General features: G+C 37.4%; 52 protein-coding genes (1 of these 52 running past the window's edge). 38 read left to right on the plus strand and 14 right to left on the minus strand.

All coding sequences use genetic code 11. The annotated features are described in order from the left end of the window. Nucleotides 1-234 precede the first annotated feature (234 nt). Entirely contained in the window at nucleotides 235-633 is a 399-nt protein-coding gene (locus DKM50_02430; GenBank protein ID PZM83152.1) for a hypothetical protein, read from the plus strand. A gap of 32 nt (nucleotides 634-665) precedes the next feature. Here the strand turns inward: DKM50_02430 and DKM50_02435 are convergent, their stop codons facing one another. From DKM50_02435 to amrS, 3 genes are read right to left on the minus strand one after another with little or no spacing between them, the layout of a single operon-like run. After that, nucleotides 666-1,277, minus strand: a complete 612-nt coding sequence (locus tag DKM50_02435; GenBank protein PZM83153.1) for a radical SAM protein — start codon at nucleotides 1,275-1,277, stop codon at nucleotides 666-668. 2 nt (nucleotides 1,278-1,279) lie between these two features. Further along, nucleotides 1,280-2,002, minus strand: coding sequence for a (d)CMP kinase (locus tag DKM50_02440; protein ID PZM83154.1), 723 nt, complete (start codon nucleotides 2,000-2,002; stop codon nucleotides 1,280-1,282). Beyond that, a complete protein-coding gene (gene amrS, locus DKM50_02445) occupies nucleotides 1,963-2,973 on the minus strand; it encodes an AmmeMemoRadiSam system radical SAM enzyme (protein PZM83155.1) in 1,011 nt (336 codons plus the stop codon). Before amrS ends, DKM50_02440 begins: the two co-directional genes overlap by 40 nt. 224 nt (nucleotides 2,974-3,197) lie before the next feature. On the opposite strand from amrS, the gene DKM50_02450 reads away from it, so the two are divergent. The 12 genes from DKM50_02450 to DKM50_02505 all read left to right on the plus strand — a co-directional run bounded on the left by DKM50_02450 (nucleotide 3,198) and on the right by DKM50_02505 (nucleotide 16,058). Then, on the plus strand, nucleotides 3,198-4,061 hold the full coding sequence (locus tag DKM50_02450) for a shikimate dehydrogenase (protein PZM83156.1): 864 nt from the start codon (nucleotides 3,198-3,200) through the stop codon (nucleotides 4,059-4,061). A gap of 554 nt (nucleotides 4,062-4,615) precedes the next feature. Next, a complete protein-coding gene (locus DKM50_02455; protein ID PZM83157.1) occupies nucleotides 4,616-5,125 on the plus strand; it encodes a DJ-1 family protein in 510 nt (169 codons plus the stop codon). Nucleotides 5,126-5,164: 39 nt separating this feature from the next. Further along, on the plus strand, nucleotides 5,165-6,556 hold the full coding sequence (locus tag DKM50_02460) for a hypothetical protein (protein ID PZM83158.1): 1,392 nt from the start codon (nucleotides 5,165-5,167) through the stop codon (nucleotides 6,554-6,556). Between the two features lie 301 nt (nucleotides 6,557-6,857). After that, on the plus strand, nucleotides 6,858-7,292 hold the full coding sequence (locus DKM50_02465; protein ID PZM83254.1) for a response regulator: 435 nt from the start codon (nucleotides 6,858-6,860) through the stop codon (nucleotides 7,290-7,292). Between the two features lie 193 nt (nucleotides 7,293-7,485). After that, nucleotides 7,486-8,871 (plus strand): hypothetical protein, encoded by a 1,386-nt coding sequence (locus DKM50_02470; protein ID PZM83159.1) that lies wholly within the window; start codon nucleotides 7,486-7,488, stop codon nucleotides 8,869-8,871. A gap of 14 nt (nucleotides 8,872-8,885) precedes the next feature. Next, entirely contained in the window at nucleotides 8,886-9,512 is a 627-nt protein-coding gene (locus DKM50_02475) for a hypothetical protein (GenBank protein PZM83160.1), read from the plus strand. 2 nt (nucleotides 9,513-9,514) lie between these two features. Then, nucleotides 9,515-10,870 carry a B12-binding domain-containing radical SAM protein gene (locus tag DKM50_02480; protein PZM83161.1) on the plus strand — a complete coding sequence of 452 codons (1,356 nt, stop codon included), beginning with the start codon at nucleotides 9,515-9,517 and terminating at the stop codon, nucleotides 10,868-10,870. Nucleotides 10,871-10,903: 33 nt separating this feature from the next. Beyond that, the gene (locus tag DKM50_02485) at nucleotides 10,904-12,967 is read left to right on the plus strand and encodes a hypothetical protein (GenBank protein PZM83162.1); all 2,064 of its coding nucleotides are present in this window, start codon (nucleotides 10,904-10,906) and stop codon (nucleotides 12,965-12,967) included. 134 nt (nucleotides 12,968-13,101) lie between these two features. After that, complete coding sequence (locus DKM50_02490; protein ID PZM83163.1) at nucleotides 13,102-14,190, plus strand: aminopeptidase; 1,089 nt, start codon at nucleotides 13,102-13,104, stop codon at nucleotides 14,188-14,190. A gap of 9 nt (nucleotides 14,191-14,199) precedes the next feature. Then, nucleotides 14,200-15,099: a thioredoxin-disulfide reductase gene (trxB, locus tag DKM50_02495; GenBank protein ID PZM83164.1), complete on the plus strand. Its 900-nt coding sequence runs from the start codon at nucleotides 14,200-14,202 to the stop codon at nucleotides 15,097-15,099. A gap of 23 nt (nucleotides 15,100-15,122) precedes the next feature. Beyond that, the gene (locus DKM50_02500) at nucleotides 15,123-15,443 is read left to right on the plus strand and encodes a hypothetical protein (GenBank protein ID PZM83165.1); all 321 of its coding nucleotides are present in this window, start codon (nucleotides 15,123-15,125) and stop codon (nucleotides 15,441-15,443) included. Between the two features lie 228 nt (nucleotides 15,444-15,671). After that, complete coding sequence (locus tag DKM50_02505) at nucleotides 15,672-16,058, plus strand: hypothetical protein (protein PZM83166.1); 387 nt, start codon at nucleotides 15,672-15,674, stop codon at nucleotides 16,056-16,058. Nucleotides 16,059-16,063: 5 nt separating this feature from the next. On the opposite strand, the gene DKM50_02510 is transcribed toward DKM50_02505, so the two are convergent. Further along, on the minus strand, nucleotides 16,064-19,234 hold the full coding sequence (locus DKM50_02510; GenBank protein ID PZM83167.1) for a hypothetical protein: 3,171 nt from the start codon (nucleotides 19,232-19,234) through the stop codon (nucleotides 16,064-16,066). A 602-nt stretch (nucleotides 19,235-19,836) separates the two neighbouring features. Here DKM50_02510 and DKM50_02515 point away from each other — a divergent pair. The 11 genes from DKM50_02515 (at nucleotide 19,837) to DKM50_02565 (ending at nucleotide 31,952) form a co-directional block, all read left to right on the plus strand. Then, complete coding sequence (locus DKM50_02515; GenBank protein PZM83168.1) at nucleotides 19,837-21,543, plus strand: type II secretion system protein GspE; 1,707 nt, start codon at nucleotides 19,837-19,839, stop codon at nucleotides 21,541-21,543. A 23-nt stretch (nucleotides 21,544-21,566) separates the two neighbouring features. After that, nucleotides 21,567-22,778 (plus strand): hypothetical protein, encoded by a 1,212-nt coding sequence (locus DKM50_02520; protein ID PZM83169.1) that lies wholly within the window; start codon nucleotides 21,567-21,569, stop codon nucleotides 22,776-22,778. Between the two features lie 156 nt (nucleotides 22,779-22,934). Next, a complete protein-coding gene (locus tag DKM50_02525) occupies nucleotides 22,935-23,342 on the plus strand; it encodes a hypothetical protein (protein PZM83255.1) in 408 nt (135 codons plus the stop codon). A gap of 136 nt (nucleotides 23,343-23,478) precedes the next feature. Then, on the plus strand, nucleotides 23,479-24,000 hold the full coding sequence (locus DKM50_02530) for a hypothetical protein (protein PZM83170.1): 522 nt from the start codon (nucleotides 23,479-23,481) through the stop codon (nucleotides 23,998-24,000). A 17-nt stretch (nucleotides 24,001-24,017) separates the two neighbouring features. Further along, entirely contained in the window at nucleotides 24,018-24,509 is a 492-nt protein-coding gene (locus DKM50_02535) for a hypothetical protein (protein ID PZM83171.1), read from the plus strand. Beyond that, complete coding sequence (locus DKM50_02540; protein ID PZM83172.1) at nucleotides 24,463-26,100, plus strand: hypothetical protein; 1,638 nt, start codon at nucleotides 24,463-24,465, stop codon at nucleotides 26,098-26,100. The genes DKM50_02535 and DKM50_02540 overlap by 47 nt, the downstream gene beginning before the upstream one ends. 36 nt (nucleotides 26,101-26,136) lie before the next feature. Further along, nucleotides 26,137-26,664, plus strand: coding sequence for a hypothetical protein (locus tag DKM50_02545; protein PZM83173.1), 528 nt, complete (start codon nucleotides 26,137-26,139; stop codon nucleotides 26,662-26,664). 10 nt (nucleotides 26,665-26,674) lie between these two features. After that, nucleotides 26,675-28,237: a hypothetical protein gene (locus DKM50_02550; GenBank protein PZM83174.1), complete on the plus strand. Its 1,563-nt coding sequence runs from the start codon at nucleotides 26,675-26,677 to the stop codon at nucleotides 28,235-28,237. Beyond that, the gene (locus DKM50_02555; GenBank protein ID PZM83175.1) at nucleotides 28,234-28,812 is read left to right on the plus strand and encodes a hypothetical protein; all 579 of its coding nucleotides are present in this window, start codon (nucleotides 28,234-28,236) and stop codon (nucleotides 28,810-28,812) included. Before DKM50_02550 ends, DKM50_02555 begins: the two co-directional genes overlap by 4 nt. Before the next feature lie 33 nt (nucleotides 28,813-28,845). Beyond that, a complete protein-coding gene (locus DKM50_02560; protein ID PZM83176.1) occupies nucleotides 28,846-29,817 on the plus strand; it encodes a hypothetical protein in 972 nt (323 codons plus the stop codon). Then, nucleotides 29,814-31,952: a hypothetical protein gene (locus tag DKM50_02565; GenBank protein PZM83177.1), complete on the plus strand. Its 2,139-nt coding sequence runs from the start codon at nucleotides 29,814-29,816 to the stop codon at nucleotides 31,950-31,952. The genes DKM50_02560 and DKM50_02565 overlap by 4 nt, the downstream gene beginning before the upstream one ends. Nucleotides 31,953-32,116: 164 nt before the next feature. On the opposite strand, the gene rpsT is transcribed toward DKM50_02565, so the two are convergent. Beyond that, the gene (rpsT, locus tag DKM50_02570; protein PZM83178.1) at nucleotides 32,117-32,377 is read right to left on the minus strand and encodes a 30S ribosomal protein S20; all 261 of its coding nucleotides are present in this window, start codon (nucleotides 32,375-32,377) and stop codon (nucleotides 32,117-32,119) included. Between the two features lie 342 nt (nucleotides 32,378-32,719). Between rpsT and DKM50_02575 the strand changes: the two genes are divergently transcribed. From DKM50_02575 to DKM50_02635, 13 genes are all read left to right on the plus strand, one after another. After that, nucleotides 32,720-33,568 (plus strand): acetyl-CoA carboxylase carboxyl transferase subunit beta, encoded by an 849-nt coding sequence (locus DKM50_02575; protein PZM83179.1) that lies wholly within the window; start codon nucleotides 32,720-32,722, stop codon nucleotides 33,566-33,568. Nucleotides 33,569-33,590: 22 nt separating this feature from the next. Beyond that, a complete protein-coding gene (locus DKM50_02580; GenBank protein PZM83180.1) occupies nucleotides 33,591-34,559 on the plus strand; it encodes an acetyl-CoA carboxylase carboxyl transferase subunit alpha in 969 nt (322 codons plus the stop codon). Nucleotides 34,560-34,585: 26 nt separating this feature from the next. Further along, nucleotides 34,586-35,338 (plus strand): hypothetical protein, encoded by a 753-nt coding sequence (locus DKM50_02585; protein ID PZM83181.1) that lies wholly within the window; start codon nucleotides 34,586-34,588, stop codon nucleotides 35,336-35,338. Nucleotides 35,339-35,342: 4 nt separating this feature from the next. After that, nucleotides 35,343-36,101, plus strand: coding sequence for a YgcG family protein (locus DKM50_02590; protein ID PZM83182.1), 759 nt, complete (start codon nucleotides 35,343-35,345; stop codon nucleotides 36,099-36,101). A 43-nt stretch (nucleotides 36,102-36,144) separates the two neighbouring features. Beyond that, nucleotides 36,145-36,720 (plus strand): LemA family protein, encoded by a 576-nt coding sequence (locus tag DKM50_02595; GenBank protein ID PZM83183.1) that lies wholly within the window; start codon nucleotides 36,145-36,147, stop codon nucleotides 36,718-36,720. A gap of 2 nt (nucleotides 36,721-36,722) precedes the next feature. Next, on the plus strand, nucleotides 36,723-38,546 hold the full coding sequence (locus DKM50_02600) for a polysaccharide biosynthesis protein (GenBank protein ID PZM83184.1): 1,824 nt from the start codon (nucleotides 36,723-36,725) through the stop codon (nucleotides 38,544-38,546). A 28-nt stretch (nucleotides 38,547-38,574) separates the two neighbouring features. Continuing rightward, nucleotides 38,575-39,906: a UDP-glucose 6-dehydrogenase gene (locus tag DKM50_02605; protein ID PZM83185.1), complete on the plus strand. Its 1,332-nt coding sequence runs from the start codon at nucleotides 38,575-38,577 to the stop codon at nucleotides 39,904-39,906. 1 nt (nucleotide 39,907) lies between these two features. Then, the gene (locus DKM50_02610) at nucleotides 39,908-40,273 is read left to right on the plus strand and encodes a 4-amino-4-deoxy-L-arabinose transferase (protein PZM83186.1); all 366 of its coding nucleotides are present in this window, start codon (nucleotides 39,908-39,910) and stop codon (nucleotides 40,271-40,273) included. A 59-nt stretch (nucleotides 40,274-40,332) separates the two neighbouring features. Next, nucleotides 40,333-40,881: a dTDP-4-dehydrorhamnose 3,5-epimerase gene (rfbC, locus tag DKM50_02615; GenBank protein PZM83187.1), complete on the plus strand. Its 549-nt coding sequence runs from the start codon at nucleotides 40,333-40,335 to the stop codon at nucleotides 40,879-40,881. A 128-nt stretch (nucleotides 40,882-41,009) separates the two neighbouring features. Next, entirely contained in the window at nucleotides 41,010-42,824 is a 1,815-nt protein-coding gene (locus DKM50_02620; protein PZM83188.1) for a hypothetical protein, read from the plus strand. Between the two features lie 8 nt (nucleotides 42,825-42,832). Beyond that, nucleotides 42,833-44,461, plus strand: coding sequence for a hypothetical protein (locus DKM50_02625; protein ID PZM83256.1), 1,629 nt, complete (start codon nucleotides 42,833-42,835; stop codon nucleotides 44,459-44,461). 79 nt (nucleotides 44,462-44,540) lie between these two features. Beyond that, a complete protein-coding gene (locus tag DKM50_02630; GenBank protein ID PZM83189.1) occupies nucleotides 44,541-45,245 on the plus strand; it encodes a glycosyltransferase family 2 protein in 705 nt (234 codons plus the stop codon). Then, on the plus strand, nucleotides 45,242-45,835 hold the full coding sequence (locus DKM50_02635; protein ID PZM83190.1) for a hypothetical protein: 594 nt from the start codon (nucleotides 45,242-45,244) through the stop codon (nucleotides 45,833-45,835). Before DKM50_02630 ends, DKM50_02635 begins: the two co-directional genes overlap by 4 nt. Nucleotides 45,836-45,842: 7 nt before the next feature. On the opposite strand, the gene DKM50_02640 is transcribed toward DKM50_02635, so the two are convergent. The 8 genes from DKM50_02640 to DKM50_02675 form a co-directional block, all read right to left on the minus strand. Further along, on the minus strand, nucleotides 45,843-46,625 hold the full coding sequence (locus tag DKM50_02640; GenBank protein ID PZM83257.1) for a hypothetical protein: 783 nt from the start codon (nucleotides 46,623-46,625) through the stop codon (nucleotides 45,843-45,845). Nucleotides 46,626-46,632: 7 nt separating this feature from the next. Beyond that, nucleotides 46,633-47,481, minus strand: coding sequence for a hypothetical protein (locus tag DKM50_02645; protein ID PZM83191.1), 849 nt, complete (start codon nucleotides 47,479-47,481; stop codon nucleotides 46,633-46,635). A 24-nt stretch (nucleotides 47,482-47,505) separates the two neighbouring features. Continuing rightward, the gene (locus DKM50_02650; protein ID PZM83192.1) at nucleotides 47,506-49,278 is read right to left on the minus strand and encodes a hypothetical protein; all 1,773 of its coding nucleotides are present in this window, start codon (nucleotides 49,276-49,278) and stop codon (nucleotides 47,506-47,508) included. Nucleotides 49,279-49,317: 39 nt separating this feature from the next. Then, complete coding sequence (locus DKM50_02655) at nucleotides 49,318-51,069, minus strand: hypothetical protein (GenBank protein ID PZM83193.1); 1,752 nt, start codon at nucleotides 51,067-51,069, stop codon at nucleotides 49,318-49,320. Beyond that, complete coding sequence (locus DKM50_02660; protein ID PZM83194.1) at nucleotides 51,069-51,974, minus strand: hypothetical protein; 906 nt, start codon at nucleotides 51,972-51,974, stop codon at nucleotides 51,069-51,071. Before DKM50_02660 ends, DKM50_02655 begins: the two co-directional genes overlap by 1 nt. A gap of 289 nt (nucleotides 51,975-52,263) precedes the next feature. Beyond that, entirely contained in the window at nucleotides 52,264-53,337 is a 1,074-nt protein-coding gene (locus DKM50_02665) for a hypothetical protein (protein PZM83195.1), read from the minus strand. After that, nucleotides 53,334-54,020 (minus strand): HAD family hydrolase, encoded by a 687-nt coding sequence (locus tag DKM50_02670; GenBank protein PZM83196.1) that lies wholly within the window; start codon nucleotides 54,018-54,020, stop codon nucleotides 53,334-53,336. Before DKM50_02670 ends, DKM50_02665 begins: the two co-directional genes overlap by 4 nt. Beyond that, nucleotides 54,021-56,165, minus strand: a complete 2,145-nt coding sequence (locus tag DKM50_02675; protein ID PZM83197.1) for a uridine kinase — start codon at nucleotides 56,163-56,165, stop codon at nucleotides 54,021-54,023. On the opposite strand from DKM50_02675, the gene DKM50_02680 reads away from it, so the two are divergent. Next, a complete protein-coding gene (locus DKM50_02680) occupies nucleotides 56,148-56,414 on the plus strand; it encodes a hypothetical protein (protein ID PZM83198.1) in 267 nt (88 codons plus the stop codon). The two genes, DKM50_02675 and DKM50_02680, sit on opposite strands and share 18 nt — an antisense overlap. 85 nt (nucleotides 56,415-56,499) lie before the next feature. Here the strand turns inward: DKM50_02680 and DKM50_02685 are convergent, their stop codons facing one another. Continuing rightward, nucleotides 56,500-57,671 carry the end of a hypothetical protein gene (locus DKM50_02685; GenBank protein ID PZM83199.1) on the minus strand. Its footprint extends 1,636 nt past the window's final position, so only the last 1,172 of its 2,808 coding nucleotides appear in the window; its start codon lies beyond the right edge, outside the window — the gene reads right to left on this strand; it ends in the stop codon at nucleotides 56,500-56,502.

Below are 57,671 nucleotides of genomic sequence, written 5' to 3' on the forward strand. Positions count from 1 at the left end.
TGGAGATGTTTTTTTATGATTACTTGATGCTAGCCTGTTTATTTTTTTAACTCACTAACTATTTCTGTTAACCTTTGCTCTTTATAATTAGAACTACTGAGGTTCGGAACATTGTAGTTGTCAATTTAATCAAAAAAGTTTATTCTTTATATATTCTCTAGCCAAATATAGTAATATAATCTTAATTTAAAACAAGGCGATGTATTGAACAATTATCTATTTTGAAGGAGATTCATGTCAATCAGGAAAACGATACTTATTGCTGAGGATAATGCAGCGATTTCACACATATATCAAAGACTGTGCGAGACATACTTTGACGTCAATGTGCTGACTGCGGAGAATGGGGTCAAGGCACTTAAGCTTGTTAATAATAGTAATATCGATTTTATTCTTTGCGACGTTATGATGCCGGAAATGGATGGACTGGAGCTGATAACGAGAATAAGAGAATCAGATAAAAACAGGGAAGTTCCTATTGTTATGTGTACGACCCTGGCAGATCAACGAACTATTCTGCAGGGAATCAAATCCGGAGCGAATGATATCTTGGTCAAACCTGTCCCACAGAGGCTCCTGTTAGAAAAAATCATTCGTTATCTTAATATAGAGCCGATTAAGAAAATATCATAACCTGATTACAACCAGAGGACAGGCTTGTAAGATTATTTAAATCCGGCATAATCCTCTTCGTAATATCGTCTTATTTTTAATGTAACTCCTATATCGTCCGCAATCTTCTGACACGCTGGAATATCGACTTTCGGGAATTCAACCACTGTTAGTTGTGTGCGGGGAAGCAGTTTTTTGCAAAGTCTCGCAAACTTAAGCACTTCTTCAAAGGTCTTAATCCCGAATTTCGGGCAGCATAACTCGCTATAGAGCTCTGCGTTATGAGCATTAAGGCTGATAGAAACCGTATCAACTAATCCTACTAGTTCAGGGACTATGTTTTTCTTATGAATTAAATTCGATGTTCCATTTGTATCTACTCGAATCATGCAGCCTTTATTTTTGAGATATTTTGCAACGGATTTAACCATAGCTAATCGTGTTAACGGCTCGCCGTAACCGCAAAAAACTATCTCGTCGAAGGTTTCCGGTTGCTTTATTGAAGTAAGTATTTCCACCTCGCTTGGCTCATGGTCAAGCCATAGTTCAAACTCATCGTTAAAGGCATGGGGCTTCTGCCGGATACAGAATGTGCAGTCATTAGAGCAGCTATTGGTAATGTTCAGGTATAGATTGTTTTTAATAATATAAGCAATAGTATTCATAATTAATCCTTTATTTGTTGCACAACATTTATGTTAAGTTTTTTTAAAATAATTCCATGAAGATGTTCTGATACTTCCTCAATTGACATGTTCGAGGTGTCGATTTCAATAGCATCTTCCGCCTTTGTTAATGGGCTGACTGTTCTGTTTGTATCTGCTGTATCCCGGTAATTAATTGATTGCTCAACCTGCGAAATTGTAATGTCCGGGTTTTGTGGCTTTAATTCCTGAAATCTCCGCACTGCTCTGATATGTACCGAAGCTGATAAGAAAAATTTGCAAGCCGCATCAGGAAAAACGACCGTCCCGATGTCTCTGCCTTCCATAACAACATTCTGGTTGATTGCTATCTTTCTCTGCATAGCGATCAAAATATGTCTGATCTCAGGGATTGCAGCTATGTTAGATACTATTGTATTGACCTCCGGTAACCTGATTTGCTTGGACACATTCTGACCGTTTACCGTAACTTCATTTTTCTCAAATGATAGTGTCAGTGTTCCAGCCAGATCTATTATAGCGTTTTTGTTCTCGATTGCGAGGGCGACTTCAATGACTTTATAAGCGATTGCTCGATACATAGCTCCGGTATCAAGATAAAGAAAATTAAGTTTTTCAGCGAGAATTTTAGCAATCGTACTTTTTCCTGAACCGGCAGGTCCATCAATCGCAATGACTACGTGGCTCATATAATTATACCTACCTCTGTATGGCAGAATTTGCATTTATTATTCTCGATATTTATCTGATTTGCTGTAAATCCGGTTCTTTCAATAAGAATATTGTTGCAGGAAGGGCAGTAGGTGTTTTCTCCTTTATCACCAGGAATATTCCCTGTGTAGACATATCTGAGTCCAAGGCTGAGCCCTATGTCTCTCGCATGACTTAATGTGCTTGGCGATGTAGCAGGCAAATGAGCGAGTTTATATTGCGGGTAAAACCGGCTGATGTGCCATGCACAATCAGGTCCAAGATTATCCATTATCCACTTGCCTGTTTCTGTTAACTCTTTATCACTGTCGTTAATAGTTGGGATGACATTAGTTGTTACTTCAACGTGCATATTCCACATGTCTTTTGCGCGTTTTGTGGCTTTAAGAACAGGTTCAATCCCTTGTACTCCGGCTATTGATCGATAAAAGCTGTCAGAACCCTTAATATCGACACTATAGGCATCAAGATAGGGTCCAATGGCGTCAAGCCCTTGCTCAGTAATATAGCCATTCGTTACAAATACAGTGTAAAGACCGTTTTCTTTTGCTATTTTTGCGCCGTCTATAGCGTATTCTATATTGATAGAGGGCTCATTATATGTCCATGCAATCCCTTTGCAATTATAGTGTGATGCCTGGTCTATTAACAATTCCGGCTCTATATAAGTAGTTTTTCTGATTGCTCCGGCTTCCTTGATTTGGGATATCTCCCAGTTTTGACAATGCTTACAGCAGAGATTACAACCGAGCGAACCGACCGACATGACTTTTGTTCCGGGATGAAAGTTAAAGAGCGGCTTTTTTTCGATCGGATCAGCCGCAATGGAGACAACTTGGCCGTACCCAGTGGCAAAAAGTGTTCCTCCGTTATTTTGTCGGATACCGCATACTCCGGATTTCCCTTCCGCTATTTTGCATTGCCAAGGACACAAAAAACAATGGATCCTGTCATCTGATTTCTGATATAATATGGCAGTATGCATAAAATTATCCTTTCTACCAAGGGAGTTAATCAGGGCTGTATATGCTGACCATTTTTATTCATGCTGGATTAACTCATCGGTATTCTTTTTGCAACGAAGTTATATACTTAGCTAAAACAATTGTTTATTATGATAGTATATAATATTCCTTACATTTGTTTGATCAGAATTATTATAACGTATTACGATAGTTTTTTAAACGGACTAATTACCATAAGGAGGAGATTCTTTTGCTATCTATTAATGGAAAAACCAAACTTACAGGACTGATTGGATACCCCATTGAACATACGAAGTCACCCCACATGCATAATAAGGCATACGAATTCTTAGGCTTGAATTATTCCTATGTTCCGCTAGGAGTTACTTCCGAAAATTTGAGGAGTGCCATCGATGGGATCAAAGCGTTAGGCTTTTCAGGTGTTAATGTTACTATTCCTTACAAAGAGACAGTTATCCCGTTTCTCGATGAATTATCAAAAGAAGCCTCCTTAATCGGTGCTGTAAACACAATAAAAAATGAAAACGGAAAGCTGATCGGGTATAACACTGACGGTCAAGGATTCGTTTCTGATGTCGAAGAGCATTTTTCTTTCGACTTTAAAGGGAAGGTTGTTTTTCTTTTAGGGGCTGGCGGAGCTGCACGTTCAATTGCTGTAAGTATGCTCATGAAAGGTATCCAGTCACTTATGATAGTTGATGCAGAGGACGCAAAAGCTTCAGCATTAGTCCGGCATTTGAAGAAACATTTTATGGCCAAAATATCATATAGCCTCGTTGAGAGTAAAGAAATGTATAATTTTCTTAAGACAATTGATCTGTTTGTGAACGCTACCCCGATAGGAATGCATCCGCATACGGATGTTGTTCCATTGAAGAAGGTTGAGGATATCGGTAAAAACGTAAAAATATATGATATTATCTATAATCCCGCAAAAACAAAACTAGTAGAAATTATGGAGAAACGAGGTAACCAGTGTGCGAATGGCCTGGGGATGTTGGCGGGGCAGGGTGCCGTTGCCTTCAAGGTTTTTACTGGGAAATCCATTCAAACCGGTAAGATGATTGAGTTTTTGAGTAATGAATGAAATAGCTCCTTTTGCTAATTATTATCGTTTCGATGCTATTAGTTGCTTTTAATTTTCACAGGTACATTCCTGCACTCATAAAAACATTGGCTGTAGGGACTCTGCTCTTTTGATCGAGGCGGGTGTCCCTCTTATTTTTTAGACAAAAATATCCCAGGAATATCAACGTATCCTTGCTTTTCTTATTTATAATCAGTGTTAAATGAAATTGACAATTATGTCATTGTTGTTAATTGCAACTGAACCAAATTTGCGTGTCTCCAACCGAAGTCTCAATTGTTTTGAAATCAATATTGTAGAGATCCATATATTCTTCAATAAGTTTCATAAACACTAAATCATTCATGGCAATCCTCACCTAAACCAACCTAGACTTTGATGTAATAATTATCGATATAATTTTGTCGGACGATAGAGTGCGTTTGCTGCTTAATGGCAATTGATGTATAATAAAAAGAAAAAATATTTTAAAAATCTTAAAAATTTCGCTTCGGTTATTTCCGGCTTATTTTGTTTTGTCTATTAACTCAGGTTAAGATGGTATTAGGTGATTTATGAAGCTAGGAATGGTGATTGCACATAATGGTTTTCGGGATGAAGAATACTTTATTCCATTGGATTTTTTGAGTTCAAAAAATATCGAAATCATTACTATTTCATCTGCAGAGTCTCCCGCTATCGGTAAATCGGGTGGCAAAGCAGACGTCGATCTGTTGCTTGCAGATGTTAAGGTTGAAGAGCTCGATGCATTACTTTTTATCGGAGGGCCTGGAGCCCGGGAATATGTAAACGATTCGTGCGCACATACATTGGCCGGAGAAATAGTTGCTCAAAAGAAAATACTCGGAGCAATTTGCATGGCCCCTCTCATTCTCGCACATGCCGGAGTGCTTGCCGGGATAAATGCCACTGTCTTTATTAATTATGCTCAAAACCTTATTGATAAAGGTGCGAACTATACAGGCAGGGCTGTCGAGACGGACGGTTTGATTATTACCGCAAATAACGTAGAGGCTTCGCTTGATTTTGCAAAAACGGTATTTGAAAAATTAGGAGCAAGCTGATTTTTAATAAGAGATAACTATAGTAGAAGGATTGAGTATATGATTGATAAAAAATTCCCATCACAAAATGTACTGGTTGTTGATGATGAAGAGTCCGTTAGGTTCACGCTTAAATTAACACTGAAAAAAATCTGTAAGGTCTTCGAGGCAGCGAATCAATCTGACTGTCTTTCTATTATAATTCACGATAAAATCGACATAGTTCTTCTTGATGTAGGTCTCCCGGATATTAATGGGATCGAGTTACTTACCGAAATAAAAAAATATGATTCGACTATAGAAGTTATTATGGTAACGGCGCTCGACGACTATGAGACTGCGATCAAGGCAATTAAGTTCGGCGCCTATGATTATATTACAAAGCCGTTTAATACTGATGAGTTTCAGAACTTGGTAATTCGTGTGCTTGAAAGAAAAATGCTGGTTGATGAGAATAAGTTTTTAAAACATGAGCTGGCAAAAAATAGCGTACATAAGAATATAATTGCTAAAGATAAAGTAATGATAGAATTATTGAAAAAAGCTGATAAGGTTGCAAAAAGTAATTCTCCCGTGCTTATTTATGGTGAGAGTGGTAGCGGGAAAGAAGTATTTGCAAGGTTTATGCATGAGCAAAGCGACAGAGCTCAAATGCCGTTCATTCCGATAAATTGTGGAGGAATCCCTGAGAACCTATTAGAATCGGAATTGTTTGGCTATGAAAAGGGTGCCTTTACGGGAGCAGTCACAACGAAACCAGGAAAGTTAGAAATTGCTGCAGGTGGAACTGTTTTTCTTGATGAGATCGGGAATATGCCCATTACTATGCAAGTTAAACTTTTGAGGGCCCTTCAAGAACTGCAGGTTGAGAGGATCGGCAGTAATCGATTGATACCAATTGATGTCAGGATTATTTCGGCAACAAATATTGTCCTTGATGAGGCAATTAAAAATAATTTATTTCGTGAGGACCTCTATTTTAGACTTAATGTTGTTTCTTTCAAGCTTCCGGCATTGAGGGAGCGTCGAGCTGATATTAAGGTCCTTTTGGATTATTATATTGATTATTATTCCGTCAAATTTAAAAAACAGAAAATAGTAATAAGCAGCACAGTCAAAGGCTATCTGGAAAAATATGAATGGCCGGGTAATGTGAGAGAACTCAAGAATTTGATTGAGAGTTTTTATGCACTCTATGGGGGTGGTGATGAGATCTCTTTTTCCTACTTGCCGGTAGAGATGCTTGTTAAGAATATCGATGAAAATAATAAAGTAAATTTGAAAAACATTAATAATCTTTCTTTGAAAGAAGCCGTATCGGAATTTGAGAAAGATTATATTAAAAAAGTATTGAATTTGTGTGAAGGTAATCAGGGTAAAACTGCAGATTTTTTAAAAATCCATAGAAATACGTTGCTTCTGAAAGTTAATCAATATAATATCCTGAAATAACCCCCTCATCTTCGTTCCGTTGGTCCGACCGGCCATTCACCACTCCATTCTATTTTAATACGAGTATTTTGCACATTATTTTGTGTATATGCACAAAATAATGTGCAAAGCAGGCATGCCTGGCCCACGTTTTTTCTGTTCAGATCCTTGGGAAATACCTCAAAGTCTCTTGCGAATTAGTGTTTGTGCAGTTGTTGTCATTATAATATTTTTTTGGCACAAAAATTGGTCATATATAGGCGGTAGTGTTTTTTTATAAAAAATATTTGTTTCTGGAGTAGTTATGGATCGTCGTAAAGAAATGCAAGAATTAAGAAAAGGGAATATTGTTTTTATGTTAGTGGAAGATGACTATGATCAGGAGGTTATTGTTTCCAGAGTAGTTAAGAATAGTAAAATTGCTAAGGATTTCGTGTTTACCAGAAATGGGAAAGAAGCTCTTGATTATATTTTTGGAGAAGGAAGCTATTCAGACAGAGATATTTCTATAATGCCCGAAATCATACTTTTAGACCTTAAACTTCCCAAAATCGGTGGATTTGAAGTGTTGAAGCGGCTTAAGTCGGATATCCAGACTAAAGATATTCCTGTTGTTGTTTATTCATCATCGTGTGAAGAAGCAGATAAAGCCCGCAGCTATCAGCTAGGGGCTTATGATTACATAGACAAACCATTGGACACTAGAAAGTTTGAGAAAATTATAAAAGGATTAGGATTTTCTTTTTCGACTGGCTAATTATCGATATTACTGTACACAACGACAATTTTAAGCCTTGTGAGGTAAATCAATTATTTAAATATATAACAGCATCTTAGCCGTGCTGTTAATTCGGGTATGGGAGGAGGTTTTAAAATGGCTGGTTATGGTGCATAAATAGACCTCCGCTGGCACTTCGGTGCCAGCGCTACTCTAGCCTTTCGGAAACATTATGAATATATTACTTATTAATGCCGGATTATCCGTAAAAACTATGTACAAGTCTTTCGCGCCACCTCTTGGAGTTCTTTATATTGCCTCAATGCTTTTAGATCGTGGACATAATGTTGAGGTTGTTGATTGCGATCAAGAGGGCAACTATCTTGAGTCGATATATAAGATACTATCAATGCTTAATCCGGAGTTTATTGGTATTTCTTGTATGACAGCGACGTTTATGAGTGCCATAGGAACTGCTCGCTTTATTAAAAGTATAGATTCGAAATATAAGATAGTCCTTGGAGGTATACATCCTCATTATTTCCCTCAAAAGATCCTGTCTGACTATAAAGAAGTCGATTGCGTAGCGATTGGCGAAGGAGAGCACACTATTGTTGAGTTGGTTGAGCAGCAGCTGCCGTTATCAATGATTAGAGGTCTGGCGTTCCGTAGTAATGGTCAGATTGTCGTTAACGAAAAGCGGACTTTAATTGATAATCTGGACTCCATACCTTTTCCGGCTCGTGAGTTGGTCGATAAATACGAATACAATTTTGCAGCAAGTCTCTCATTGAAAGATCCCCGAAGGTATTTTTTTGCAAGAAAACGTGAATTTACATCTATCATTACCAGCCGGGGCTGTCCTTTTAGTTGTACTTTTTGTGCGAATTCAGCTTTCAATGAAGGGCGAATTAGATATCGCAGTGCAGAGAATGTCCTTGCTGAAATATCTGAGTTAGTTGATAAAGGATATACCAAGTTTTTCTTTATGGATGATCACTTTACCTCAAAACCGGACAGGGCTATTCAAATATGCAAAGGTTTGCAGTCTTTACGTGCTCAGCACAATATTCGCTGGCTGTGCTTAGGGCGGGCAGATAACCCTCAGGATGAGCTGTACAGAGCGATGAAGGATGCGGGCTGTATGCAGATACTTATCGGATTGGAAAGCGGGTCACAGTCTATCCTTAATTATTTTAATAAAAAAATAAACCTTGAGAAAGTCCGCAGAACCGTGAACTGCGCTAAGAAGTATAATATTGATATACTCGCTTCTATTATTCTTGGTGCACCATGCGAAACGGATGAGACTATTAAAGAGACCTCTCGATTCCTTAACAGTCTCGATATCGATTTTCTTGAAGTCAATAAACTTGCGATAGCTCCGGGAACTGAGATTTGGCGGGACCTGGAGGATAAGCACTTGATAGATACTGCTGTAGATTGGAACAGGGTACTTTTTATTCATGATATATATTCTGATCTATCGGCAAAAAGAATTCGCAAATGGGCCCTTTATATCAAACGGCGTTTTTATTTCAGGCCCGCATATATGTATCGGCAGATATCCAGAGTTATAAAAAGGTCTCTATGTTATTTATATAGGGAATCTAAATGAATTGAGGTGTTTTCATGCTAAAAGGTAAATTCGTTAATCTGAGGAATATGCTGATAGAAGATATTCCCATGATTACCAAATGGTTTATGGAGAATGAGCTTTCTGTGTTCTATATCAGTACTAGTTTAGCTTCTACGGAGGAGGTAAAAGCTTACTTCGAAGGGATACTCAAGAACCCCGCCAAAAGAAGGGATTTTATTATTACCGGAAAGAAAGATAATATTCCTTTAGGTATGATCTCTATTGAGAATATAAATTGGGTGCATCGTAATGCTTCCCTTAGTTTTTTTCTCGGGGTACAAGGAGAGAGAAAGAGAGAATATGCCCGGGAATCGTATATTCTTTGCCTGGATTATGCCTTTAGCGTGATTAACCTTCACAGAGTTGAGATGAAAATTTTGGCTTCAAATAAACCACTTTTGAAATTATTCCAGGATTGGAGTGATTTTTATCTTAAAGATGGCTTGGAATCGATTCATGAACATGAAGCAACTCTTAAAGAAGCGGCTTTTTTTATGGGAGAATATACCGATTTTGAGATATACGCTGTTTTTAAAGAAAGATATAAAAAACTATGGGAAAAAACGCATACGATAATAAAAGAGCTATATAGTACTCAACAAAATAAGAAGGTCACATAATCGTGAAAATACTTTTAGTTAATCCTACGAAACTGGATGAGCAGGGCAAACCTGTAAAATTCAAAAAAGATATCACCCCGAGCCTGGCTCTGGCAGTCTTGAGCGGTTTGACCCCTGCTAGCCACAAAGTTACTGTAATTAATGATGTAATTGAAGAGATCGATTATTCTATTCCCTATGATCTTGTCGGGATTACCGCAATGACATCAAGGGTCGAAAGGGCGTACCAAATCGCTGACAGATTCAGGAGCATCGGGGTCAGGGTTGTTCTCGGTGGCATTCATGCTACAGCGCTTCCAGATGAGGCAAAAGTTCATGCCGATGCTGTTATTATCGGAGAAGCAGAGAATATCTGGGAGCAGGTACTTGATGATTTTGAGCATAACCGGAATAAAGAATACTATCAAGACTCGGCTCTACCGGATATGAAAAGATTGATTATTCCTCGCTTTGATACTTTTAATATGAATATCTATAACAGACCTATCGGCTACAAACTGCCGATCATGCCTATCTATTCTACCCGTGGCTGTCCTTTTGCCTGTGATTTCTGTTCCGTTTCGAAGTATTTCGGCAGAACGTATAGGGTCAAGCCGATAGCGAATATTCTTAAAGAAATAGACGCAATAGGGGCAGAGCATTTTATGTTTGTTGATGATAATATAGCAGGGAATGCCGAATACAGCAGGGAATTATTCCGGGCCCTTATACCAAAGAAAATTAAGTGGAATTCTCAAGTAAGTACAACTATAATGAATCACCCTGATCTGATCGATTTGGCTGCAGAATCAGGATGTAGACTTTTATTTTTTGGACTAGAATCGTTAAATAACGATATTTTGCAGTCTCTTAATAAGGGTTTTAATAAATTAGCTCAGTATGCAGAATTGTTTGAAAGATTAAAAAGGGCTAAAATCGTACCTCTTATTTCTATGATTTTTGGTTTTGATACGGATACTATAGAGCAATTCAATTACACTCTTTCATTTCTTTTAAAGAATAAGATTGATACATCTTTTTTCTTTATATTAACACCTTTACCAGGAACAACTTTGTATTCTAAGTTAGAAGAAGAGGGCAGAATTATTAGTCGCGATTGGTCGGCTTATGATGGACAACATATTGTATTTCAGCCGAAGAATTTTACTATAGAAGAACTATATCATAATTATTGGAGAGTCTTTCGCCAATTTTATTCAGTAAGAAATATAACTGCGAGGAGCTTCAATAGGATCAGACAATCGAACACCCCGCTCAAAACATTCTATTATTCAACAATAAATGAGCTGTTTTACCGGAACAAGGTATATCGTTATGAGCATCCTATATCCGGGGGATTTGGTAAGATCAAGACTTGACTTGTATGTTTATTTTTGAAAAGATAATAAAATATGATATCCGCTTTAGTTTTGTTTATTTCTTTTTTGCTTAACCTATTTTTAGGTCTATTTGTTTTGTTGAAAGGGCCTAAACAGATAATAAGAAATGTTTTTTTGGGCCTTGTTTTTTCCCTGGCAGCTGTAGCTTTTGGGCTTTGGGGATGCTTTACAGTAAATACGGCATTAATAAAAATAGCTCTTTTTGGAGTTATGGGTATTGCTTCCTTTGTTTTACATTTCAGCTTAGTTTTCCCGGATAGAGCAGTCCTGACTTTGAACAGAAAACATTTGTTGCTTTATATTCCGGCTATTACCTTGCCTTTTCTTGCAAATTATCAGAATATAGAAATTTCTAATTATGGTATCACCCGGGAAGCTAATTCCTGGTATTATCCGCTGGTCTTTATTGCCTATAGCTTTGGAGCTTTAGCAATAGGTATTTTTATTAAAAAGTTTATTAAGAGCAAAGGCATAGAACATAATCAATTGAAGCTTGTGCTGACTGGATTTATTGTCGCTTTTTTTGGTACCGGCACTACGAATATTCTATTGCCAGCACTTTTTCATAATGCACAATTAACCGGTATTGGTCCATTATTTCTTTCAGCTATGCCGTTATTTACAGCTATTGCAATTTTAAAGTACCAGTTTATGGATATCTCCCTGGTAATCAAAAAAGGCTTTGTATTCTCTTTATTGGTGGCAGTTATCTCCTTTATTTACATTTTTGGTATTTCATTATTTATGAAAGAGTATTCATTTCAGCATATATCAAGAATAATTATTATTTCGGCAATTATTGCTCTCGGATTGCCCTGGCTTAAAGGCGTGCTCGAAAATATAACCGATAAGATCTTTTTTCGTAAGAAGATAGATCATCATAAAGAGACAGCTCAAATATTGCAAAACGTAGCCGGCTATTTTGAAGAAAACGAGTTAATCAATTATCTGGTTGTCGCGATGGTTGAGAGATTAAAGCTGGAATCGTGTAGTATTTTCCTGGATGATTCAACTAGAATATTTTTTGCACAACAAAATGGAACTATAGAGCGAGAGTATGCTACAGACTTAACCTTTTATAACTTTTTTTTTGATAATCCTGATTCTCAATATCTTGTTTCGTATAATATTATGGATGTTATCAATGATCCGATTGTGGCTGCAAATGTTAGCTCCGAGTTTGAGCATTTTGGTTTGGATATAGCATACCCACTACGCAAAGACTCCGGGGTATATGCTATTATCGGGATCGGCAAAAAATTATCAGAGGATTTCTTTTCTTATAATGAAATCGAGAACTTTTTGCAGATGACTAACCAGCTTTTAGTGATATTTGAAAGGATCGGGCTCTATAAAGAAAAGATTGAAATCCAGAAAAAGCTTATTGTTTCACAGAAAAATGCTGCAATCGGTGAATTAACCAAAAAACTTGTCCATGAAATTAAAAACCCGCTTGTTTCTTTGTCAGCTTTTTTTCAGTTAGACAGCGATGATTTTGAGGTTGATGAAATTCAGAGATTTAAACATTTATCGCTTGATTCTATTAATCGTATACTGAAAATTATTGAAGATCTTGTCAGTTTTAATAAGTTAACTGCAAAAGAGTATAGTTCTGTCGATGTAAATATGATGATAGATGAAGAATTGCAATTTATGATGGCACAATTTAGGCATACTAATATTACCTATAGCATTGATGCTGCTGATTTGCCTCTAATTAAGCTCGATATAAATGTTATAAGACAGGCCATGTTAAATGTTTTTCAAAATGCAGTTGAAGCAATGCCCAAGGGAGGTCACATCGCTGTCAAAACGTCAAAGTTTCATAGTTATATAGAGATATCTATAAGTGATACCGGTATGGGTATTCCTTCTGATATATTGCCAACAATTTTTGAGCCTTTAGTGACAACTAAAATAAAAGGTACAGGGCTAGGATTGTCTATCACCTCGAATATTATTCAAGAACATAATGGCTCGATAAGTGTAAAAAGCGAATATGGAAACGGCACGACGTTTACCATCACCTTACCGCTGAGCAATGACGAGCGTGGTATGGAAAATATTGATTCGTAGTATATATTTTGTATAATATTTACGATGATGAAAATTCCCTATTAGAAATAATTAAGTTGTTCAATTTCTCGTGGGTGCATTATAATTAATAGTCTGGTAATTACTTTTATTGAATTAGAAAGCGAGCGGTACACATGGTTGATAGCAGGATTAAGAAATTTGCAAAAATACTTGTGCACTATTCAATCGGAGCCAAGGAGAAGGAAGAGGTTTTAGTTTCTGGAAGTTATGAAGCAAGTTCCTTGGTCCGGTTGGTATATGAAGAGTTAATTACTGTCGGTGCTTATCCCAGGGTAAAGGTCTCGATCCCTGGTATTGATTATGCTTATTACGCCAAAGCTCAGGAACATCAATTGGATTTTGTTTCCGACATGGATTATTTGGAAGCTAACAAAATGGCCGCAATGATTTCGATTGAGTCAGATTATAATACAAAAGAACTCACAAGCATTGATTCCTCCAGGATAACCAGGAGAGTGAAAGCAAGACAGAACCTTAAAGAAATAATTTTAAAGCGTGTAAGATGGAATGTAACCTTATTTCCGACCCAGGCGCTTGCGCAGGATGCTGAGATGTCACTTCAGGAATATGAGGACTTTGTTTTTGGGGCAGTATTCGCTGATAGGGAAGACCCAGTCCGATGCTGGGATGAGCTGTCAGCTAATCAGGAAAGGTTATGCCAGATATTTTCAACTGCTGAAGAATTGAGGATTCTTGGAAAAGATACTGATTTGACTATGAAAGTGAGTGGCAGGAAGTTTATCAATAGTAACGGGCACTATAACATGCCGAGCGGTGAGATATTTTCTGCACCTATTGAAGATTCAGTTCAGGGGCACATTCGTTTCGAATACCCGGTGTGCCTGTACGGAAAAGAAGTTGAAGGCGTTCAGCTTACATTCGAAAATGGCAAAGTGACAAAACTTTCTGCAAGTAAAAATCAAGATTTTCTAGAATCAATGCTTACGACGGATGCCGGGGCAAAATATCTTGGAGAGATTGGTATTGGTAACAACTTCGGAATTACAAAGTTCACAAAAAATATTCTTTTTGATGAAAAAATAGGCGGCTCGGTCCATATCGCCTTAGGTCAGTCCTATGAAGAATGCGGCGGGAAAAACGAATCTGCAATTCACTGGGATATGATTAAGGATCTTCGCACTGGTGGCGAGATGTATCTGGATGGTGTATTGGTCCAGAAGGACGGCAAATTTTTATTATAGGAGCAAGGAATGTATGATGTAGTTGTAATTGGCGGGGGACCGGCTGGAATAACTTCGGCGCTATATTTGCTGCGTGCGCGCTGTAAAGTTCTGCTTATAGAAAAACAGCATATGGGTGGACAGATAGTGTACAGTGAAATCATCGAGAATTATCCGGGAGTAGGCGAGGTATCTGGCAAGGAACTCATGGATGGTTTTAAAAAACAACTGGCGAACTATAATCCTGAGATCATTAATGCAAATGTTAAAGAAATACATAAAGAACAAGGCCATTTTGCAATTATGCTCGATGACTATAAGATCGAGTCCAAAGCAGTCATTATAGCAACGGGAGCTCAACCCAAGAACCTTAATGTCCCTGGCGAAATCCGGTATGTTGGAAGAGGGGTCTCTTATTGTGCGACCTGTGATGGTCCACTATTTACCGGAAAAGATATTGTCGTTGCGGGAGGCGGAGATACTGCGGTTAAAGAAGCATTGTTCTTATCGAAATATGCCAGAAAAATATACCTCATTCATAGACGGGATAAGCTCCGTGCTGAGAGAATATATCAGGAACGGCTATTAAAAATGAATAATATCAACGTTCTCTGGAATTGTGTCCTCGAAGAAATAGTCGGTAACAACTTCGTAACAAACGTGAAGATTAAAGATCTTAAAACGGGTTTGTATACCTGTGTTGATGTTTCGGGTGTTTTTATTTTTATAGGGATTAAGCCAAATACTGATTTTATTTTCTGTGATAAAGACGAGAATAATTTTATTAAGACAGACAGCCGGCTTGCAACCTCTATCCCGGGAATATTTGCAGCAGGTGATTGCCGTGCAACGCACCTCAGGCAGGTGGCAACAGCAGTGGGCGATGGCGCTCTGGCATCTTCAATGTCCATAGACTATATCGAGGCTTGATCGGGTACTTGTAGTGGCATAGCATGTTACACTCGTACGTCCACCAGAAAGGGGTGCAGATACTTTCGGTTGGTGAGCCGCCTCTTTCCACCCGAAGGGAGCAGCGACCTAATTCTCAAAGGGCAATGTGGCGGGTGTGTTTTCTCCAATTCTGGAGAAAACAATCGTGCTTTTGGTTTGCAGCACTTATAAAGGAATGGTATAGTAATAACCATCGTGAAAGATATAACGAAGAAGGACTAAATCAGTTGGGGACATACGTTGTGAGGTTTTCAAATGAACAGGTAATCACAGATATCGATTCTGTTATCAATTCTATCAAGCGTTTGATCTTAACCTCCTGAAAAAGTCTTTCTGTTTGTTTTCTCCAGCATTGGAGAAAACTCGCGGAGAGTAGTCCTCCATAGAATAATGCTCCTGTTTTCCGCGGAAAGAGGCGGGAATACCCACCGAAAGTATCTGCACCCCTGTTATTTATTTATTTAAAACCTGCTATAATTATTGAGGTATTGTTTTAATATTTTTACTTATTAATATAAAGATTTTATTAGAAACTTGGACAGGGATTATATATGGCAGAGAAAATATCACCAAAAACCGTATTGCTAATTGAAGATCATACAAATATTAAAGAGATCTACGGCAAATATATTTCAAGTAAATTAGGTCTTGATGTGACAACTGAGGAAGATGGCCAGAAGGCTTACGATATTGCTGTTAAGTTGAAGCCGGACCTTATCATAACTGATCTTAATCTTCCTAGTATTACCGGATATGATCTTATTCATATGTTCAGAAATCATCCTGATATGATGTGTACTCCGATCATTGTTATCTCTGCCTTGAGTCATCGGGCCCAAGTGCAAGAATGTATCAAACTGGGTGCGAATGATTTTATGGTGAAACCTGCCAGCTTTAAGCTTATGGAAGAGAAAATCAGAAAACTCCTCAATCTATAGCCCTATTAGAAGCTTAACAAATAATCGAGATCAGTTCTATTAAGGGATTTTGCAAATCCCATTTCGGAAGTTATAACATTATTGATCAAGTTTCTCTTTTTATCTTGCAACTGCAGTATCTTTTCTTCGATAGTATTTTTTGTAATCATTTTATAACTAAATATTTTTTTTGTCTGTCCGATACGATGCGTTCTGTCTGTTGCTTGGGCTTCGGCAGCAGGATTCCACCAGGGATCATAGTGAATAACGTAGTCTGCGCTTGTTAAATTGAGTCCTACACCTCCTGCCTTGAGACTGATTAGGAATATCGGGATGTCGGGGTTGTTGTTAAAACTTTCTACCGGTTTTCTTCTGTCTTTTATTGATCCGGTAAGGTATTCATAAGGTATATTCTGTTTTATGAGCCACAATTTTATGATATCCAGCATTTCTACGAATTGGCTGAAAATAAGAATTTTGTGTTTTTCTGAAATAATCTCAGTTACTATTTCTTTGAAGTAGTCGAATTTTGAGGATATTTGCTGTTTTGTTGCTATATTGTCTTTAATCAGCTTTGGATGACAGCATATTTGTCGTAGCCTCATGAGCGCAGATAAGATTGAGATATGATTTTTTTCTATACCGTCTTTTTCAATCAAGGTATAAATATTATTTCGTATCGCATCTAAATATTGATTATATATGGCTTGTTGCTCTTCATAGAGTTCACAATAAAGGAAATTTTCAACTTTCGGAGGTAATTCTAGCGCTACCTTTTCTTTTAATCTGCGGAGTACAAAAGGGTTTGTCCGCTTTTTGAGACTATTCGCGACGAGCTGAGATCCGCTGTTGAGTATAGGAGTTTCATAAGTCTTTTTGAAGATTTCATATGAAAATAGATATTTTGGCATTAGGAAATCAAAGATTGACCATAATTCTGATAAGTTGTTTTCCAGCGGGGTACCTGTTAATGCCAGTCTGTGCCGTGCATTTATTTTTTTTATTGTCTTGGCTGTTTGCGACCGAAAGTTTTTGATGTACTGCGCTTCATCAAGAATGCAATAGTTGAACTTCTCATCAGAAATTTCATCGAAATCTTTTCTTAGAATTGTGTAGCTTGTCAGAATTAAATGGTAATTGTTTAATTGATGTATGCTTTTTTTTCGCAAATTACCTGTATAAATACAAACCTTTAGCTTCGGAGCAAATTTTGCTAATTCTTTTTCCCAGTTGAAAATGGTGGAAGTCGGCGCAATAATAATCGACTTTAGCGTAGTATTGTTTTCGATGTATTCGTGCTGAAGTAATGCCAGTGTCTGGATCGTTTTTCCTAGTCCCATATCATCTGCAAGAATACCTGAGAGGTTGTTATCTTTAAGAAAGTTGAGCCAATGATAGCCGGATTTTTGATAATCCCTAAGTATCTCGTTTATCTCGTTTGGAATAGGTACCGGTGGAATATCCTGGAAGTTATTCAATTTGTTTACGAAATCAAAAAATTCACGGTTCGCATTGATGTTTTCTCTGAATTCGTGATAGATATAATATCCTTGGTACATAGGAAGCAAGAATTTTGTTTCCAGTATTTTCTCGGCATTAAGCTTTTTAAGTGTGCTGAGAAGATGATTTATCGCGTCAAGTGGGATTTCTGCATAAGTATTGTTTTTTAGCAGGAAGTATTTTTTCTTTTCATTAATATTTTTTTTCAAATTCTTGTAATTTATCTTAGCATTCCCGGCTTTAAAAGAAAAATCAAGCTCAAAATTAGCTCTGTCCGTACAGCAATTGCACTCTATGATCATCTGTATTTTATTTTTGCTTACGGTATGTTGTGACAGATTTTCATTAATTATTGTCCAGGTTTTTTCAATATCCGGGACAACTTTGTTGACGAAGTCAAGCGCCTTGTCTTTATAGGAGAAATATAGGTTTTTACCCCCATATTCGAATCCTGATTTGATAAGCATCTGCCCACATTCCTGTTCTTTATTGATATCTCTCATTACATATATGAGTCTGGAGTTCTCTGTAATATAGAAATATTTCTCTGCGAGGTTTGGGTTGCTTTCCAGCTGGTAATTACCATAATTAAAAAATAATTTAGCTTTGAGGGAATCTTCTTCACTCGCTAACTTAAGGAGGGGTGATGGATGTTCTGAAACCAATGAGATGTTTTCAAGCTCAGCTTCTTTGATGACTTGAATTCCCTTATTCTCAAATCCAGGAAGTATCTCATGAAGAATTTTAGGGATTTCATTAGAATAAAACTCCGGATTTTTGTTGAGAAGTAACTGAAATGCAATATCCTCTATGAAATCACTGATTATCGGATAAAAAATATTATTATGCATAACAAAAGATTTAATCCCTTTGATATGAAGTCCTTCATCCAGATTAAACCTGATGTGCTGATTATGCCAGAATGGTACGATCTTAAGATAATGAGAGTCTTTTAACGACACTTGAAGGCCAAGGCTAAGCGGCGACTGCGCAAACCCTATTTGCTTTCCATTATCTTTGTTATAAAATTTCAGGTTCGAAAACATTAATGGAATTGTATAGAGGTATTTCTCCAATGGAAAATAACGAGAGGGAATAAAGAATTTTATAGTTTCAAGTTGAGTGAAGTATTCAATGAAAGTCCTCTGGCATTGCAGCATATTTTTTTCGTTATCCTTTTCTGATAAATACCAATCCGGCGTATGAATTATTTCTTTTGTTTCTTTATCGTAGAAGTAGATAGAGAAACGTTTCCCTTTTTCATCGATATGGATTATCAGTGCTGCTTTTTCTTTATGTTTTTCATAGGTCTGGATGGTATTAATGATACTATTAAGGAAAAGGTTTTCCTGAGGAATAATTTCCTCAAGATCGTTTTCTTCTTCGTTTTTTTCGCTGATAATGTTGATGTGATTGACCTTGTTAAGGTAGGCCAGCCCTAATGCGACCGCATGTCTACATATCGGCTCCCAGTTATGGGGGCATGTGCAATTTGCTGTGATTTTACCATTTTCAGTGTGTAGCCGGGTATGGTATATTGCCGATTCACTTTCCTGTATTTCGCCTGTGATAGTCGGTCCTTGTAATGAGATGGATATTACCAGTGCATTTTTGAATGCAATTTTACCTTGGCTGAATGTTCTACGCGAAGTGTTATCCTTGAGGTCATACTCAATGAACAAAGGCTTATTATTCATAATTAATCCCAAACTGCATGCTAGTCGTCATTATAATACTTTTCCTCATATTAACCCTTAAGCATAGCTAGAATAAATGAATGCAAAAGTAAGATAGTATACCATAAAAAGATACAATAATTAAAGTATGAATTTGAACTATAAATCAAGATATCTATGGTTATCGCTTATCAATTATTAAGTTAAATCGGCAAGATAATATCAGGATGATTAAGTATTGTCAAAAATTAAAATAACATGATCGCTTGATGTGTATGTCCATATAAATATTTGAGTTTTTGTCCTTGTTTCGAAGGCAGTAATTAAGTTGCTTCTATTGATTCCGGATTCTAATTAGATGAGATTTTCCTGATTAATCGGCTGGGTATAATTTGTTTTTTCGCACAGTCCTTACATTTAAGTAATAAAATTAGTATAATAATAGTAAAAGATATATATAATGAGTGTATGTGTACTCCTGTTTGTATGGATGTTCTAGGATGAAACTATGCTGTAGTTTTGGGTTGTCATGAAAAGTGCGCAGGAAATGCTTTCAATAAAAAGAATGTCTTATGCGGCAAAATATGGCGTCGCTTGTAATCTGAGTTAATTAGGATAGATACATGAAAGATAAAAATTATACTATTTATAAGTCTTTTGTTGAGAAAAAATTTTTTCTGGAAGAGGCTTTGGAGAGCGCGAGTAATCTTGCGGTTAAAGAAAGGAAAAGCTTGTCTCAGGTATTGCTTGAGAAAAAACTGGTTTCAGAAGAGGACCTCAACGAGTTTGTTTCGCAACAGATAGATATACCTAAGTTTGAACTTACTAAATCTCAGGTTGATGTGAAGTTAGCTTCTTTAATCCCTGAGATCCTTGCTCGAAAACATAGCGTCGTTCCACTGTTCGTCGTTGATAATATTGTAACTATTGCAGTATACGATCCATTGAATGTCCAGGCAATCGAAGAGATCGAAATCTATACCGGGCTCACTCTTAATGTCATTCTTGTATCGAAAGATACGATAAACATGTTGATAGAGTACTGCTATTCTAAGAATATTGATAAAGAATATACCGAAATCGACCAGATGTTTGAAATGAGTTTGAGTATAGTTAAGAAAAAAAGTAACGATGAAGATATCGAAGATCTGGTAGCTGAAGCGCCTATAGCTAAGCTGGTTGATATGATACTCAAGCAGGCGATCATGGACAATTCCTCTGATATCCATATAGAACCGGAAGAAACAGAATTGCGTATCCGGTATCGGGTTGATGGTATTCTCCGGGAAGCAATGCGACCGCCGAAACCGTTAGAAACCGCGATAATATCCCGGATTAAAATTATGAGCGGACTGGACATAACTGAAAGGCGCAAGCCCCAGGATGGCAGATTAACCATTGCCGTTAATGACAGAACTGTTGATTTCCGGGTTTCAACCGTCAGGACTGCCTGGGGAGAGAAGGTAGTTCTTCGTATCCTAGACAAAAAGAGTATTCTGGTAAGTCTGGAAAAGATAGGGTTCTCCCAGCACGTTTACGATGTATTCATGAAGGCAATTGCTAAACCGAGTGGCATCCTGCTGGTTACCGGACCAACCGGAAGTGGCAAAACAACAACATTATATGCTGCCCTTAATAAGCTAAATACACCTGATAAGAATATTGTAACCGTGGAAGATCCGGTAGAATATAACCTGGCGTCAATTAATCAGATCCCTGTAAATGCGAAGATTGGAGTTACTTTTGCGACAGGATTACGTTGTATTTTAAGGCAGGATCCCGATATTATTATGATCGGAGAGATACGCGATCTTGAAACTGCGACGATTGCAATTCAGGCATCCCAAACCGGGCACTTTGTTTTTTCTACTTTGCATACTAATAATGCCCCGGGAGCGATGACTCGTCTTGTTGATATGGGCATGAAGCCATTCCTTATCGCTTCATCGGTCCTGGGAGTTCTCGCCCAGCGTCTTGTGAGGGTTATTTGTCCAAGCTGCAAGAAGCTAGTAACGTTAACATCTGCTGATCAGGTCAAGTACAAAGACATCCTTGCCGAATTAACTGCTCTCTATGGAGAGGTTAAGATCTATGAGGGCAAGGGGTGTAAGTACTGTGGGGGAAGAGGATATAAGGGAAGGTTAGGTATTTTTGAGTACTTGGAAATCGATGAGGAGCTACAGTCTCTTATTGTTAACAACGCAACCGTAGACGAATTAAGAAAACTGGCCCGAAAAAAAGGGATGAGGACTATGAAGGAAGATGGTCTGGAGAAAATACATAAAGGGATTACTACAATGGAAGAAGTGCTTCGTGTAATGAGTGAGTAACAAAGGGATACTTGGAGGGCGATATGCCGAAATATAGATATTCTGGTATTGGTGAAGGCGGCAAAGCATTTAAGGGGAATGTTGTCGCGATTAGTAAAGCGCAAGCAAAAGAATACCTGAAAAATAATTCAATTACTGTTACTTCGCTCAGTCTGGTGAAAGAGATAAACTGGCAAAAATTTATTTATGGGGATAAAGTAGGCATGCCGGAAGTGATCCTTTTTACCCGACTTTTGTCAGGAGCAATAAAAAATGGCATGCCGTTAAAGGAAGCGATAGAGGTTATGTACCGCCAAATTAGTAACCCTGCAATGAAAAATGTCATATTAAGTATCTTGTCTGACATCAAAGCCGGTATTGACATGTCTGTATCTCTGGAGAATTTCCCCAAAGTATTTCCTCCATACTATGCGCCGCTTGTTAAAGCCGGGGAGGAGATCGGAGATTTGCCGGGAGTTCTGGATCAGATCTCTTCATATGCGGAAAAACTCGATGACATAAAAAAAGAGATCAAAAGTATTTTAACCTATCCTATTGCCGTACTGTCTATTGGATGTTTATTGGTCATCGTTATTCTGGTGAAAATTATCCCTAGTTTTAAGAAAACCTTTGCAGAAATGGGAGGGAAATTGCCCTTGCCGACAATTATTCTGCAAAATATTAGTGACATAGCAATTAATTATTGGCGTATTATACTTGTTGTGGTTTGCTTGGTAGCGGCTTCTGTCTGGTCATTCTCTCGAACCAAAAAAGGGAAGTATTTTATGTCGAAAGCAGCCTTAAAGGCTCCTTTTATCGGCTCAATTATAACCTCGCTTACTATTGTTAATTTCCTTAAAACGCTATCGACACTCCTGAAAAACGGGGTTCCGATAATATTGTCCTTAACGATTGTTCAAAACAGCATTAAGAACATTGTGGTTAAAGATATTGTAAGAGATATGCGGAATAATGTACTTCGCGGGTTTTCGCTGGCAGCTCCGCTTCACCAGCATGAAGAAATATTTCCGCCATCGGTGGCCTATGCCATTGATATGGGAGAAAAGTCAGGAAACCTTGGTGAAGTCATGGAAAAATCAGCCGAATTTTATGACAAACAGGCGCTCTACGAACTGAAATTGTTATCCGGGAAAATTAATCCGGTCATGACTATGCTCATTGGTGGTTTAGTTCTATGGGTTGCGATGGCTATATATCTGCCGATGTTTGATATGATGAAGAATGCTGGACACTAGTTTTTTGTTACCCAATGTTTAGGGTAAAGTTGATAAATCATTAGAAAGTACAAGGGGGTGATGGTATTTAGTTTTAAGGATGTGTTTTGTTATAGAACTTACAAATAAAAAAGATTGATCAATGAATCAATTAAGGAGGAAATAATGAAATTGGGTATTAAAAATAAAAAAGGTTTTACCCTTATAGAAATGCTTATTGTTGTTGTAATTATCGGTATTCTAGCCGCAGTTATTCTGCCTAAAATGGGTAGTTCATCCAGAACTGCGCGTGTTAGTGCATGCAGGGCGAATGTTGGTTCAATCAATACTGGTTTGGAGCTTATAATTTTCGAGCAGAATATTGTAGAATCTTCCGTCGTTGGGTCTTTTCTTACGACCGGTAATTATACCGAAGGAACAACGTATCTGGGCGTAATCCCCGGCGTACAGATGGCTTCAAAATTCCCAACTGGAGGGTTGGCTTGTCCAGTTCGTCAGACCGGTGAAAATTCAATATATAATGTAGTAAATGGAAGGGTGGATTTTGCTACCCATGCTGGTTTAGTTGTCGGAGATCATCCTTAGTTAAAAAGGCTTGTGTTTGGGGGAGGATCGATTCCTCCCCAAGAAATGTGAAACGGACCATGAGCATTATATATTTCATTATAGTGCTGAATGTTTTAGTATAGCTCACATAATTATAAATTAAGATTGTAATACAATGGCTAACCGTATTTTTTCGGAAAAAGGATTTACATTTATAGAAATATTAATTGTCCTTTTCATTACGGGGGTTTTGGTATCCATAGGTGTCAATCGGTTTGCCCAGTCGGGCGCTATTGCAGGCTATAACGGGGAAATAACGAGAATGTTTGATACCCTGTCGTATGCCAGGAATACCGCAATTTCGCAAAGAAAAGAGATTTCTATGGTTTTTCTCCCTGCGGGGACAGCTACCTTTAACCAGTACGAAGTTCGTGCTTGGGATGGTGTATCCAGTACCTTTAATCGGATTTCCGATACGTATGATATCTTTCAAGGAGTGGTATGTTCCGCTTCTGCATCAGACACACTGCAATCTGTTGATGAAATACGTTTTAGCAGGAATGGTCGGATCTCTCTTCTTTTTAATAATAGCACTATTGCAGCCGCTGATCAGGATGCGAGCATAGGTATTTCTGTAACCTCTCATTCTACCTCGAATGTACTAACAGTTTTAGCTAATTCGGGGATAGTGAGATAATTACCTTAAAAAACAATATGAAAATAATTACGTCGTTCAAAAAAGCTATACTTGATACTTCCGGGATATCACTCTTAGAAACGATGCTTGCATTGGGCATTATGGCAATAGTGCTTGTTCCTCTATCAATGCAGCTGCCGGGATTATTGAAAGCTGTGAATAATATTTACATTAATAACAGGCTTGTGTTTATTGGGGAAGCGATCGGGGAGCATCGGTCCCGCTGGGCAAATAAAAGAGAGACAGATCTCGATGCCTTTTGGGTGGAAAATTGGGGAAGTTCGACAGAGTGGCACGATTTTAAGGCGGAAAAGATTCAAGAGCTTATTGGCACGAATGTAAGTATTCCTGCTAATTATCGAGTTAATATCGATTCATTTGATACTAGCTATGATAATAAGATGGGTTTCATAATTACTGTTTACTACGATAACGATGGTTCGACATCCTTGACTGCCGGGGATGTTAATCGGCTTACCTTTTATACCTTGGTTGCTGAAAGAGGTTGACATGAATAATAAAGGGTTTACTGCAGTCGAAATGGTCATCGTCCTCATAATAATCAGCGTGCTGGCTGCTGTATTTTATAAACAGCTGTCAATAACCTATAAAACATGGAACTCAAAGCAGCGCGAGAGCCAGATTATCCAGGAAGTGCGTAATGCTTTTTTATTTATGAAAAATAGACTTACTTTAATGGATAGCAGTAATATTATTGGTATGAGTTCTGATACTTCATCTCAGGGATATTTAATGTACAAGGATGTAAGCGGCAATATTATTGGCATTTTTTTTAATTCTTCTTCTAATCAGGCTGTTTTTGGAACGAATAGCTTGCCGGTTGATTCATTGATATATGCTTTTCATGATATAACGACCGGAGTAACAAGGAACGAACCGATTCTTGATGAAGTATCCGGATTTTCTGTGACGACCTTTGAATCAACAGGGGACCTCTATCCGACGTCTAATATCCATGATATTGGTTCTATCGGTCTTAAGTTATCGAAAAACAGGAAAAATGGCGAGCCTGTTGATATGGAAACTCTTATCTATTTGAGAATGGATAATTTTGCTGCTCCCGGTAACATAAGCATTGGAGGCTTGGGGATTAATTTTGATAAGGATCAGGACAGTAACTCTATTGCTACCGATCAGTATATAGATTTTAGTAATAGTAATGAGCTTGATAACAACTGGCTGATAAGTACTCAAAACGACGTCGTATTCTCTATCGATACCGCTGAAAAAAGACTTCATATGCAACAGCTGACATCTGGGGCAATTGGGAAAGATCAGGTTAAATACAAGGAAACGTTGACTGACGTTACCTGGTATTTGTCGTGTGACGTTTCCTTTTTATCAACTGGAGCATACCAGGGGAATCGAATGATTTTCAGGATGCAGGATTCTTCTAATTCTGATAACTATTTTGATTTTATCCTCGATGCCACTGCCATTTCCCTTTACAATGGCACTGTAAAAGTAAATGATTGGCCGTTAACTCTGAATCTTCCTTCAATGAAATATTATACGTTGGCATTTTACCGTAATAAAATAAATGGGACGATTGAGGCTTATTTTGATTTGGAAAAGAAGCCTTTGGCAGCAATAAATAACTGGATGACAAATGCGGGTATTGATGTGTCGATTATTCATGAGCGGACTAACCCGGCAAGTTTAATTGAAGCTTCGATAAAAAATTTCATTATAGCAAAAACGCCGATCTATAATGTTGAGATAAATAGTGATTCTGTAACCCTCAAAAATCCTGATCAGAATGCAACTTCCTCAGTAATAGCGACTGACAGGCTATATGGGATGTACGTTTCTCCTGTTTATAAAGTTAATCAAAATCTTCCTGCTCACTTTAACAGGTTTGGTATCGATCAGAATGTGAATTCTCCCAGGAAAACAGACATTTTTGTTAATGTGGACAATAATGGCTGGTCGGAGCTTTCTCCTTCCGCTGATGTGAGCTTTTGGTCATATGATATCAGCAATCTTATCGGGTCATCTATTCAATATAGGGTGGAGATAAGATCTCCGGATGAGAGCCCGGCTGCAGCGTCGATATCTACCATTAATATAAGTTGGTAATAATTTTGTGTCAATAACTGAGGACATGAGAATAATATGGGCAGTATGAATAAATTTGTTTTATATTTAATCAACTATCGATATAATAATAATAAGGGTTCTTTTTATCTGTTGGCATTATTAACCTTGACTATTATTTATATTTTGGTAATGGTTTTTGTTCAAAAAATTATTTTTGAAACAAGAACGATAAAGAACACAATCAATGATCTTAAAACTTTTTATATAGCGCATGCAGGGCTTGAAGACGCGATCTACGAACTCAGGAACACGGAGAATGTTCAATCTGGAAATTATTTTACTAGTTGGACAGATCTTGGTGTAGATATTTATAGTAAGCAGTTCCCTGGATCATCGGTTAGTGATCCATCATATCAGGGAACGTATAACGTAACAATTGCGAATCCAGGTGTGTTGTCTTCTAATATGCCTTCAACTTTTAACATGGTCGTTACTGGAATAATAATCAGTGACGATACTACATATACTAGATCGCTATATGTCGAAGGTGCCTGGACTATGAAAAAAACCAAGATTTATCTGACTAAAGTTCGAGAGGAATAAGAGCAACTACATGTCAAGCCAGAAACGCTTAGAATTATTTACTGCCGGGATCGGTGTTAGTGTTAAGAGGATAAGCCTCGTCTCTATAACTGTTGACGAAAATAAGATTATGCTTAATAGCTATCGGTTAGTTCCTCTTGCCGCAGGGATTGTCGAAAATGGAGTTATTACCGAAATAGAAGTCTTTGCTCAGAGCTTGAGAAAAATGCTTTCGGATTGGCATGTTGGCTCTAAGTTCTTTAACTTGTCGGTCCCGACCAATGATATGGTCGCAAAGATTATCGAAACCCCAACATTGAAAAAAAGTGAGCTTTTGAATTTTTTCAAATCTGATATTGAAGAACATCCGGTAATGATCAAGTATAAAGAAAACGCGAATTTGAATGAAGATAATGACGAAACCGAAGATGATATTTTAAATGTTTCTCTCGCTTATTCCCAGACTGATTATGATGAGGCAAATGACAAATTACGATATTTTCTCATGGCTACTCCTTTCGAGTTCTTCGATTCATATATAAAGACGTTTGGATTGATGGAAAAAGTCTTATCTTCTTTTAGCGCTGATTTATTTGGTGTTATCTCTTTTCTTCAACTGACGAAACCGCTACCTGAAGAAATTCAGTTTGTAGTATATGTATCTGATGAGAGTACCGAATTGGTGGTAGTCAAAAATCTGTCCGTGTATTTTTATCATAAGGCGCAGTTCCCCAGCAAAACGATTTTGAAGAGACCAGCCGTTATGGCTGACATTATTTCAAGAATCAATATTATCTGGATGTCTTATCAAGACAAATATTCAAGCGATCAAAGTATCGATAAGATTGTTATCGTTAGTAATAGTTCCGAAATAGTTGAAGTGTTTAACGAGAATATGGATAATTTAAAAGAGAAGTATTCTGATATTCCAATTCAAATCCTTGATCCGTTGCAGTTCATTGATGTTTCTACTTCCAATTTTGATCGCGAGGTTATTTGCAGGGATCTTTATTCGCTTATTCCCATTATCGGGATGTGCGTTGCAAATAAACGAGGATATGCCATTCCTGATTTTTTAAAAAACAGAGCTGGTACAGGGCTGGTTATCAATAAAAAAGATATTTTTTTCGCTTTGATGATAGCAAGTATGGCTGCCAGTATGGTATTTTTTCTTTCGATTTTGATCGGATACTATGCTAATAGCTTGAATACGAAGCTTAGTGATGTAAAGCACAGGATCATAGCTACCTCAAAAAAAAGCGCAGGAATAGAATCCGGACAGTCTTCAACTATAAAAAGTGAGCTTACCGTGCTTGAGAATATTCTTACGGCTAAAATGCACAGGATGGAGCATCTCGATACCTTAGCTGAACTTATTCCCTCGGCTTTATGGTTGAAGAAGGTGGACATTAAAACGTCAGCAAAAGAAGTCACGTTGATATTCAATGGGAATGGATCGAATTCGCAAGCTTTGGAATTATTTATTAAAAATTTAAAGGAAGAGTACGATAATGTACAGATAGATATGGTAAAAATATCTTCTGATGGCGTAGAATTTGCTTTAAAATGCATAAAAGGGAGAGATGAGCCATAGATCAATTAGACGATAGTATTTCGAAAGAAAATATACTGGAATTTGTTTCGCATAATAAGAAGGCTATTATAGTCGTTGTTATCGTTGTTATATGTCTTGTTGCTGCGTATATTATTAATAAACCGAAGTTCCGGGAATGTTTGGAGATCAATCAGAATATTAAGAAATATGAGTCCCTCTTAGCTGATAGAGAAAAGCAGGTCCGGAATATTGTATCTGAAAAAAAAAGGAATGAAGATCTTGCTAAGAATTATGAAAATATCAGAGCAAGTTTTTTTACTTATAATCAAGCAATGGAGTTCGTAATTAACGATCTTACCGTTTTGCTTGGGAAGAGCAATTTAACCTTTTCCTCAATTAGTATTAAACCGATAAAAAAAATTGATAAGGAACTCTATGACTTTTCAGTGGATATTGAGGTGGAAGGTTCCTATTCTCATTTAAGAAGTTTTATTGTTAACCTGGAGAATAGTGAAAGAGCAGTTTTTTTTGATGATTTTTCTCTAAGTATAAAAACGGTATCGCCTTTGTCCTTGGGAACGAGATTAACGTTGAATTTGCTGGTCTATAAGTAAGAGAGGTTATTATTGTTGAGCTGTTATCTAAAAATGATCGAAAAAATTATTCTTCTGGTATTCTGCGGGTTCCTATTGTCTGGAGTCGCCTATTGCGTTCCTGGGGAAATAGAAGCCTACCAGCAACTCGTAACTGCTTCAAAAAAAGGTTTTAATAATGACGCAGAAATTAATCAGATATTAGGACTTGTTGATAAGTTTACAGAAAAATACTCGGGTAGCAGCCACTATGATGATCTGAGACTATTAAGAGCGGTTTTACTTCACAAACAGAATAAGTTTGCAGAATCAAATGTGACAATCACCCAATTATTGAAGGAACACCCAGCCCCTCTGATTGAAAAAGATACTCTGGCTTCATTTCCTATCCTGGCCCCTTGGCTGACCTTGGATGTATTGACCTATATTAATAGCCTGAGAGGGGAAAACTTCATAAACTTAAAGGATTTTGTTCAGGCTGGAGTCAATTATGAAGCCGCGATTAACCATATAATCAGGGAATCTCGGATTAAGAACTCTATGAAAGATCAATTATTTAGTATGTACTGCGGCTTAATCGGGATATACATGAAAGAAAAGAGCATAGTAAAAGCAAAAAAGAGAATTAAAGAATATATTAACGATAAGTCGCTTGACGACGAGAAAAATAAAGAAAAAATGAGAGAGATATTGGCGAAAATGCAGGGAAGCATAAACTCGACACGAGATCCTTTTGCTACGCCGTATAAAGATATGGTAGAAACTGCTCCTCAAGTAATTTCTGCAGCTTCGAATAATGTTATTCCAAAAAACTATAACAATAGAAATATATTATATGTAAGAGGCATTATCGAAGATTACGAGAAAACTGTAATGTTTCAATGTGACAATGAAAGTTATGAAAAGAGACAAGGCGAATATATAAAAGGATATAAGGTTGTCATGATAAAAAATAATCAAGTATTGTTAAGCAAAAATACAGGAAAAATAATCTCAATAAAAATAGGAGAGGGAAAATCTTTATGAAAAAATATGCTGTAGTAACTTTTGTTTGTTGTTTGGTCTTTTTTGGGGTTGCCTACAGTGCGAGTAATAAGTTGCCTAAATTGCTGATTGAACAGCCACCAATCAAATCTCTTACGAACAAAGGTAAAGTAGAGATAAAAGGAAAAGCCTTTAATGTTACCAATCTCACTGTTAATGGCAAAATAACTAATATTCATACGAGTGGCAGGTTTGTAGCTTATGTGCCTGTTGAAGCCGGTCTTAATAAGATTATTGTCAGCGGGAGTAATGAAGATGGAATGCATACTGTTGAATTACTGGTTACCCGACTAAATAAAAATGAAAAGAAACAGTCCGTTCCGACTGAAAATAATAGTTCTGTTAAAAATAATAAAAAAATATTCTATAAGTTTATTTATCCGCCAATGGAGAATAACACATTGAAAGCTGACAAGGATGCCGTTTTTATCAAAGCTATTGTTAAGCGGGTCAAAAAAGCCTTTATCAACGGTGAAGAGGTCCCGATAGTAAAAGGAAGGATAACTAATAAGACAAGACTCTTGAATGAAGGAGAAAATGTTATTATTGTGAGGCTTCAGAATAAAGCTGAAGTGGTCAATACAAAGTTATTTGTCGAAAAGGTAACAAAATCAACAGATGGGCTGGATACTGATGCGGATACCAATAGGGATAGCGTTGTCAATGGAACTTCGAGGAAGTATGAAGAAAAAATCAAAAGACAGAAAGTGAAGTACCAAAAAAAAGAAAAAGAATTAATGTTGGCAACAGTCAAGCCTGTAGCTAGTGTTCCGAAAGAATCTGTTGTTGCATCTGTTACCGGTAAGGAAGAGATTTCTGTGCCAAAAAGAGCTATAATCTCAACTAGTGTAAAAAATAAGTTAGTTGGCGGTCTAAAACCTATAGTACCATTGCACCAGGGAAAAAAAAGGATTTCTCTTGAACCTCTAATCGTGAAGATTGATGATATAAAAAGAAATGCAGTTATTCTTCCTCGAGTTAATCAGGTCCCTGATATAACAATAAAACTCAAAGATGCGGATATTAAAGATGTTATTGATATTTTAAGCAGAAAAAGCGGCTTAAATATTGTAGCTGATGAATCACTTATAGGAAAAGTTTCCGTTAATCTTAACAAGGTTCCATTTAATACAGCCTTGAATATTGTTTTACAAACCCATGGCTACGCCTATGAAAGGATCGGGAATATCATTATCATTGCTTCTCGAGATAAGTTATCTGTGCCTACCAGTCTGGAACCGAAAGTTTTTCGATTACATCATTCAAAAGCTGAAAGCATTGCAAAAGTGATTGAGCAATTTTTGGGAAAAGATGAAAAAATAGCTGTCGCCGTAAAGGAGAATAGCATAATCGCCTATGCCTGTCCTAATACATTAGAAAAGATTGGGAAGACGATTTTAAGTCTCGATAAATTCATGCCGAAGCAGGTATTTATTGAAGCCAAGATTATTGAAGTCGGAGCCACTACAATGCAAAACCTTGGGTTGGATTGGAATGGGCAAGCAAAGGCAGTATTGGAAAGTGGTTCAAAAAGTTCGATTGTTGGCTCAGGTGGCAGTACTCTGGGAAATAATGATAACCAGAAAATTAAAGTACTGCTTCCTGATGTTGCAATAAATTATCTGGGTAATGATGGTTCATCAAAAATCCTTGCAAGTCCAAAGATGGCCGCAGTCGATGGAGAGCAGGCGCAAATCCTTGTAGGTGATAAATATCCATATATTGAAACTAAAATTGACTCAAAAACCGGGGATAAAACCGATACCGTAAAATTTGTGGAATCAGGTGTTAAGCTTATTATTACTCCATACATAAATGCAGAGAACAACACAATAAAAATAATAGTGAAAACTGAGGTAAGTTTTATTCATTCATTTGTTGGTCCGAATAATCAGGTGCCATGGATACGGACAAGGGAAGCAGAGACGACTGTCAGGATAAAAAATGGACAGACTATAATTATTGGAGGATTGCTCAATAGTGAAGACAAAGTCTCCCGGGTAAGTGTTCCGATATTAGGAGATATTCCTATCATTGGCGGATTCTTTTCTGCTAATAAAACAGAAAAGAATGATAATGAGTTGATCCTGACGATAACTCCAAGGATCGTTGAATAATTTGGATTAAGGTTCTTGCCATGTGTGTTCCGTCTGACTGTTATATTTTATATATACCAGGAAATATTGGAAGTCGGTTCATTGAGAGCTGTAAGATATTGTGCAGATATAACAAAAAAAGGGCTTAATAAGCCCTCTTTTGTTGTTTTTATCTAATAATATAACTACTTTGTTTTGTTAACTTTTTTAGTTAACCTAGATTTTAGACGACTAGCTTTGTTTTTGTGTATAGTACCTTTTCCTGCTACTGTATCTATAATCTTTACTGCATTTTTTAGTATGTCTTCTTTTTCGTCTGTGTTAGTGCTTATTGCTTCTTGAACTTTTTTTATTGCGTTTTTAACAGAGGAAATTCTAGCTTTGTTTTTTACTCTGTTTCTTTCTCCTATTTGAACTCGCTTCTCCGAAGATTTATTATTCGTCATTTATATTTAATCCTTTCTATTCTAATTAGTCGTAGGTTACAGCAGATAATCTCACCTGCAGCCAAGCTTAACTGCCGACTCTTTACATGATTATTAAACAATTTAGCTTTGACAATTTAACAACGAAAGGTATAATATCATAACAATTAAGAAGTGGTCAATAATAAATGGTCCGGATAATGTAAAGAGTGAGTTATTTGTAGGTAGATCGGAAAAACCTTAGATAGAGCTCTCGCGAAATGGGTTATCTTTGATTATTCTTTATTTGTACCTATTCCTAATTTAACGGATACCGGATACTACTCAATTTAATATATGGATACAGCTAAAAGGAGAGATTGAATGTCAATTGTAGATTGGTTTGCCAAGAAGAAAGCCAACAATAGTATAGAACGTGAAAAATTAGATATTCCGGGAGACCTATGGATCAAGTGTTTTAAATGCGGAGAAGTTCTATTTAATAAATCGCTCGATGAAAATAGTAAAGTATGCCCAAGCTGTAATCATCATTTCAGACTATCCTGTGCCGAGAGATTAGAAATAACTATAGATGAAGGTACTTTCAAAGAAATAAACCGTAATTTAACTCCAATCGATTTCCTGAAGTTTACAGATAGCAAAAAGTACGAAGATCGAATCGAGCTTGCCAGGAAGCGTTCAGGTATTAATGATGCTCTTATTTCTGGTACCGCCAGGATAAATGGCATTGAAGCCGTTCTCTGTATTATGGACTTCAGCTTTATGGGCGGAAGTATGGGGTCTGTTGTTGGTGAGAAAATTGCCAGGGCTGCCGAAGAAGCAATTAAGCGAAAGCTGCCGCTAATTATCATGTCATCTTCCGGCGGAGCAAGAATGCAGGAAGGCATTTTAAGTCTGATGCAGATGGCAAAAACCAGTGCAGCCATTAAAAAATTATCTGAAAAAAAACTAATGTATATTTCGGTTTTGCTTGATCCGACGACAGGTGGTACAACCGCGAGTTTTGCCATGCTTGGGGATGTCAATATTTCGGAGCCAGGTGCTTTGATCGGCTTTGCCGGTCCACGGGTTATAGAACAAACTATACGGCAGAAATTGCCGAAAGGATTCCAGAGAGCTGAGTATCTGCTTGAACATGGAATGGTTGATATTGTAGTACATAGGAAAGAAATGAAAGAAACGTTGGCAAAATTGTTGAGCTACGCCGGATAAAAATATAGGGAGTTCTTTAATAATGAAAAAAAAAGTTGTAGTAGATTTTGAAAAGCCTATTTTTGAGTTGCACGCTCAAATTGATGAATTGAAAAATATAGCTGAAACAAATAAAATTGACTTAACAGAAGAAATAGAGAGAATGGAAAAAAGAGCCATGACCTTGAAACAGAAAATATATGAGAATTTAGCTCCTGACCAGATAATTAAAGTTGCCAGACATCCTGAGCGACCGACTACGTTTGACTATATCGGCTTGGTTTTTAGTGAGTTTATTGAGATCCATGGTGATCGGCTTTTTGGAGATGACCCTTCAATTATCAGCGGCTTTGCCACACTTGATGATACTAGAGTTGTTGTTATCGGACATCAGAAGGGAAAAGACACAAAGGATAAGATTTATCGTAATTTCGGTATGCCGCAGCCTGAAGGTTATCGAAAAGCCATGCGTGTTATGAAATTAGCTGAAAAGTTCGGCTTGCCTATAATAACTTTTATCGATACTCCTGGCGCTTTTCCTGGCATTGAAGCGGAAGAAAGAGGTCAGGCGGAAGCAATTGCAAGAAATTTACATGAAATGTCAGGATTGAAGGTCCCCGTTATTTCTATAGTAACAGGGGAAGGCGGCAGTGGCGGGGCCTTAGGCATCGCAGTTGCCAATGAAGTCTTGATCCTGGAATATGCCGTTTATTCCGTAATTTCACCCGAAGGTTGTGCCGCTATTCTCTGGAATGATGCTGCCAAAGCTTCTGAAGCAGCCAGATCAATGAAGATTACGGCTAAAGAATTAAAGCAGTTAGGTATCGTCGACGAGATTATCCCTGAGCCGCTTGGCGGAGCTCATAACGACCATGAAGAAATGGCAACAAGAATTAAAAAAGCAATCAATGATAACTTGAAAAAATACAAAAAAATGAAACCTGATCAAATTAGTGATCATCGATATGATAAATTTCGAGCCTTTGGTTTTTTTAACGAACCGGCTCTTTAACCGACGCATGAAGCAGGGGAGAACGGATGTTCGCTCCTGCTATGTATTTCCATCTGGTAAAAGAAAGTGAGCAACGAATTATGGACTCTGTAAATTATTCAGAAACCGTTACTGAATTGCAAAGTGTGCTCGGCGAAAACTTTGTTTCATTTATTTCGTATGGGGCAAATAGCTTAGCTCACACCATTAAGAAGACAGATGCTGACAATGTTCTTGTTGTTGTTTCAAATATAGATTCCCATATATTGCTGGAATTCAAGAAGCTTTACAAGAAAATGGTGAAACGGCTGAATGTAGAACCTTTGTTTTTGACCAAAGATACAATTTTGACTTCCGCTGACATATTTCCGATTGAATTTTTGAGTATCAAAGATGATTATACTGTTCATTTTGGTAAAGATATTTTTCAGGAATTTAATATTGAATTCAAAAATCTCCGGCTTCAGTGCGAATTAAATATAAAAGGAAAACTTATTGTTTTGCGTCAGGCATATTTGAACGGAGCTTCGGAAGAGTCACTGATTAAAGAGTCATTTTCTTTGTTTTTAAATACATTTAACAATATTTATAGACTTAAGGAATCTAGGCTTCCTTCGAATGTCGACGAATTGTTTATCGGCTTAGAGCGGATATTAAAGCTGGATTGCTCTGTGTTTCGAGAACTTTTTAGACAGATTTCGACAAAGAAACTAAATAGGAAAGAGTTGCCGTCACTATTTTCGAGTTACTTGGAGCAGCTTACAAAACTAACCCAAATTGTTGACGTTTTAGTGTTATAACATAATGAAAAAAAAGATATTATTTTTACTGTTTTTTGTTTTTTGCGGTTTTTTAAGTTATTCATCGGTTCATGCCGCTGATTTTCCTAAGCCGGAAGGCTATGTTAATGATTACGCCGGAGTTCTCTCTCCCCAAAGCAAATCAGTACTAGAAAATTCATTGTACGAGTTATCTCAAAAAACCGGAATCGAAATGGTAGTTGTAACTGTGGTTACAACTTATCCTTCGGAAATCTTTACCTATGCAAATGAACTGTTTGCCGATTGGAAGATTGGAAAAAAAGGCAAAGATAATGGTTTGCTGGTATTGCTGAGCCAGAAAGAGAAACGTGTTCAGGTAGAAGTTGGCTATGGGCTTGAAGGTGATTATCCGGATAGCCGTATAGGAGAAATCCTTGATACATACTTTCTTCCTTCCTTCAAAAAGGGAAATATTGAAGAAGGCATAGTCCTTGGGACTCTCTCTTTCGCTGCTCTGATCGCTCACAAAAACAACACTGAATTGACAGGTACAACTCATGTCGTTGAAAAAAGAACCTCAAGACAAAATTCCAGTGCGTTTGATATAATATCAAAAGTTTTTGTCGCGTTATTGCTTCTGGCGTTATTTATTAAATATCCGGAACTGTTCTTGCTGCTGCTTTTGGCAGGCGGAGGAAATTCTCGTAGCGGATCAGGTGGCGGATTTGGAGATTTTGGTGGTGGCTTTGGTGGGTTCGGTGGCGGATCGTCTGGTGGCGGAGGTGCCGGCAGAGGTTGGTAAGTAAAAATTTTTAGGGATTATTAAAAGAAGGAGATTTATTATCATGAAAAAAGCATTGTTTTGGATCGGTGGAATTCTTGGTGTAGTTGTTTTAATTATTTTTTTGTTAGTGGGGTATGTTGTAAGAATACAAAATAATTTCGTCACGATGGATGAAGAGGTCAAGGGTTCTTGGGCGCAAGTTGAAAACCAATTACAACGAAGATATGATCTTATCCCGAATCTTGTAAATACCGTAAAAGGCTTTGCGGCTCAGGAAAAATCTATTTTTCTTGGTGTAGCGGATGCGCGATCAAAGTTAGCTGGTGCAAGGACAATTGACGACAAAATTGCTGCTTCTAGGGGTATGGAATCTGCAATTTCGAGGTTGCTGGTTATTTCTGAAAATTATCCGCAACTTAAGTCTGACCAGAATTTTATCAAATTGCAGGATACTCTTGAAGGTGCGGAAAATAGATTGTCAGTCGAGAGAAAAAGATATAACGATGTAGTGAAAGTTTATAATATAGAATTGCGTAAAGTTCCAAAAGGGCAGTTAGCCCAAATGCTGGGCTTTAAGCCAGCTACTTTTTTTCAAGTTGAAGAAGCAGCGAAAGCCGCTCCAAAAGTTACTTTTTAACTATGAAGGCAAAATTAAAGATTTTAGTACTGCTTTTTGTTGACATTAGTATAACCCCAATTGCTTTATTTGCAGCGTTTTCGGTTAGGGTAGGACTGGAAAAAGCTGTACTTTTTAGCAGTGCATTCTGGTGGGCTTATATATTATTCGCGTTATTAAGAATAATAGTATTCTGGCAAACCGGAATGTACAAAATGATCTGGCGCTACGCAAGTATTCGAGAGCTGATCGACGTTGTCAAAGCAATATCTATATCATCATTAATCATCGTTTTATTGTTTTTCATCTTTAAAGTTGATTCATTCCCTAAGATCGTTTTAGCTCTCGATTATATCCTTAATGCTGCATTGATCGGCGCAACCAGACTATCGTACCGTGTTTATCGAGAGCTCAAGTTCCGGCCTGATAAAAATATAAAGAAAAAAAGAATTCTTATTGTCGGTGCAGGCGATTCTGCTGTTCATCTTGCCAGGCAGATGGAGCGGATACCTGATTATCATCTCGTGGGCTTTGTTGATGATGACAAGAGTAAGGTCGGTTTAAAGATATTCCAGGTTACTGTAAGGGGAATGATAAGTGATATCCCGGAAGTTGTCTCAGATGAAGATATCGACGAGATAATCATCAGTATACCTTCCGCTACGTCCGAAGAGATGCGGCGCGTTGTCCGATACTGCGAAGCTTCTGATGCGGTTTTCAAGACACTCCCGAGTATCAATGAAATTATTGATGGTAATTTCAACATTAGTCACATTCGAGAAGTAAGGATCGAAGACCTTTTAGGCCGGGAACCTGTTGAACTGGATATTAAAAAAATATCTGAGTATTTGTATGGAGAACGAATTCTTGTTACAGGTGCAGGAGGTTCGATAGGCTCGGAACTTTGCCGGCAGATTGCCCAGTACAACCCTTCCAAATTAATACTTTTAGGACACGGAGAAAATTCGATTTATCTTATAGATCAGGAATTAAGAAAAAAATATCCTTATGTTAATTTTGTTAATGTTATTGCAGATATTCGGAATACGGAGAAAATTGATAAATTATTTGAAAAATATAGTCCGACGGTAGTGTTTCACGCCGCCGCCCATAAGCATGTTCCTCTTATGGAGGATAATGCTGATGAAGCTGTTATGAATAATGTGTTCGGTACCTTGAATATAGCCAAAGCTGCTGAAAAACACGGGACCAAACGATTTGTAATGATATCGACTGATAAGGCAGTTAATCCGACCAACATTATGGGTGCGACAAAAAGAATTGCTGAAATGGCAGTGTTGTCCCGATCTAAGCGATTAACCAAGACAAAGTTCGTGGTAGTAAGGTTTGGGAACGTTTTAGGTAGTAGGGGAAGTGTAGTCCCTCTCTTTAAAAAACAGATAAATGAAGGCGGTCCTATTACGGTAACCCATCCGGAAGTCACCAGGTATTTTATGACAATTAAGGAAGCAACTCAGCTCGTTATCCAGGCCGGATCGATGGCAGAAGGCGGCGAGAAGTTTATTCTGGATATGGGTGAACCTGTCAAAATAGCTGATCTGGCACGTGATATGATCAAACTGTCAGGGCTTGAGGAAGGCGTAGATATTAACATCGAATATGTTGGTCTGCGCCCTGGCGAGAAATTATATGAAGAATTATTTAATGCCCAGGAAAAAGCTAATGTTACCCACAATAAAAAGATATTCATCGCTGAACCCGAGGTAATTGATGATCATCGGTTAGAACGAAGTATTCACGAATTAACGATTTTAGCAGGTTCTTTGAAAACCGACGAAATAAAAGAAAAGATAGCATTGCTGGTAGAGAATTATTCTTATAAATAATTTTGCATAAGCTGTTGAGGAGGAAATAATGAAGATAGCCGTTGTTGGAACAGGATATGTAGGTTTGGTGACCGGGACCTGCCTGGCAGATCTTGGTAACGAAGTTGTATGTGTCGATAAAGACGACGAAAAAATTAATATGTTGAATTCTGGCAAAATTCCAATATATGAGCCTGGGCTTGAAGAGCTTGTTAAGAAAAATGTTATATTTAAGCGATTGTCTTTTTCTAATAATTTAGTTGAACTTGTGAGTGCTACCGACATATTTTATATTGCTGTCGGGACTCCTCCGACTCCTACTGGCGAGGCAGATATTTCGGCAGTGCTGGCAGTCGCGAAAACGATAGGGGAAACGTTAAAAAAACAAGGTCTTAATGAAGAAAAGTTTAAAGTCATCGTTAATAAAAGCACTGTTCCGGTTGGGATGGGTGTTCGTGTTGAGCAGACCCTGAACGAAATGGGAATCGACAGTAAATACTTTGGTGTGGTTTCTAATCCTGAGTTCTTGAGGGAAGGATCTGCGATTAATGATACGATGAGGCCGAACCGTATTGTTATCGGCAGCAATTCCACAAAGGCGCTGGATATTATCGAAAAACTTTACAGGCCGATTTATCTTATTGAAGCCCCCGTTGTAAAAACCAATTTGGAAACCGCTGAAATGATAAAATATGCTTCGAACTGTTTTTTAGCAACAAAAATATCCTTTATAAATGAGATGGCAAATATCTGTGAGAAAGTTGGCGCAGATGTTAACACCGTTGCGAAAGGGATGGGGCTCGATAATCGAATTGGCAAATATTTCCTGCATGCTGGCCCAGGTTATGGGGGATCCTGTTTCCCCAAGGATACCAGAGCTTTAATTAGTATTGCTGCTAAGAATGGCTATGATCTTAAGATAGTCAAAGCGGCCGAAGAAGTTAATGCGATTCAAAAACGTAAAGTAGGAAGTATAGTAAAAGAATACTTTGAAAATGATACCAACAACAAAGTTATAACGTTATTGGGCCTTGCGTTTAAACCTAACACTGATGATATGAGAGAGGCTCCGGCTTTGATAGCAATTGAGGAGCTGCTCGCTATGGGCTTTATTATCAATGTATTCGATCCGGCCTCTATGGACGAGTGTCAGCGGAAATATCTCGGAAATCGGGTTGTTTACTGTAATAGTGTGAGTGAGGCCGTTGAGGCTTCCGATGGCGTTATTATAATGACGGAGTGGAACGAGTTCCGGGAAATGGATATGCTGGGGATTAAGAAAAAACTAAGGACTCCGTTTTTTCTTGATGCGCGGAATATCTATGTGCCTGAAAGAATGAGAGAAATCGGGTTTCATTACTATTGTATCGGAAGGTGCTAAGATGCAGACGTTTATTTTAATAGCACTGCCTCTGATATTTGGTATTTCCGGACAATTGCTGCTAAAAACCGGAATTATGCAAATCGGAAAATTTTCAATAATGAATTCTCAAATCATTTTTCAAATGATTAAGATTATGCTTAATCCGTTTGTGTTTCTTGGCTTTATCTGTTACGCGCTGGCTTCTGTCGTTTGGATTGTTACATTGTCGCGTGTACCGTTAAGCTTTGCTTATCCGATGCTGAGTATCAATTATGTCGGGATATTGATCGCTTCAAAAATGCTTTTCGGAGAAGATGTAAATATGGTTCGCTGGATTGGTGTTTTTATTATCTGTACCGGGGTTTTCCTGGTAGGAAGAAGTTAATTGTTACTGCGGTTTCAACTAATTTTTAAAAAGAAATAATTGATAAAAGGTACCTGGTTATGCCATTTCAATTTAGCAAATTATCTATTCCTGATCTAGTTCTTCTTGAGCCTAAAGTTTTTCATGACTCAAGAGGCTATTTTGTCGAGACCTATAAAGAATCGGAGTTCTTAGCTCAAGGGATTAATTATTCCTTTGTACAGGATAATCGGTCAAAATCTATAAAAGGAGTTCTCCGGGGATTGCATTATCAGCTAGCTCCAAAGTCACAGGGGAAATTAGTATCAGTTATAAAAGGCAGAGTCTGGGACGTGGCAGTTGATATTCGAAAAAGTTCTCCGATGTTCGGTAAATGGATCGGAATAGAACTGAGTGAAGAAAATAACCGTATATTTTTTATTCCTCCTGGGTTTGCTCATGGTTTTGTCGCTTTAACTGATGAGGTTCACCTTCAATATAAATGCACGAACGAGTACTCCGGGGCATTGGATAGAGGTATTATCTGGAACGATCCTGATCTTGCAATTGACTGGCCGGTTAGCGCGCCAATCGTCTCACAGAAGGATTCGTTGTTGCCCAGGTTAAAAGATGCAGAGTGTTTTGAATAATCTTTGTCTGAAATGCAGCTTAGTACTGTTTATACGTTCAATCTTTATACGGTAAATAATCTTAGTACCGATTAACTTTTATATCTCAGGAGTTTGGTAGCAGAGAAATATATACTAAAGGTTTAAAGATGCAACGGTATGTAAGATATCTTCAAATTATAACCATATTGGTCATTATTACGCTGGCAGGATTTGTCAGATTAGCTAATCTGGGGACTCAGTTTACACATGTTGATGATATTGGCGTTGCTGTTACAACGCTCGACCGGGAAGAAAAATTCTTCGTACATTTAGAAAAAGCATCTCATAAGCTTGAAAAAAAATTCAATATTCATCTGGTGCCTTTAAAAACGTTAACTCGCTGGAATATAAACGACAATCCCGTCAAAAATATAATTTCGTATATACCGAATAAGATCATTCAGGTCCACGCAATTCCGGAGATTTGGACCTACGCTCCTCTCCAGTGTGCTTTTGTTCCTTTTTTTATTAATAGCTCACAATCATACCGGGATATTATTTTCTGGGGAAGGTTTCCTGCATTTCTTACCAGCATGGTGGCTATCATTCTGCTGTGTGTGTTCTCTATCGCCCTTTATGGTGAAAAGAGATTTTTTCCATATCTTGTTGCCGGACTGGCATTATTTTCTTTCTCTTGGATGCACATTATATACTCGCAGCAGATGGAGAATTATGTATCTGGATTAATCGCGATTATGACGACATTAATAATCCTTATCAATATTCCGGCTATAGAGACATCTCGAAAAAAGATTTTTTTATCAACATGTTTGATTGCATTCGTCTGTTATCTACACTACCAATTATTATTTTTCCTTCCTGCCTATTGGGGTTGTATTGTTTATAATTTGTATCTAAGAGAAAAAGGAATAGTAACTGTTATCAAAAGGCTTATACCAAGGTTAGTTGTTTTTTCTATTCTCATTTATCCGCTTATAGATTTTATTATGGCCAGAAATCTTGGAGAACGGGGAATTAACTGGAATACTGGACCGGAAAAAGAATTCTTCTTTAATATTTTATCGGCACATGGCTTGCTTGACAGGATTACTTACTCAATAGTTTTTTTTACTAAGAATACATTTATCGTTTTCACTGATCTTATTGCCTTTATGCCTGAGGACACTCGCTTTAGTCTAATTATAGGGACTATTTGTTTCTGTTTAGCAGGCATAGGTCTCTTCAGTTGTTTCAGGAGCACACAGCATACTAAAAAAATGCTTGGATTGTTTATTGTTATTGCTTCTCTGACTTGGATATTTCTTGTGCTCATAAATAAAATAACCATTAGCCCTACCAGACATAGCCTTATTCTTTTGCCACTGATAATAATTCTCATCAGTGAGGGCCTTGGTTTAGCTGCTGGTTATTTTAAACGGGACGTTCAGTCTGGGCTTAGCATTTCTTTGGCCATTATGATAATTGTTGTTTTTTTTACAAATTGGACTTCAGTTTCGAAGCAACGATTGGATCATTTCGATGAAGCCAGAATAGCTCAATTATTGCAAAAATATCAGGTAAGCACGATTATCAGCTACGGATGGACTTGGAATATTGATCTTATGAATTCGATCAGCAAAAAATATAATTACGGACATATTAATGACTGCGATTTCAAACAATTTGATCTGATGCATGGTGATATTTCCAGCGACAATTTTAACCATCGGGCTGTAGCAGTGATAAGTCATCGACACGCTCCTGACAAACGGCTTTATGCTATTTTTAAGGAACAATTCAGCGCGGAGCCTGTGAGCACCGTTTATTCAGATAATATACCTTCTGCCAAAGAGATTGAATTCAGCCATAGGACAAAAAATGGCACCAATGGATATTATTTCAACATTATCAAGACGAGAAGCATTCCTCATAATTATCAAACAAATTTAAATCAGAACAAAAGGAGCTATGCATGCAAATAATTATTCCCATGTCCGGACAAGGACAACGATTTGTCGATGCAGGGTATCAAGTCCCAAAGCCGCTCATAGAAGTCGATGGGAAACCGATCATCGAACATGTGGTGTCTATGTTCCCGGGCGAAACTGATTTCGTATTTATCTGTAACAGCATACATCTCAACGAAACACAAATGAGGACTATACTTACCAGGATTGCTCCGAAAGCAAAGATCGTTGAGATAGGGCCCCATAAAAAGGGACCTGTTTATGCAGTCTCCAAGATTTTTGATTTGATCGATGATGATCAGGAAGTGATCATTAACTATTGTGATTTTGGAAAATACTGGGATTATAGCGATTTTTTGGCGCATACCCGCTCAAGAGAGGCTGATGGGGCAATCCCGGCCTACAAGGGGTTCCATCCACATATGCTAGGAACGACCAATTACGCTTTTATGAGGTTCACGGATCAATGGATGTCAGAGATAAGAGAAAAACAGCCATTTACTGATGACCGTATGGAAGAATATGCCTCTGACGGAACGTATTATTTTAAAAAGGGAAGTTATGTCAAAAAATATTTCTGTCAGCTTATCGACGAAGATATTCATGTTAACGGTGAATATTATGTCAGTATGGTCTATAATCTTCTTCTCAAGGATAGTCTAATCGTTTCCATTTATGAAATACAGCACATGCTTCAGTGGGGTACACCTGGCGACTTGAAGGAATATGAGAAGTGGTCTGATTACTTCAGAAATATTATCCTTGAAAAGCGTAGCTACCCTGTCAATAGAAATAGTATAACATTGATACCGCTGGCAGGGCGGGGGAACAGGTTCGCGACAGAAGGATATCTCAATCCGAAGCCACTTATCGAAGTCAGCGGAAAGCCGATGATCATTCAATCAGCAGATTATCTGCCGGATTCCGAACAGCATATTTTTGTTTGTCTGGGGGATCATCTTGATAATTATCCTCTTGAAAAGGAGATCAAAAAAATATTTCCAGGTACGAAAATCGTCCGTCTTGATCAGGTGACTGAGGGACAGGCATGCACCTGCGAGATCGGGTTGCGGGACGAGGACCTTGATTCTCCTCTCGTTATCGGCGCTTGCGATAATGGGATGCTCTGGGATAGCGAAAAATACCGGCAATTGCTCGAAGCCCCAGATACTGACGCGATCGTCTGGAGCTTCCGGCATAACCAGTCGAGTAAGAACAATCCTCAGATGTACGGCTGGATAAGAACCGCCGGTGATGACAACGTAACCGGAGTATCAGTAAAAAAACCTATCTCTGATGATCCGTTTAACGACCATGCAATAGTTGGGACATTCACCTTCAAGAAGGCGCGATACTTTATTGAATCACTTCAAAATCTCTATAATAAGGACCTGAGGGTAAATAATGAATTTTATGTTGATAGCTGCATAAACGAACTCATCGAGCTGGGATATAAAGTAAAAGTGTTTGAGGTGACAGATTATATCTGCTGGGGCACTCCTAATGATCTGAGGACCTATGAATACTGGCAGAGTTTCTTTCATAAAAGTTCATTTCATCCTTATTCACTCGATAAGGATATTACAATGAATTTTAGTAAGATATCTGAGCTTGATAAAAAATTTAGAACATTTCTGCAGGAGCACAAATGAAAATACCAGAATCAATCCTTCACCTTTTGAAGTAAATGTCATAGTTAATAGAAGGGTACTTCTGACGAAGAGGTCTTTCATGAAATTATCAATTGTAATACCTTGCTATAATGAAGCAAAAAATATACCTTTAATGCTCGATAGATTTCGCAGTGTAATAAGCAGAAAAGACATTGAAGTGATCCTAGTCAATAATGGATCAAAAGATAACAGTCAGGAAGTTCTTGATACTCTGCTGCCTCAGTACCCTTTTACCCGAACAGTGAAGGTAGAAATAAACCAGGGATACGGCTATGGTGTATTAACAGGATTAAGTTCAGCACAAGGAGAGTATCTTGGGTGGACGCATGCCGATTTGCAAACTGATCCGTATGATGTGATCAAAGCCATTGAGATCATAGAGACCAAAAACAATCCAATGAATGTATTTGTAAAAGGTAATAGAAAAGGCCGCAGTGCATTAGACCATTTTTTTACCATTGGAATGAGCTTTTTTGAGACATGCTATCTTGGTGAACGATTGTGGGATATTAACGCCCAGCCTAATATATTCCACAGGAGCTTTTTTGAGAACTGGAATAATCCACCTCATGACTTTTCTCTTGATCTTTTTGTTTTTTATATTGCCCGGATAAAGAAGTTAGATATATTCCGTTTTGATGTGCGATTCCCATCAAGGGTCCATGGACAATCAAGCTGGAACACCGGATTGAAATCTAAATGGAAGTTTATCAAACGTACCGTCGAATTTAGCACAAAACTTAAAAAGGAATTAAAAAAATGAACTACATCGCCCATCGGGTAAACACTGTTGAAGGTTTAAAAAAACTACCACTTGAGTATGGAGTTGAGCTAGATCTTAGAGATCAAGGGGATAGACTGATTCTCCAGCATGATCCGTTCACCCCTGGAGAATGTTTCGAGGAATATCTTAAGCATTATCATAATGGAACGATGATCTTGAATGTCAAAAGCGAGCGGGTTGAACACCGGGTGCTCGAGTTGATAAAAAAATACGAGGTTAAAGACTATTTCTTTCTCGACAGCTCGTTTCCAATGATTTTTTTATTGAGCAGTAAATATTCTGAAAAGAAGATGGCCCTTAGATTCTCTGAATACGAAGGGTTGGACACCATCATGAATATGCAGGGAAAAGTTGATTGGGTATGGGTTGATTGCTTCACGAAACTGCCGATAAACAAAGAGAACTATCAAGTCCTGAAAAAAGCCGGATTCAAACTGTGCCTTGTTTCTCCTGAACTCCAGGGAAGACCTGAAGATATCGCAGAATACAAACATTACTTGAGTGAAGAAAAGATTGTATTCGATGCGATATGCACAAAAATACATAATATTGAGAAATGGGCAGAATAAAGATCGTTTATCCCGTTTTCTTGGTGAAGTAGAAACAACCGCATCCGTACTGTTGTCTATTGGCTAATTCGGGATCTGCATGTTCAATAAGCCCATCCTCAGGATTATCTGTTATTAATGAAAACTCAATCAGGTCCATTCCTTCAAAATAGTTTATAATCTGATCGTAAGAATATATTCGGTGTGCATTATATTGTATTCGGGGTATACCTACTGGAACAACGAATAACAAAGTTCCATTGACGTCAAGTACTCGTTTAAGCTCAGAGATTGACTTCAGATCACCCTGGGGATCAAGCGGGTCGCCATATCTTCCCAGTCCTACATGTTCGACGACGTGCATACAGGAAAGAGACTCAACACTTTTATCAGGAAAAGGTAGTTTTGTAACATCACCCGCCTTAGCATCTAACTCCGACAACTTAATTTTAGCTGGCCGATAATCATAAAAATGAACCGGAATAAAAGCAGATATAAGGGACATAAAATAAATACTTGAAGATATGTCGATATGCAGCCTGGGCATAATGTTCGAAAGCTTCCTGGCTGCCCAAGCCAGGTGATAAATGTAATGATGATCAAACCCGGTAGAGTCTGTTCTATCGACTAGAATTACCATTCTTTGATTCCAGCTGACTGGGAATCGTTTATCATCCATGACCCTGAACCGTATAAATGAATTTAGGTAGAAAACGTAGTTTTTTAAAGAACTGATGATAATCCCAGGAATTCTCAAAAGTGGAGCAAGAAAAGGGATGTATTTTAGATAAGATTTTATTCTATTTCTGATAGACATATTATTTAATTTTAAAGGTTTTCTTTATTTTTCTAATAATTCTGGATTTTAAGGTGTTGTCAAACCAGCTAACGTACCAGTAATGGAGTGCAAACGATTCCGGCTTGATATATGATTTGATTTTCTCTTCATTAGTTAAGAAGCGTTCTCCATTCGGTAATGGATAAAAATATGTGATAGGGAATGGTATCACATTTTCCTGAACAGCAGTGATCGTTTGAAAAAAGCACTCATTAAAGAACTGAGGACCGGTATTATGCATTATTGAATCGGGATCAGTAGTATCTATCTCTTTTATCCTGGTATTCAATGAATCTATACATAATTTTAATACGGGGTGACCGGCAACCGACCCAATGAGAGCGTTGTTCAATAATGGAGCTTCAGAGTATACTAATCCGGCAAAAAAATGACATTGTTCATGGATAGTATCAAAAGGATGAAAGCATTCAAAATCCGTATCTACATAAAGTCCGCCAAATTGATTAAGTATTTCATATCTGAGAATATCTGATTTGGCACCGTAGTTAGACGTCCTGCTAAATAATTCTCTGTTAATCATTTCTAGTTTTTTAACTTCTTTGTCTGTCCAGAGATAGTATTCCCAGTCGGGGTGAAATCTTTTCCAGGATTCTTGTATCTTGTGATACTTTTTCGGGAATTTACCGCCAAGCCATATCTGATGTATTTTTTTTGGTATCTGGCCATTGATGACTTTGTTCGTATAATTAGCATTAAAAAGTTGTTCCAGTAACTGCCATCGGGGATTGGAAACGTATTCTTCCTCTTTATAGGTATAAGCAGTTTTTGATGATTCTTTAAATGATACTTTGATAAATGTTTCTTTCATTGATAGCCTCGATCATTCAATATATTAATCAAACATGTCTTGATATGTGCCGGTTTGAACAATGTCTCCGTTTTCAATCCTATATATAACATCGCAGTTTTTCAGCGTTGTCAGCCGATGTGTTACGATGATGATAGTTTTCTCTCCGGCAAGATTATCAATTGATTTCTGAATGGCATTTTCGGTTTCGCTATCGAGAGACGAGGTCGCTTCATCAAACACGATGACCGAAGGGTTGGTATACAAAGCTCTTGCAATCCCAATCCGTTGTTTCTGTCCACCAGACAGCATGATCCCATTCTCTCCGACTCTGGTATTTATACCGTCAGGTAATCCAGCTATTAAAGCATCTAGATTTGCTAGAGTCAAAGCTCTGTTTACCATATCCGTATCAATCTTTTCATCGTTGATCCCGAGTGCAACATTGCACCTGATTGAATCATTCATCAAATAGATATCTTGTGGCACATAACCGATATTGCTCTGCCAGTTTGCCAGATTGCTATATATAGATAATCCATCGATACTGATATCTCCTGATTGCGGATAAAGCAATCCCAGCAGTATATTAACCAGTGTCGTTTTCCCTGACCCTGATTTTCCGGTAAAAGCTATCGAGCTTCCTTTTTTAATAGAAAGATTGAGTCCATTAATAACCGGTTTTTTTGTGGCTTCGTACTCGAAAACTAGGTTCTTTATTTCGATCCTGTCTTTGAAAGCCTGGATATTAGGCTGATCTTTGCTGCATTGTAGCTTCTGGTTTTGGTTTTGTTTCTCTATTTTTTTAAGGATTGTATATATTCTCTCGACAGTATATGTACTATGTTTCATGGCCGACATGGAGTTGGATATCTTAGTCACCGAAGGCATGAGCCTGATTGCGGCAATAGCCATGGTTGAGAGCATGGGAATGATTATTTTTACACCACCAAGCTGAGATTGACAATAGATAATAAGAACAACTATGGAAGTGATAAATAGCATTTCGAAAATGATTCGAGGTAATAGGAGCAGTGCGTAGTAGTTCGTAGAAGACGTAACCATTTTCTTCAGTATTGTTTTTACTTCATTTATATAGTATTCCTGCAGGTTATTGATCTTTATAATCTTAATATTATTGAGGGTCTGGTTGACTATTTGAAATACATCAGTATGGGATTCTGAACCAATACGTCCGTATTCAAAAGTTTTATTTTTGGAAAATCTATAAAAACTGTAAATAAACAAAACCACAACAAAAACTAGCAGAAGTAATTTGACATTATAGAATACCAGGGCGCAAATAATGATTAATAAAAAGATTGCCTCAGACATGAATGTAGCCATTACTCCAACAACATTAATCGAAAACTTATAGCATTCATCAGAAATATTCGTTATTAGTGTTGCAGCATTTTGATTAAGAAAAAACTGATAAGGTGCATTAACATATGAGGAATAAAGTCTTTCCCGTAAATATCTGTTCACATCATAAGTAAAATAGCTGATAGAACACTGGACTATGAAAAAAAACATACTCTTAATGGAATACACCGCAATAAGCAGCAGGCTGGAATAAATTACTATCTTTTGTGAACTTGTTATTGAAAATCCCGTCAAAATGTTTCTAGCCCATTCATTTTTAAGGATAGCTAATGGGTTTTGTAAGATAGCGACATAGGGTAATATAATGGCGATACTGAAGAACTCAAGAATAGAAGATAGTAAAAATACGAAAAAGATCAATAGAAGCAATGATTTCTTTTTGCCAAGGATATAAAATACTTTTGATATATAAGATTTAATGCCTAGAAACATTTATTGTCACCATGTGTTTTATATTAACAGGTACCATGATCACTCGGCTATCATTTTTTTTTGAGTTAATAGAGTATTCACTACATGATGCTTACCTGTTAAAAATGCTTTGGAGTAGTTTCTTACTGTAGTTCCTGTGTGAATTGCATGTCCGGCAATCAGTATAACAACAATGCAGCTTACAATCAAATTCTGATAGATACGTTTAATCCGGAAAAGGTCCAGCCAATACACTATTGCAATCACTAGGAAAAACATCCCAAGATATCCTCCGGGGATCATGAAACGGGTCAACTCCCATTTATAGCCTTTAAGCACAAAGGGATATGCTACTCCAACTCCTGCCGCAAACATGACAGCAGTTAATAGAAGGTAATATTCCAGTTCTTGAGATTTTTTACTCATGATTTTACTGACAAATATATATATAAATAATAAGATCATACCTGCCAGCGGATAAAAAATAGCCCGAAGGGATTTCCAGGCGTAATCCTCCAATAAAAAAATGAGGTCCTCTATTGGAATGCTGGCGACGGATGCTTGTTTATAACTAACGGAATTATTAATAGTTTTAGTCTTATTGTTTAACCGGTCATTAGAATATTGCTCTTTAGCGTCCCAGGCATAAACAGATGCTGCGTTATCGCCAAAAAGATTATTAAAGTAACTAAATCGTAGATAAGGTTTTACCTGTATTGTTGGATATCCTTTTTGATTGTACTGCATGAGTCCCGGAACCTTTATATGATCTGCTTTATGGGAAGAAATAAGCATACCCCCGGTATTTGCCGTGACGAAAGAAAAAATTATCAGAAAACCAAATGATATTGCTGTAATGGCGACATCTTTTATTCTTCTGGTTTTATAGAGAATGAGGGCTCCGGCCATAAAAAAGACTGGAAAAGAGATCAAAATGTTTTGTGTCGCTGTCATATGCCAGGTAATAATAATTGGAAGTAACATAAGGAGATACACGATTGTGCTGATTTTATTTTTAAGATAGGCGACAGTTAAAAATAAAAAAAACATGATCGTTCCCATTCCGACGATACTGTCCGTATAGCCGCAACCGATCCAGGGATTACCCGAATCGATTACCTGGCAGGGTAAGAGAGACAATGTCATATTCCCGAAACCCATCACCAGGACACCCAGAAAACTAAAAAAATTATTGAGCTTAAATTCTCTGAAAGCCCCATAGAATGTCATCAATAGAAAAATTAGTGATACCCAGAGCCATATAGTAAGCCCGATATATGGACTAATCATTTTAACAGAGGAAGTTGCCAAGGACAGAAGTGATTGTCCGTAGTGCTGATTAATAGCAGGTATTCTATCTAGGTTAATGATATGTAACACTAAATTAGCGTAACGCGGACTATGAAGAGAGCCAACTTTGTCCCAGACATTGACAAGAGCGGTTCCAGAAGCAGAATCCGGTGGCAGGTATAAGATAATATTCATGAATGAAAATAGAGCAAAAAGAATCACAAGAAGGATCCCGGTAGTTTTTATCTTAATTGCTTTTAAATCACGTGTTCCCAAAAATACTACTATTAGAAGAAGAATCGATGAAATAAATAAGGACGTTCTGGCACTGAGAACTAGCCCAAGGAGTCTCCAGAGAGAAAGAAATAAGCTAATACCAAAGAAATAACTAAAACCTATTTTTAAAAAAGGATGCTGGCCGGTATATGCTGGAAAAAATCTAAATAATATAGAATTACTCGATATGACAAATATAAGGCAAAATAGAAAAACTAACGCGGCTGCAAAAAAAATATCATTCATTAATAATCCTTATCGTAGCTCGGCAGATTCATTTTTTCTATCCAGAAATCTATTTTTAACAGGTTGCTGTCGAAGTTGTTCATGAGTTTTTCATACTTTTTTTGAAGAAAGGACTCGTCAACGTTATTCAATTCAGTCCAATCATTGACTATCCACATAGGATATCCTAACTTTTTGAAATACTCTATGCCCGGAGAGCTTTTTACAATAGGGACTGCTCCAAGATATAGCGCTTCCCAGGTCCTGTGACAGTCGATTCCATTACCGGGAGGCGATGCGACAAACTTATATTTATTCAACATATTTAAATATATTTTCGGGTTTATTCTCTTCGGGATACCGTCAGCCAGTTTGTGGTTTACTAGATAATCGTAAGCTACCTGCCGTTCAGCTACATTTGTAGCTATCTTAAAGCCATAAAGAATCCGATTCTGTTTATTAACTTTTTTTTTGATCAGTGCATTAAACATACTTACGATCCCATTACAATAATACTTAGTATTTTCTATCCCGATAGGGATTGGTATGACTTTTTCGTGGCCCGTGTTAACGTTCTGACCAAACCAATTAATAATTTTTTCATCTATATAGGGAGTGAGTTTGTCATCTACGGCAATATCACCATTATGGGTTATCAAAATATAGGGATTTTTTATGTCAGGATGGATGTGTTTGAAAAAGTATTCTACTTGCTCAATGCCGACAAATATTTTTTGCTTATATTCTACTTTTTCAGGTTTAATTGTTTGAGAAACATCGTCGTGAATGTAATTCGCATATATTCTGAAGGTATCTCCTGTTATATATGGATAACTGTCAGGTCTTTTATTGCTGGAATGCCTGATAAGATATCTGAATAATTCTCTTTTCAATCCGAATAATTTATTCTTGACAGTTATTAGCATGCTTAACCTGGAAGTATTTTATCATCCTGATTATACCATCAATAAGATCAATAACAAAAGATCAAAGACAAGACTATTTTGTAACGGGTGAGTTACCGGGGGATGGGTTGAACTTTCGCTTCATCCGCCTCGATTTAGTCGAAACTACTATTCGGGAATGTTTCTCACCACCCCAACGAAGGCGGACTGCTTGGTTCTCCAAGCAATAAGGCTGTGTCACAAAAATCCTGACACCCCTTCAATTTACTGAAGTTGTTTTTTGAAAGGACATCGTAGACTCGCTTATTACTTAAATCGTTTGTCTGTATTTTTCAGCTTCCCAGTTTCCAAGATACATAAGCTCTTTTTCCTCTAAGCAGATGGGATTATTCTTCGATGAGGTCATGACAAGGAGATGGAATTTGAGGACATCTTCGATCTCTTTGGCTTTTTTTACAGTATCAGCTATTAGGAAAATATTTTCTTTATATATGATTACTCTGGGAAGTTCAAAATAATCATGCTTATACTCAATAAGTGGTCCTGTTGAGCTGATGTCCTGGAGCTCGACAGCACTTATCCCGCAATAAACAAGTTTATCCGGACAAAATGGTTTTGAGAAAAAGGATTTTTTATTACTTTCAAGGAGGGAACAGAGATTTCTATCGTCTGATAAATATGCGATTTTAGAAGATTGGCCAAGGGAGTTAACTAATGAAGAGATTTTTGTTGTTAGTTTATACCGTGATTGGTCGATAGCCAGGTATTGTTCTATTTTATCCAGAACGACTTCTGTTAATGCAATAACTTCTTCATCATCACGAGCTGAAACGATGAGTCCATGGTTTTGTAGAAATACGATTTTTGGTTTTATATTGTGAGCGTTGATATAAGATTCAAGCTGGCTGTTCAGTTCTGAGGCTAGTTCAATACCGGGAGTTTTGTATTTGATCATGAGGCAGTTCTCAAAAAGCTTGTTTAACTGGTCCTCCCAGTCTGCTTGCGCGGTGATGATATTTACGAGTAGCGGGTGAGTGTGTAGTGTGTAGGTGTCGAGCAATGCATGTAAGAACGTCTCGATAGACGGACGGTTTTGAGAGTCAATGATCGCCTCGTCCATAAGATTTTTTGCGTAAGAGTCTTTCTCTTTTTTGTCAGCTATTGTTAGTAATTCTTTGTTTTTCATTATGGAAATAACACGAGCATTATCAACTTTAGAATAACCTTTACTGGTATCCATTTCGGATAACAAGAATCCTGATGCTTTGATGATCATGCTCCCATCACTCAGCTTTACTGACGAATTCCCACCGCCGGCTTGGACCAGATCGAATCGTTCCCCGGCATATTTTGATAATTTAACGAATTTTTCCAGTTCATTCATTTTTGTATATAACCCATCAGTTCTTTGAAGTTTTTAAATTCTGTCGTCAGATCGTTCAATTCTTCTTTTTTGTTCTCTGTATTCAACCAGAAAGACCGGATCCCAAGGTTTGTTGCTCCTACAATATCTTTTGAATAGTTGTCACCGATCATGCATACTTCATTTGCAGTCAGTTCCATTTTTTTTAAACCGAGCATGAACATATACGGATGTGGTTTTTCTATCCCTGCTTCCTCGCTGATAACAGCGTATCCGGCATAATCAAATAGTTTTAGTTTTTGCATCTTTTTGTGCTGGACATCTGCCGTCAGGTCAGTAACCAAACAGACTTTATAAGGTTTAATCATTTTTAGAAATTCGAGAACATCTTCATAAAGAATTATGTTATCGATAAAGGTGTCCCAGTAGAGATTGTAAACGTCATATGAATATTGAATTGGATTGATGTTGAGCAGTTCAAACATTCTCTGAAAATATAGCAGTCTGTTATGGGACGCGGCGGTCTGAGCCAGTTCGGCATGTATTTGCTTTCGTGCTGTTATTAAGTTAGTTCTGATAGTCTCTTGCGGAATTGTGAATGTTACTGATAATGAATCAATCACTGCATTATTTGCGAGTTTATGCGTTTTCTCATAGTCATATAACGTATTGTCAATATCCAGCAGGAATCCTTTGTAATCCATTTAAACAACTTCTTTCATTTTTTCGCTTATTATCAAGAGTACAATAAGTTGAATCGCGCCTCTATAACCGTGTAACAGCAACGTATTTGATGGGATTATCTCTTCCAGATTAAAAATGATCGTGTCTCCGATTTCCTTGATGTCCAATTGTTTCGGCGGTTTATGGAATACAATTATCTGGTGCTTCAAGTCATCAGAATAATCCCAGGAAAAATCTTTATTTGCGAACTTATTCAGCAGATTTTCAAGATGTATACTCGCATCAAAAATAAGTTTTAGTTTTATGTGTGGTTCTGCTGTATTGCCTCCAACTTCAAATTCATCTTCAGTGAAATAATTGATTACGAGGTCAGCGAATTCTTTTTGCGGATATATGAACCGTTTTGCGTCATCCATCCTCTTTTCTATTTGCTCGATTATTTTTTCTTTTTGGTATCCGCGGATTTCTAGGTCTCTAACAATTTTCCAGTGTCTTCGTAATTGTTCGTCCGTATCGATATATATTTTAAAATCGATGATCTTTCTCATCTTGGGAAGATAGAACGTGTGTAAACCGCTGAGTACGATGAAATCCTTAGGTTTGATTTTTACTGGATCAGTGAACTTCCCGGTTTTATGATTATAATCCCTTCGGAAAACTGCGTTCCCAATTTTCAGTATCAAGAGGTTATCAGCCTGGGTGTGAAGAAGGTTCGCCTTCGGGTTAAGATGTGTGAACGTATCCCAGTTATCGTCGTCCCTCTCCCATCGGTGGTCAGCATCGCCTTCCAACTCTAGGAATTTTTTTCCCAATAGTGTTTTGAGATCATTCAGTAATGTTGATTTTCCAACTCCGCTGTCGCCGCCGATACCGATGATCGTGGCTCCGGTTTTTTTGTACAATAGATTGCTGGTTATTCCAAATTTATATAACAGATATAAGGTCGCGAATAATAATGTTTCTAATAGCGTATAAAAAATGTTAGCTAATTTTTCGTCATGGATTTTCATAGAAACATTTGAATTGAGAAATATGAGGTCCTGGTGGTCAGGAAGGTAGAAACCAATAAAGAAAATCAGATAAATGACATTAAAGGCTATATAGAAATATAATAGATAGCTGTTCCGTTCATAATATTTTATTAAAAAGACAGACAGGAAGGGAAGCATCCAGATATACCAGGCCGGTGCCGGGAAAATCAGCAGCACAAATACCGAGAACAAGATTCCCAGAAATGTAAAAAACAGTTCATTGTTAATCTTTTTAAAGATAAAAAATCGGGAGTAGATAATTATCGTGGTGATGATGACCGGGTATAGTTTTAAGCTGCCTATTTTGAAGAATATATCATATATCATCATTTGTTTCGGGTTTGATAATACCAGGTACTTATACCCGTCACTAAACAGATACGGATAGGTAAACCCGAAGAATATTAATGCCGGGGCAAAGAGAAAAAACAAGAAATCCTTCAATGAATAATTACGGAGGATGAAATAAGCCATAAGAGGATAAGCCGCGACGACATGTGATTTCGTGCTGATTGCTATGCCGAAGAATAATGATACCCAGAAAATATGTCTTTTGTTTATAAGGAAATATATAGAAAGAAATAACATCGCGGTAGGGATCAGATCAAGCTGGGAATGCATATAATTTGCATAAAGGATTATTGGAGAAACCGCATAGAACAGAAGTACCTTTTTCTTCCGGCTTGGAAATAATTTAATAAGCAGGTAGGTTATCAAAACATCAGACAATAATAATGGGAGCTTAAAGAAAAAGTTTTGCCATATTACAGAGTCCAGGTTAAGTAAATGGACCGGCAGGTAAAAAAAAGAGAGTAGATAGAGCATCACCGGATGATATGGGAACTCCACCGCTCTATTAAAAGTATAAAAATATTGCCAGGGATTATCATGGAACGAAAGATAATGGGTAACAAATGGTAAAAATAATTGATTCTGGTAGCCGGATGAAAATAATATGGTTAAGAGCAATTTAATTATAACGCTGAGTATAACCACGAAATATAATACGGAAAGTGGCGATAAACAGTTCTTTATTCGTTCAAACATATATATTGATAATAACCTTTTCCGTGCAGTGATAGAAATCGAGGGAGATCCCCTCTCGGGATTGCTACTATGATAAGACCATATCATGATAAATTATCTTTATCAAGATCAATATTATTATGGGTGCAGATACTTTTAGTGGGTATTCCTGCCTCTTTTCGCGGAAAACAGGATTATAGTTCTATGCAGAATAACTCTCCGCGTGCTTTCTCCGCGCCTCACCCCGGCCAAGACTGGAGAGGGAGAATAAGGAATTTGATTAAATTGAGAAAACAAACAGAAAAACATTTTCAGGTGATAGAGATCAAGTCAGCAATGAACTATACCATTCCCTAATTAGTGCTTGAGTTATTGGGGGCACAGAATTATGGTTGCGGATGCTTCTGGTTTAAAAAAGAATAGTTTGTTGAAGAAGGTCAAACTATTTTTTATTAAAATGATCGAATAGATCATCTATCTCAGTCGGATCTTCCCTGAATCCATTTTCTATCTGCTTATAAATAGAATCAGCTACTTCCTGTTCATTAAGAGCATGATTTTCTCTAGCGAAAATAGTCTTGCGAAATTCATAAATTGCGACTCCGAAGAGAAACTTGTCTATACCAGGCAAATTCTGTGGCTTTATTTTATCCCATAAACATTTAACAGATTTTTCATCCAGTTCAAAATATTTAATAGCTTTGGTAGCAAAATAATTTTTCATGTGGAAGGGGACATTTTCTGTCTTACCTTGCAAATAGTTAAAGAAATATTTTACGGTACCTTCTTTTTTTCGGAAATAATTTCTAACTCTGGGATAATCATTTATGTTTGCAGATTGTTCTAACAATAATTTTTGGGCTTTGCTGACAAAATGCTTAAAGCTCGCGTTATGCTCAGATAATTTTTCAACAACCTGACGAATTGCTGTCTCTCCAAATACGGTATTCCATGGTGCTAATTCCTTACAATAATAATCTGCAATTAAAGCTTGTATTTCTTCAGCCGGCTTAACTCTTGTTATTCCCTCCAGAATAAGAGAATCGGTTCTATTTAGAGCTTCCGAATCCAGTTGAGGTGGTAATGACCAATAGCCATTATGCAGTTTTTGAAATGTTTTGCTTTCTTCTTCTGTTGCTTTTTGCATTAATTTAAGTTCATATATTTCTTCCGCCGGTATTCCTCTCTCAATCATCTTTTCAACCGATAGCTGGATTAATGGCACATTTATGTTTCTAATTTCCGCCTCAAGCGAATTAGTAAGCTTTTCGATGCTGCTTCTTTTATTTGCTTTCATTTGGGGATTATCAAGGGATACTTTCAGCATGGCGTAAATCAGCTTCAAATTGTATAGATTTATATCTGAGGTATTTTCATTTATTCTGTTTTCTTTGTAATCTGCAACCAGGTCATCTATAACCTCTGTAAGGTTTATTTTATCCTCTTTACCAAATACATTTGACATAGTGTGCTTGATGATTTCTTTAATATCAAAACTGTCACGGAATAGCTTTTTAGCAATATTTAGTGCATTCGAGTCATCATAGATAAGAGGAATAATAATGCTTTTAAGCAAGTCAGACAATTCTGCTCCATGTTCGTTAAGCTGGATAT

Source organism: Candidatus Margulisiibacteriota bacterium (genome assembly GCA_003242895.1).
Taxonomy (GTDB): Bacteria; Margulisbacteria; Riflemargulisbacteria; order GWF2-39-127; family GWF2-39-127; genus GWF2-39-127.

Excerpts from the sequence above, each read along its gene's own strand:
- DKM50_02430 (PZM83152.1), top strand. The coding sequence starts at position 235 with ATGTCAATCAGGAAAACGATACTTATTGCTGAGGATAATGCAGCGATT.
- DKM50_02435 (PZM83153.1), bottom strand. The coding sequence starts at position 1,277 with ATGAATACTATTGCTTATATTATTAAAAACAATCTATACCTGAACATT.
- DKM50_02440 (PZM83154.1), bottom strand. The coding sequence starts at position 2,002 with ATGCAAATTCTGCCATACAGAGGTAGGTATAATTATATGAGCCACGTA.
- amrS (PZM83155.1), bottom strand. The coding sequence starts at position 2,973 with ATGCATACTGCCATATTATATCAGAAATCAGATGACAGGATCCATTGT.
- DKM50_02455 (PZM83157.1), top strand. The coding sequence starts at position 4,616 with ATGAAGCTAGGAATGGTGATTGCACATAATGGTTTTCGGGATGAAGAA.
- DKM50_02460 (PZM83158.1), top strand. The coding sequence starts at position 5,165 with ATGATTGATAAAAAATTCCCATCACAAAATGTACTGGTTGTTGATGAT.
- DKM50_02465 (PZM83254.1), top strand. The coding sequence starts at position 6,858 with ATGCAAGAATTAAGAAAAGGGAATATTGTTTTTATGTTAGTGGAAGAT.
- DKM50_02470 (PZM83159.1), top strand. The coding sequence starts at position 7,486 with ATGAATATATTACTTATTAATGCCGGATTATCCGTAAAAACTATGTAC.
- DKM50_02475 (PZM83160.1), top strand. The coding sequence starts at position 8,886 with ATGCTAAAAGGTAAATTCGTTAATCTGAGGAATATGCTGATAGAAGAT.
- DKM50_02485 (PZM83162.1), top strand. The coding sequence starts at position 10,904 with ATGATATCCGCTTTAGTTTTGTTTATTTCTTTTTTGCTTAACCTATTT.
- DKM50_02490 (PZM83163.1), top strand. The coding sequence starts at position 13,102 with ATGGTTGATAGCAGGATTAAGAAATTTGCAAAAATACTTGTGCACTAT.
- trxB (PZM83164.1), top strand. The coding sequence starts at position 14,200 with ATGTATGATGTAGTTGTAATTGGCGGGGGACCGGCTGGAATAACTTCG.
- DKM50_02500 (PZM83165.1), top strand. The coding sequence starts at position 15,123 with ATGTTACACTCGTACGTCCACCAGAAAGGGGTGCAGATACTTTCGGTT.
- DKM50_02505 (PZM83166.1), top strand. The coding sequence starts at position 15,672 with ATGGCAGAGAAAATATCACCAAAAACCGTATTGCTAATTGAAGATCAT.
- DKM50_02510 (PZM83167.1), bottom strand. The coding sequence starts at position 19,234 with ATGAATAATAAGCCTTTGTTCATTGAGTATGACCTCAAGGATAACACT.
- DKM50_02515 (PZM83168.1), top strand. The coding sequence starts at position 19,837 with ATGAAAGATAAAAATTATACTATTTATAAGTCTTTTGTTGAGAAAAAA.
- DKM50_02520 (PZM83169.1), top strand. The coding sequence starts at position 21,567 with ATGCCGAAATATAGATATTCTGGTATTGGTGAAGGCGGCAAAGCATTT.
- DKM50_02530 (PZM83170.1), top strand. The coding sequence starts at position 23,479 with ATGGCTAACCGTATTTTTTCGGAAAAAGGATTTACATTTATAGAAATA.
- DKM50_02535 (PZM83171.1), top strand. The coding sequence starts at position 24,018 with ATGAAAATAATTACGTCGTTCAAAAAAGCTATACTTGATACTTCCGGG.
- DKM50_02540 (PZM83172.1), top strand. The coding sequence starts at position 24,463 with ATGTTAATCGGCTTACCTTTTATACCTTGGTTGCTGAAAGAGGTTGAC.
- DKM50_02545 (PZM83173.1), top strand. The coding sequence starts at position 26,137 with ATGGGCAGTATGAATAAATTTGTTTTATATTTAATCAACTATCGATAT.
- DKM50_02550 (PZM83174.1), top strand. The coding sequence starts at position 26,675 with ATGTCAAGCCAGAAACGCTTAGAATTATTTACTGCCGGGATCGGTGTT.
- DKM50_02560 (PZM83176.1), top strand. The coding sequence starts at position 28,846 with ATGATCGAAAAAATTATTCTTCTGGTATTCTGCGGGTTCCTATTGTCT.
- DKM50_02565 (PZM83177.1), top strand. The coding sequence starts at position 29,814 with ATGAAAAAATATGCTGTAGTAACTTTTGTTTGTTGTTTGGTCTTTTTT.
- rpsT (PZM83178.1), bottom strand. The coding sequence starts at position 32,377 with ATGACGAATAATAAATCTTCGGAGAAGCGAGTTCAAATAGGAGAAAGA.
- DKM50_02575 (PZM83179.1), top strand. The coding sequence starts at position 32,720 with ATGTCAATTGTAGATTGGTTTGCCAAGAAGAAAGCCAACAATAGTATA.
- DKM50_02580 (PZM83180.1), top strand. The coding sequence starts at position 33,591 with ATGAAAAAAAAAGTTGTAGTAGATTTTGAAAAGCCTATTTTTGAGTTG.
- DKM50_02585 (PZM83181.1), top strand. The coding sequence starts at position 34,586 with ATGTTCGCTCCTGCTATGTATTTCCATCTGGTAAAAGAAAGTGAGCAA.
- DKM50_02590 (PZM83182.1), top strand. The coding sequence starts at position 35,343 with ATGAAAAAAAAGATATTATTTTTACTGTTTTTTGTTTTTTGCGGTTTT.
- DKM50_02595 (PZM83183.1), top strand. The coding sequence starts at position 36,145 with ATGAAAAAAGCATTGTTTTGGATCGGTGGAATTCTTGGTGTAGTTGTT.
- DKM50_02600 (PZM83184.1), top strand. The coding sequence starts at position 36,723 with ATGAAGGCAAAATTAAAGATTTTAGTACTGCTTTTTGTTGACATTAGT.
- DKM50_02605 (PZM83185.1), top strand. The coding sequence starts at position 38,575 with ATGAAGATAGCCGTTGTTGGAACAGGATATGTAGGTTTGGTGACCGGG.
- DKM50_02610 (PZM83186.1), top strand. The coding sequence starts at position 39,908 with ATGCAGACGTTTATTTTAATAGCACTGCCTCTGATATTTGGTATTTCC.
- rfbC (PZM83187.1), top strand. The coding sequence starts at position 40,333 with ATGCCATTTCAATTTAGCAAATTATCTATTCCTGATCTAGTTCTTCTT.
- DKM50_02620 (PZM83188.1), top strand. The coding sequence starts at position 41,010 with ATGCAACGGTATGTAAGATATCTTCAAATTATAACCATATTGGTCATT.
- DKM50_02625 (PZM83256.1), top strand. The coding sequence starts at position 42,833 with ATGTCCGGACAAGGACAACGATTTGTCGATGCAGGGTATCAAGTCCCA.
- DKM50_02630 (PZM83189.1), top strand. The coding sequence starts at position 44,541 with ATGAAATTATCAATTGTAATACCTTGCTATAATGAAGCAAAAAATATA.
- DKM50_02635 (PZM83190.1), top strand. The coding sequence starts at position 45,242 with ATGAACTACATCGCCCATCGGGTAAACACTGTTGAAGGTTTAAAAAAA.
- DKM50_02645 (PZM83191.1), bottom strand. The coding sequence starts at position 47,481 with ATGAAAGAAACATTTATCAAAGTATCATTTAAAGAATCATCAAAAACT.
- DKM50_02650 (PZM83192.1), bottom strand. The coding sequence starts at position 49,278 with ATGTTTCTAGGCATTAAATCTTATATATCAAAAGTATTTTATATCCTT.
- DKM50_02655 (PZM83193.1), bottom strand. The coding sequence starts at position 51,069 with ATGAATGATATTTTTTTTGCAGCCGCGTTAGTTTTTCTATTTTGCCTT.
- DKM50_02660 (PZM83194.1), bottom strand. The coding sequence starts at position 51,974 with ATGCTAATAACTGTCAAGAATAAATTATTCGGATTGAAAAGAGAATTA.
- DKM50_02665 (PZM83195.1), bottom strand. The coding sequence starts at position 53,337 with ATGAATGAACTGGAAAAATTCGTTAAATTATCAAAATATGCCGGGGAA.
- DKM50_02670 (PZM83196.1), bottom strand. The coding sequence starts at position 54,020 with ATGGATTACAAAGGATTCCTGCTGGATATTGACAATACGTTATATGAC.
- DKM50_02680 (PZM83198.1), top strand. The coding sequence starts at position 56,148 with ATGATAAGACCATATCATGATAAATTATCTTTATCAAGATCAATATTA.
- DKM50_02675 (PZM83197.1), bottom strand. The coding sequence starts at position 56,165 with ATGATATGGTCTTATCATAGTAGCAATCCCGAGAGGGGATCTCCCTCG.